A 48,520-nucleotide genomic window follows, 5' to 3' on the forward strand; every position below is an offset into this window, starting at 1 on the left:
TCGCCCGCGGGATCAGTGGCAAGGGGGCGGCGATCGCGGTCTCGATGTTCGACGTCGCCGCCGACTGGCTGACCGTGCCGCTGCTGCATCAGGAAGGCGGGCGGCCGCCGCGGCGGGTGGGGCTGTCCCATCCCTCGATCGCGCCCTATGGCACCTTCCGCACCCGCGACGGCGCCATCCTGCTGGTCGCGATCCAGAGCGACCGGGAATGGGCGGCCTTCGTGCGCGAGATTGCGGGCCGGCCCGGGCTTGCGAGCGATCCGCGCTTTGCCGGCAATCGCGGCCGGGTGGCGCATCGCGCCGAGGCCGATGCGGTGGTGGCGGCGGCGATCGGCGCCGATGACGGCCCGTCGATCCGGGCGCTTCTGCAGCGCGTGGGGATCGCTTTCGCCGACCTCAACGACATGGCCGGCCTTGCCGCCCACCCCCATCTCCGCCGGATCACCGTCGACACGCCCTCAGGCCCGGTCGCCATGCCGGCCCCGGCCCCGGTCTTCGACGGTCCGCCCCGGCGCTACGGCCCGGTGCCGGCGCTGGGTGACCATCTCCCTCTCGATCCGGAGGCGACATGACGACCGGCATCGACCTCGATCGTCTGCGCGGCTGGATCGGCCGCCAGGAGACCACGACCGAAGCGGTGACCCCCGATCTGGTCCGGCGCTTCCGCGCCACCTTCGACATCGGCGGCCCGATCCCGCAGCCGGGAGAGGCGGTCCCCCGGCTGATCCACTGGTGTCTGGGGCAGCCGGCCGTGGCCACGGCCGCCCTCGGCCCGGACGGGCATCCGGCCCGCGGCGGCTTTCTGCCGCCGGTGCCGCTGCCCCGGCGGATGTGGGCGGGTGGGGCGCTCACCTTTACCGGGGAGCTGCGGGTGGGGGAGGTGATGGAGCGCCTGTCGCGCATCGCCGATGTCACGCTCCGCGAGGGACGCAGCGGCAGTCTCTGCTTCGTGACGGTCGAACATCTGATTTCCGCCGCCGGGCGGGTGGTCGCGACCGAACGCCAGGACATCGTCTATCGCGCAGCCCCCGACCCCGCCGCAGGGGGGCCTGTGCCTGCACCGAAACCGGCCCCCCTCAATCCTGCGCCCGCCGGCCGTCATCACCGTCCGGTCGAGATCGGCCCGGCGCTGCTCTTCCGCTATTCGGCGCTCACCTTCAACGGTCACCGCATCCATTACGACAGGGATTATGCGACCGGTGTCGAGGGCTATCCCGGCCTCGTGATCCACGGGCCGCTTCAGGCGACCCTGCTGTTCAATTACGCAGCCGGCCTCGATGGTCGCGCGCCCGACCGGTTCAGCTTTCGCAGCCTGTCGCCGCTGTTCGACACCGACCCGGTGCGCCTGCATGCAGCGGAAACCGAAGACGGGCTGAAGCTCTGGACCGCGCGCGAGGGCGCGCCGGTGGCGATGGCGGCGGAGGCGGGGTGGGACTAGGACACATGCGGGCAGAAACAGGGTTTTAAAATGTTATAGTATAACATAGCATAATTGGTCTTCCGATACAGGGACCAGTTCCATGCCCACCCCGTCAGTCTCCCATCCCCCCACGGACACACGCCTGCCGGTCACCGTGCTCTCGGGCTTTCTCGGCGCCGGCAAGACCACGCTGCTCAACCATATCCTCGGCAATCACGAGGGGCGGCGGGTGGCGGTGATCGTCAACGACATGTCCGAGGTGAATATCGACGCGGCTCTGGTCCGCGCCGGTACCGCCGGGCTGACGCGCACCGATGCAAAGCTGGTGGAGATGAGCAATGGCTGCATCTGCTGCACCCTGCGCGAGGATCTGCTGATCGAGGTCGGGCGGCTGGCGCGCGAGGGGCGGTTCGATCAGCTGGTGATCGAATCGACCGGCATTTCCGAACCCATGCCGGTGGCGGAAACCTTCACCTTCGCCGATGAAGAGGGCCGCAGCCTGGGCGATGTCGCCCGGCTCGACACCATGGTGACCGTGGTCGACGCCTGTAATTTCCTCCGCGACTACGCTTCACGCGATGATCTTCAGGATCGCGGCGAATCCATGGGGCCCGAGGATCGCCGCAAGGTGGTCGATCTGCTGATCGAGCAGGTCGAGTTCTGCGACGTGATCGTGCTCAACAAGACCGATCTGGTGACCCCGGAAGATCTCGGGCGGCTGACCGGCATCCTGCGCAGTCTGAACCCCCGCGCGCGGATCGAGACCGCGGCCTTCGGCCGGGTGCCGCTCGACCGGGTGCTGGCCACCGGCCTGTTCGATTTCGCCGCCGCGGCCGAGGCGCCGGGCTGGCTGCGCGAACTGCGCGGCACGCATGTCCCGGAGACCGAGGCCTACGGCATCGGCAGCTTCGTCTATCGTGCCCGGCGGCCCTTCCATCCGGGGCGGTTCTTCGCCTGGATCGGCCGCGAATGGCCGGGTGTCGTCCGCTCCAAGGGGTTTTTCTGGCTGGCGAGCCATCCGGCGCTTGCGGGGACCTGGTCGCAGGCGGGCGCCGTCGCCCGCCATGGTGTGGCCGGCCACTGGTGGGCCGCCCTGCCGCCCGAGGACTGGCCCGAGGATCCCGCCCATGTCGAGACCATCCTGGAAAGCTGGGATCCGGAGACCGGTGATGCCCGCCAGGAACTGGTGCTGATCGGCATCGCCATGGACGAGCCCCGCCTGCGCGCCGGTTTCGATGCCTGTCTGCTGACCGATGCCGAGATGGCGGCGGGGCCTGCCGCCTGGACCGCGCTCGACAACCCGTTTCCGGGGTGGCCCGACCACCCTGCCAGTCTTTGAGGACGATGCACGCGTGATCCGCAAGAACCCGCGCGGCGATCTGCCGCGTGTCCACCCCGATGCCTTTGTCGACCCGACGGCCATCCTTTGCGGGCTGGTGATCGTCGAGGCGGATGTCTTCATCGGCCCCTATGCGGTGATCCGTGCCGACGAGATGGATGCCGACGGCCATATCGAGCCGATCGTGATCGGGGCGCATTCCAACATCCAGGACGGGGTGGTGATCCACTCCAAATCTGGTGCCGCGGTCACCATCGGAGAGCGGACCTCCATTGCCCACCGCGCCATCGTTCACGGCCCCTGCCGCGTGGGCAATGGTGTGTTCATCGGCTTCAACAGCGTGCTGTTCAACTGCACGATCGAGGATCGCTGCGTCGTCCGCCACAATGCCGTGGTCGATGGCTGCCATCTGCCGGCGGGCTTCTACGTCACCTCCACCCAGCGCATCGGTCCTGCGACCGATCTTGCCCGGCTGCCCCGGGTATCGGCCGATGCAAGCGAGTTCTCCGAAGACGTGGCGCGCACGAACAATGCGCTGGTCCGCGGCTACAAGACCATCCAGAACGAGTTCTGATCCCCGATGACCCAGCCCTCCATCACCGTTACCCTGCCCGACGGAGCGCGTCGCAGTTTCCCGCATCCCGTCACCGTGATGGATCTTGCAGCCGCGATCGGCCCCGGCCTCGCCAGCAACACCGTGGCCGGCATGATCGACGGCCGCCTGGTCGATGCCTCGGATCTGATCGAGCGGGATGCGGCGGTCAGGATCATCACCCCTGCCGATTCCGAAGGGGTTGAGATCATCCGCCATTCCTGCGCCCATCTGCTGGGCCAGGCGGTCAAGCAGCTTCATCCGGCGGCGCGGATGGTGATCGGGCCGGTGATCGAGGACGGGTTCTATTACGACATCGCCATCGACCGGGGCTTCACGCCCGAGGATCTGGCGGCGATCGAGACGCGCATGACGGAGCTGATCGCCCGCGAGCGCCCCGTGGTGAAGCGCATGCTGCCGCGGGACGAGGCGATCCGGATCTTCGAGGCCCGCGGCGAGGATTACAAGCTCCGGCTGATCGAGGACATGCCCGACGAGGCAGAACTCGGCCTCTATTTCCACGACGAGTATGTCGACATGTGCCGCGGACCGCATGTGCCGAACACCCGCTTCCTGAAGGCGTTCCGGCTGATGCGGATCTCGGGTGCCTATTGGCGCGGCGATGCCCGCAATCCGCAGCTTCAGCGGATCTACGGCACCGCCTGGGCGGACCGGGCGGCGCTCGATGCCCATCTGACACGCCTCGCCGAAGCCGAGGCGCGCGACCATCGCCGGCTCGGCCGGGAACTCGACCTCTATCATTTCCAGGACGAGGCGCCGGGGGCGGTGTTCTGGCATCCCCGCGGCTGGACGCTGTTTCAGGAGCTGCTGGCCTGTATGCGCCGTCGCCAGGCGGCCGCCGGCTATGTCGAGGTCAACACGCCCGATGTCATGGATCGCGGTCTCTGGGAGACGTCGGGCCACTGGCAGAACTACCGCCGGCACATGTACACCACCGAAACCGGCGACGGCCGGGCCTTCGCGCTGAAGCCGATGAACTGCCCCGGCAGTGTGCTGCTCTATCGCCACGCCCTGAAGAGCCATCGCGACCTGCCGCTGCGCATGGGCGAGTTCGGCAAGGTGCATCGCTACGAGCCTTCCGGCGCGCTGCACGGGCTGATGCGGGTGCGCCACTTCACCCAGGACGATGCCCATATCTACTGCACCCCGGCGCAGGTGGATGACGAATGCCGCACCGTCATCGCCCTGGTGCTCGACGTCTACCGTGCCTTCGGTTTCGAGGACGTCACCATCAAGCTCTCGACCCGGCCCGAGAGCCGGATGGGAGAAGATGCCGACTGGGATCTGCTGGAAGGGGCACTTGCCGGCGCGCTTGAGCGTCTCGGGCTTTCGTGGCGGACCAATCCGGGGGAGGGGGCGTTCTACGGCCCCAAGCTTGAATTCGTCCTGCACGATGCGATCGGGCGCGACTGGCAGTGCGGCACGCTGCAGGTCGACATGAACCTTCCGGAACGCTTCGACATCGACTATGTCGACAGCGACGGCGCCCGGCGCCGGCCGGTCATGCTGCACCGCGCATTGTTCGGCTCGCTGGAGCGGTTCATCGGCATTCTGGTGGAGCATCATGCCGGTCGGCTGCCAACCTGGCTGGCGCCGGTGCAGGCGGTGGTGCTGCCGGTATCGGATCGCCATGCCGCCCATGCCGCCGCCGTGGCGCAGGTTCTGACCGGCGCCGGTGTGCGGGCGGAGGCCGACCTTCGCAACCAGCGCCTGGGCTGGCGGATCCGCGATCAGCGCCTGCAGCGCATCCCCTTCCTGCTGGTGGTGGGGGACGCCGAAATGGCGGCGGGGCAGGTGGCGATCACCGCCCGCGACGGCGAGGATCCGGGAACGCTGCCGTTGACCGAAGCCGTGACGCTGCTGGCGGAACGTGGCCGGGCGCCGGATCTGGCAGCGGGTATTGTGGCGCAGGATGCGCGCCTGCGGGAGCTGATGCCCGCGGCGGTGCCGGCGTGACGGGGGCGGCCGATCTTCTGGTGCGGGGTGGCGTGGTCGTCACGCCCGGCGGCCGCGTCCGGGCCGATATCGCCTGTCGGGCAGGCCGGATCGTGGCGCTCGGCGACCTCGCCGGATCCTGGTCGGCGGAGACGGTGGTCGATGCGGCCGGGCTGCATGTGCTGCCGGGGGTGATCGACAGCCAGGTGCATTTCCGCGAACCGGGGCTCACCCATAAGGAGACGATCGGCGCCGGCACCCGCGGCGCCGTGCTGGGTGGGGTGACCACCGTCTTCGAGATGCCGAATACCAGTCCGCCCACGCTCACCGCGGCGGATCTGGAGGCCAAGCTTGCGATCGCGGCCCGCGATGCCTGGTGCGATCATGCCTTCTATATCGGCGGTGCCGCCGCCAATGCCGGAGATCTGGCCCGGCTGGAGCTGTTGCCGGGCTGTGCCGGGGTGAAGGTCTTCATGGGCAGTTCCCTCGGCGACCTGCTGGCCGATGACGAGGCTGTGCTGCGCCGGATCCTGGCCAGTGGCCGGCGCCGGATGGCGGTCCATGCCGAGGACGAGGCGCGGCTGCGCGCGCGACGCGCGATCGCAGAGGCTGCGGGTGATGTGCGCCTGCACCCGGTCTGGCGCGACCCCGAAAGCGCCCTGATCGCCACCCGCCGCATTGTCGGCCTGGCGGCAGAGGCCGGGCGGCTGCTGCATGTGCTGCATGTCTCGACCGCCGAAGAGATGGCCTTTCTGGCCGGGCACAAGCCCAGGGTCAGCGTCGAGGTCACGCCCCACCATCTGACGCTCGAGGCGCCGGATTGTTATGAGCGGCTGGGCAGTCTGGCCCAGATGAACCCGCCGGTGCGCGAGGCCGCTCACCGCGAGGCGCTCTGGCGTGCCGTCCGCGAGGGCGTGGTCGACGTGCTGGGCAGTGACCATGCCCCCCACAGCCGGGCCGAGAAGGCGAGGCCCTATCCGTCCTCTCCCAGCGGCATGACCGGGGTGCAGACCCTGTTGCCGGTGATGCTGGATCATGTCGCGGCGGGGCGTCTGAGCCTGGAACGGCTGGTCGATCTGGCCGCGGCCGGCCCGGCGCGGATCTTCGGGATTGCGGGCAAGGGGCGGATCGCGGTCGGGTTCGATGCCGATCTGGTGCTGGTCGACCTGGGCGCGCGTCGCACGATCGCCGATGCCGATATCGCCAGCCTGGCCGGCTGGACGCCCTGTGACGGGATGGAGGTAACCGGCTGGCCGGTGGCGACCGTTCTGCGCGGGCAGGTGGTGATGCGCGAGGGCGAGCTGTCGGGCCCTCTGCGCGGCCGGCCGGTGGGCTTCCTGGACGTGCCCGTCAGCCCATCGGCCCCTGCCTGAGCAGGCGCACCATCTCGCGCCCGATCTCGGCCGGGGTCTTGCGTCCCGGGCGATACCAGGTCCGCGCCCAGTTGAGCATGCCGAGCAGGCCCAGCCGGAACATCGGCCGGTCGGCCCCTGCGGGCAGGGGCAGGGCATCGACGAAGGTGGCGAACATCCGCTCATAGGCATCGCGCTGGGCGATCAGCCGTTCGGTTGCCTGGCCGAGTTTGGTGGAATATTCCGGCGTCACCACCGAGGCGAAGCCGTTATCGGCCAGCAGGGCCTCCATATGGCCCGCGGCGGCGGCCTCCAGCCGCTCCCACGGATCGGTCACGCCCTTGACCGCCTCGCGGACCGAGTCCGTGATCTGGCGCACGCCTTCATCGTGGACGGCGACGAACAGGTCCTCTTTCGACGGGAAGTGGTAGTAGACCGAGCCTGGCAGCATGCCGACCGCACCGGCGATGTCGCGCATCGAGGTCGCCTCGTAGCCCTGGCTCGAAAACAGCTGGGCGGCCGCTTCCAGCAGCTTGTCCCGGCGGTTGTTCTGGCGTTGCGCCTCGCTGCCTTCGGTCTCGCTCGCCATGCCCGTTTCCCGTCTCTGTCGTCAAAGCACGGCCTCGTCCCGAAGCCGCATGAAACCCAACGCCGATTGAATTGCCGCGCTCCTGTATAGGCACCTCCGCGGATGGCGGCAAGCCGGCGGATCGGCGCAGGCAGCCGGCCGGTCATTTAACAAACAATTGTTTGGTTAAGGTCGACCTGCTAGCTTCGGAGGAATGGCACCAAACGTTCGTTCGCTCAATCCCCAATCTCACCCGAGACCAAGGCCGCGACAAGATGACCGTCGACTACGACCCCAGGGATCCGCAGATCCGCAACAATCCCTTCCCGTCGTTCCGCCGTCTGCAGGACGAGGATCCGGTGCACTGGAACCCGCATCTGCGCGCCTGGGTCATCACCCGTTATGCCGATGTCCGCAAGGTGGCCCTGAACAGGCGGATGTCGCCCGACCGGCTGACGCCGTTTTACGACAGCCTGCCCGAGGCCCGGCGCGGCGTGGGGGGGGAGCTGATCCGCTATCTGAATCTCTGGATGGTGTTCCGCGACCCGCCCGAGCACACAAGGCTGCGGCGGCTGATGAACGAGGCCTTCACCCCCAGGGCCGTGGAGCGGCTGCGCCCCAATGTCGAGCGGATCGTCGGCCGGCTGCTCGACGATCTGCTGCCGCGGGGCCGGATGGATCTGGTGCGGGATTTCGCCTACCCCCTGCCCGCGACGGTGATCATGGACATGCTGGGCGTGCCGCATGATCAGCTGGACCGGTTCAAGGACTGGTCGGACGATCTGGCGCTGTTCCTGGGCAGCGCCCGCGACGTGCCCGACAAGTACGAGCGGGCACGTCGTGGCGCGCTCGAAATGTCGTCCTATTTCCGCGAGGTGATCGCCGATCGCCGCCGCCGGCCGGGCGAGGACGTGTTGAGCGCCCTGATCGCCGCCGGCACGCCCGAGGAACGGCTGACCGAGGACGAGTTGATCGCCGCCGCCATGCTGTTCCTGTTCGCGGGCCACGAGACCACCACCAACCTCATCTCCAACGGCATCTATTCGATGCGGATGCATGCCGGTGCCTGGGCGCGGCTGGTGGCCGATCCCTCGTCCGAACTGCTGGCGACGGCGGTGGAGGAATGCCTGCGCTATGACGGCCCCTCGGGCGGTATCGCCCGGGTGGTGCGGGTGACGCACGAGATGGAGGGGCGGGAACTGAAAGAGGGCGACCGGGTCTTCGCGATGCTGAACGCCGCCAATCGCGACCCGCGGGTCTTCGAGGCGCCGGACGACTTCGTCATCGACCGCAGCCCCAACCGCCACCTGACCTTCGGCCAGGGTATCCATTTCTGCCTGGGCGCGCCGCTCGCCCGGCTGGAGGCCGAGATCGCCTGTCGCGAGATCGCCCGCCGCATACCCGACCTAACCCTCGGTACCGCCGCCCCCGACTGGCATGATTCGCTGATTATGCGCGGCATCACCTCGCTGCCGGTGCATTTCCGGCCGGGCAAATCGGTGGCGGCCTGAGGTAAGCTGGGGCTCAATCAAAAGCCGACCCCCAGGAGACGCCCGCCCGATGACCCGTGAAGCCGACGCCGCCCAGACCCCTGAAACGCCCGAGACCCCTGAAACGCCCGAGACGCCCCTGATCGAGATCGACCGCCCGGCACCGGGCGTGGCATTGGTGCGCATCGATCCCGGCCCCGAGGGGCTGATGGATGCCGCCGCCGCCGATGCGCTCGCCGGAGCGGTCACGGCGCTCGATGCCGATCCGGGCGTGCGGGCCGTGGTGCTGACCGGCGCCGTGCCCGGCATGTTCGTGCGCCATTACAGCCTGATCGAGCTTGGGGCGACGGCCGGGAAGGTCGCGGCTTCCGGCCGGCGGTTCAACGATCTCTCCCGGCCGGTGAAACCCGCCCCGTTCAATGCCTGTCTCGACCGGATCCAGGCGAGCGCCAGGCCCTGGATCGCCGCACTCAACGGCTGGGCGATGGGCGGCGGCTTCGAACTGGCACTGGCCTGCGACCTGCGGGTGGCCCTCGACGGGCCCTGGAAGTTCGGCCTGCCGGAAGTGCGCGCCGGGCTGCTGCCGGGCGGTGGCGGCACCCAGCGCCTGACCCGGCTGCTGGGCGAGGCCCGGGCGCTGGATTTCGTGCTCCGCGGCCGCATCGTCTCTCCGGCCGAGGCCGATCGGCTGGGGCTGCTCTCGGCGCTGGTGCCCGAAGGCGGCGATGTCGCCGGTGCCGCGGTCGCCCTCGCCGCAGACCTTGCCGCCCTGCCGCGGCTGGGGATCGCCCATGCCAAGCGGCTGGTCCGCACCGCCCTCGACGGCACGCTGGAACAGGGGCTTGCGGCCGAGCGCACGCTCTTCGTCGATACCCTGACCGATCCCGACACCCGCGCCCTGGTCGACCGCATGGCGAGGGATGCCGACGGACGGATCGACGAGGCGGCGCTAGCTGCCGCTCAGGCGCCGGTCAAGGCGCCCGAAGCCGGCACGGCATGATGTCGGGCGGCATAGTGGTCGCCGGCCGTTGCGGCCTGTCGTATCGCCAAAGCGGAGGGATCTGATGACCGAGCGATTTTTCTGGGAAGACCCCTATCTCGACCGGCTGGACAGCAGGGTCGCGGCGGTCGACGGCGACTGGATCACCCTCGACCGGACGATCTTTTTCGCCTTCTCGGGCGGTCAGGAGAGCGATCGCGGCCGGATCGGTGGCCACGAGGTGCTCGAAGCGGTCGCCGATGGCCCCGGGATCCGCTACCGCCTCGCCCCCGATCACGGCCTTGAACCGGGGGCCCCGGTCACGGCCGAGATCGATATGACCCGCCGCTACCGGCTGATGCGGCTGCACTTCGCCGCCGAGCTGGTGCTGGAACTGGCCGACCGGCACATGCCGGGGGCGGCCAAGATCGGCGCGCATATCGCCGAAGACAAGGCGCGGATTGACTTCCTCTGGCCCAGCCCCGTGACGCCGCTGCTGCCGGTCTTCCTGGCCGATGTGGCGGAACTCGTCGCCGCCGACCTCCCGATCATTTCGGCCTTTTCGGATCAGGCGGCCGGCCGCCGCTACTGGGAGGTCGAGGGTGTTGCCCGCGTGCCCTGTGGCGGCACCCATCTCCGGCGCACCGGCGAAGTGGGCGCGATCACGCTCAAGCGGGTGAATGTCGGCAAGGGCAAGGAGCGGATCGAGATGCGGCTTGTGGCGCCGTGAGTGTCGCGGCAGAAGCTCCGCCTTCGGGGACGGTTGGAATGACGGCCGGAAGCCTGGTCCGCGGTGGCATTACCGTCGCCGCCACCGGCTTCCTGCGCGCGGGGGTGAAGCTCGACGCCGTGCTGACGGCTTGATCGTTGATACCGCCTACTCTGTCCAGGGTGCGTTGAGGATCAGGCTGCAGAAGTCCGTCCGGCGATAGCCGGGCTCGTTGCGGGCCAGCACGTCAGCCTTCACATTGCCGAAAGTGGTCTCGGGCTTGAGCCGGGTACCGTTCGCAAAAGCGCGGATGATGCCTTCCTTGAAGCCGTGGCCGCGCGGATGGCATGCGCAGACCGCGTCCCGGTCCGCGGTGGTGAAATCGTGATAGCCGATGCCGAGCACATCTGCTTCCACGCCAGCGGTGACGAGTGCGACCACGGGGCGCTTGTGCTGAGGAATGCCGGGCGTGGTGTGGAGGGCGATTGCGTCCCAGACATCATCGATATCGCCTTCGTCGATATGGTGGCCGCGCAGGAAGTCGCGGGCGGCATTGGCTCCGTCGACCTCGAAACGTTCCGTGGCACTGGCATAGGGTGGCTGAAGGCCCATGTCGTGGAACATCGCGCCAACATAGAGCAGTTCGTGATCGACCGGCAGTTTCTTGCGGCGTCCGGTCAGCGCGCCGAACAGAAAAACCCGGTTGGAGTGGTGGTACAGCAGATCGGACTCGGTATCGCGCACCAACTGGTCGCATTGGCGGGCAAGTGCGCTGTCAGGGATACGGATTCCGGCGACGGTCCTGGTCATGGCTGCCTCTTGTTATCGAAAGTGTAGTGGAGGAGAGTGGCCGGTCCGCAGCCATCTCATGCGTGCTGAGTGTTGCAGGCGTGCCGGAGCCTGGGCAACGCGACCAGTCCGCGGTTTCCGGCCGTCTGTACGTGCTTTTCGGACGAACAGGCGGAGGCATAGGGGGAATGACAGCGCAGCGTGTAGCGATCCTGATCCACGAGGGTGTGCAGCTGCTCGACGTTGCAGGCCCGGCAGACGTGTTCGCTGAGGCCAACGGCTTTATCGACGCCAAGGCAGGCTACGAGATCGTGCTGGTTGCGGGACGTGCGGGCTCTGTCCGCGCCACGGCGGGCCTCCGCCTGTCAGCCGATTTGTCTGTCGACGAAGCGGGCCTCGACTACCATGCAGTTCTGGTCGCGGGCGGGCCGGACCTCCCCGAGGCTGAGCCTGATGCCGCTGTCACGCGCTGGCTGAGGCAGGTGGCGGAAGCCGCGCCACTTTACGGCTCGATCTGTACCGGCGCCTTCGTCCTGGGCCATGCCGGGTTGCTCGACGGCCGGTCGGTTACCACCCACTGGCAGAACGCGGCCCGACTTGCCCGCATGTTCCCCGCGGCTCGGGTCGAACACGACCGCATACATATACGTGATGGCCGTCTGGTGACGTCAGCGGGTGTGACTGCTGGTATCGATCTCGCTCTCGGCATGGTTGCCGAGGCGCATGGGCGTGCGGCGGCACTGGCTGTCGCCAGAAGGCTGGTGGTGGTGGCACAGCGTCTGGGCGGCCAGTCGCAGTTCAGCCCGTTCCTGACCGCTCCTGTCGACGAACGTTCGCCTGTCGCCCGGGTCCAGGCCCATGTGATGGAGCAGCCGTCAGCGCCGCATGGATTGGAGGATCTCGCGCGCATCGCGAGCATGAGTCCTCGCAATTTCACGCGGCTCTTCTTCCGGGAGACCGGTACGACGCCACGTGACTTTGTTGAGAGTGCCCGCATTGATGCCGCTCGCCGCCTGCTCGAGGCGGATGATGCGCCGCTGAAGGCAATAGCCTGGACATCCGGCTTCGGTGGCGTGGACCGGATGCGGGCGGCTTTCCTGCGCCGGCTGGGCGTGACACCGGCCGAGTACCGCGCCCGATTCCGGATGCCGGAGGTGATCAAAGCTCCAGCTTCATCCCCAGATGGCTGCCGGTGAAGCCCAGCCGCTCGTAGAAGCGGTGGGCGTCCTTGCGGGTGAGGTCGGTGGTCAGCTGAACCAGGCTGCAGCCGCGATCGGCGGCAAGGCCGATGGCATGGCGGATAAGGGTTTCGCCCAGGCCCTGGCCGCGGGCGGTGCCGGCGACGCGCACGCCCTCGATCTGGCCGCGGATGCGGCCCTTGCGCGAGAGGCCGGGAATGATGGTGAGCTGGAGCGTGCCGTGGACCTGGCCCGCCGCGTCCGCGACCAGCTGGATCTGGTTCGGATCGGCAGCCATCGCCCGGAAGGCCGAGACATAGGCGGGGTCGAGCGGCAGGCGCGGATCCTCGCGGGTCCGGCCCAGCACGTCATCGGCGAGCAGGGCGACGATGGCTGGCAGATCGGCTTCGGTGGCCGGACGGATCACGAGGCTGGGGGCGATCATAAGGCATCTCCTCCGGGCGGGTGCCCGAGGCTGTCATGCCTGTGCGGCGTCGTCCAGCCGGCGAGAGAAAAATGCGGGACGGCCCGGGGGATAAGGGGCCGCCCCGCAAGAGAGCCGCTGCTGCCAGGGACGTGCGAGCGCGGCCGGAAAGATCATGGCGCACGCGCGCCGGACCCTTGTGGTACCGGTCAGGCGTCGGCGCGGGCCAGGATGGCGACCGCGCAGGCGGCCTCGTCGAAGCCGACCACCCCGCCGCCATTCTCGGCGAGGGCGATCTTCGCATCCGCCACCTGGCGGTCGCCCGCTTCGTGGCGGAGCTGGGCGGCCAGTTCCGAGACCATCGACAGGCCGGTCGCCCCCACCGGATGGCCCTTGGAGACCAGCCCGCCCGAGGTATTGACCGGCAGCCGGCCGCCCAGCCGGGTCTCGCCCGCCTCGATGAAGCGGCCGCTGGTGCCGGGCTCGCAGAAGCCCAGCATCTCCAGCTGATAGAGTTCGCAGAACGAGGTGGCGTCGTGCAGCTCGACCAGATCGATGTCGGCGGGGCTGAGCCCGGCGCGGGCATAGGCCTTCTTCGCCGCCACCGAACTCAGGCCGGGCTCGTCGAGATCGCGATACTTGCCGCCCGACATGGCGAGGCCGGCGATGCGGATCGCGCGCGCACGGATATGGGCCGGCTGACCATCGAGATAATCCTTCGAACACACCAGCACACCGGCGGCGCCGTCACCGATCGGCGCGCACATCGATCGGGTGAGCGGGAAGCTCACCGGCCGGTCGGCCAGCACCTCGTCGGGCGAAACCTCGAACCGGTACTGGGCCTTGGGGTTCAGGCTGCCATGCCAGTGGTTCTTCGAGGCGGCGATGGCGATCTGGCGCTGGGTCGTGCCCCATTTCGCCATGTGATAGCAGGCCTGCATGGCATAGGTGTCCATGAACACCGTCCGGTCGGGGCCGTATTCGAAGGGCTTGTTGGCGGTCTCGCCGGCCGCGGCGTAGTACTGCCGCCATTCATCCGGGTCCATCTGATCGATGCCGCCCTCGAAGATCTCCTTGGTGCGTTCGGCATCGCCGGGCACGAAGGTCTTCTCGACGCCCATCGCCATCGACAGCTCGACCTCGCCCGAGGCGACATCCTTGAACGCGCCGGACAGCGCCATCATCGCCGAGGCGCAGCCGCCCTCGACATTGACCATCGGCACCCGCTCGGGAAACAGGCCCTCGCGCACCAGCGGCGTGAAACAGACCTGGCCGCGGATATTGCGCTGGCCCCAGCTGCCCATGCCGCAATTGCTGAACCAGCCGGTTTCGATCCCGGCCCCCGTCTCCAGCCCGGCATCGGCCAGGAGGCCGGTATAGGCCTCGCGGGTCAGAGCCTTGAAGCCGGTCTCGGGCTTCTTGCCGAAGGCGGTCGAGAAGGCACCGATGATATAGACGTCGCGCATGGTCGGGCAGCTCCGGCGTGGGGATCGTCTCTTGGGATGGGAACTTACCAATGGGTCATTTGGCAGGCAAGTGTCGTGATCGGCCAACTCCCCGTCGCCAGGGCCGATCGCTCCGGCTATATGCTGACAGCACGGAACAGTGGGGGACTGGCGGGAACCGATGCGGGCCTTGCTCATCGACAACCATGACAGCTTCACCGGCAATCTGGCCCGGCTGTGGTGGCAGGTCACCGGGCAGCTGCCGCTGGTGGTGCCGCATGATGCCGCGCGCTGGGCGGAGCTTGCGGCGGACGGCTTCGAGGCCGTGCTGATTTCGCCCGGCCCCGGGCGGCCCGACACGCCGGCGGATTTCCGGCTGGGGGCCGAGGTGCTGCAACTGGCGCTCAGCCCCGGCGTCCGGCTGCCGGTGCTCGGCATCTGCCTTGGCCATCAGGGCATCGCCGCCGCGGCGGGCGGGCGGGTGGTGCAGGCGGGGGAGCCGCGCCATGGCCGGACCAGCCCCGTGCATCATCAGGGCCATCCGCTGTTCCGGGGCGTGGCCTCGCCTTTCGAAGCCGTGCGCTACCATTCCCTGATCGCGGCCGAACCGCTGCCCGACAGGCTCGAGGTTCTGGCCCGCGCCGGCGATGACGGCGCGGTGATGGCGCTCGGCCACGTCTCGGCACCGGTCTACGGCCTGCAATTCCATCCGGAATCGATCCTGACGCCCGATGGCGCGCGACTGCTGGCGAATTTCGCCCGGCTGGCCGGCCCCGGAACCGCGGCACCGGCGGCCCCTGCGCAGCGGCTTGCGGTGCCGCCGGTGGACGATCCCTGGCCGCCCGGCCTGCTGCCCGAAGCCGGGGCAGAGGGGTGGAGGGTGCTGCGCCGGCCGCTCGCCGAGGGCGTCGATATCGAGGCGGCGGCCGACCTCGTCCGCCGGCTGAGCGGCTGGTCGGTCTGGCTGGATCCCGCCGATGGCGATCCGGCGGCGCAGCCGGTGCTGATCCCCGATCAGGGGCCGCTGGCACGGCGTCTGTCCTATCGCGTCGCCGACCGCCGGATGACCGTCGCGGACGGCGGCGGGCAGCGGCTGGGGCAGGTTGCGGGCGACGCCTTCGATCTGCTGGGGGCGGCGATCGATCGGATCGGCCCGCTGGCGCCGCTTGCCGACGGCGCCGGCGGGCGGCTGCCCGGTCCCGGCTTTTTCGGCTATCTGGGCTACGAACTGGCGGAGTTGTCCACCGGCGTGGCCCACCACCCCTCCGGCCGGGATGATCTGCGCCTGATCCTGGCCGACCGGCTGCTGGTGGCCCGGGCCGGCGCCGATGGACGTTATGCGATCGAGGCGGTGATGCTGGTGCCGGCAGGCGATGCCGGGGCCTCCGCTCAGGCCGATGCCTGGGCGGAGGCCTGGGCCGGCCGCCTGGCATCTGCCCGCCCTCTGTCGCCGCCCGACATGACCCCCGCCGCCCTGCCGGTCGCGGCAGTCCATGATCGCGCCGCCTATCGCCGCCGCATCCGCGCCGCGCAGCGGCTGATCCGCATCGGCCAGTCTTTCGAGATCTGCCTGACCACCCGCTTCCGGGTGCGCGGGGCGATCGACCCCTGGCAGAGCTATCGCCGGCTGCGCCGCGCGGCACGGGCACCGCTGATGGCCTGGCTGGGCTTCGGCGACATGGCGGTGCTGTCGGGATCGCCCGAACTCTTTCTCGATCTGGACCCGGTGGCGGGCATCGCGACCGCCCGGCCGATCAAGGGCACCGTCCGGCGGGCCGCCGATCCCGTCGAGGATGCGAAACTTGCCGCGGGACTGGCGGCGAGCGAGAAGGAACGCGCCGAAAACCTGATGATCGTCGATCTGATGCGCAACGATCTGGGCCGGGTCGCGCGCCCCGACGGGGTGGCGGTGCCGGTGCTGTTCGGGATCGAGAGCTTCGCCACCGTCCATCAGCTGGTGAGCACCGTCACCGCCCGGCTGGCATCCGCGCCGCCGGGGCGCCGGACGGCGGGGCTGCTGCGGGCCTGCTTTCCCGGCGGGTCGATGACCGGTGCGCCGAAACGCCGCACGCTCGAGATCATCCACCGGCTGGAGGGCGAGGCGCGCGGGGTCTATTCGGGCGCCATCGGCCGCATCGGCCTGGACGGATCCCTGCGCCTCTCGATGGTGATCCGCACCGCCGTGGTCGACGGCCAGGGCGCCACCGTCGGGGCCGGCGGTGCCATCACCCATCTGTCGGACCCCGAGGCCGAGATCGATGAAGTGGCGCTCAAGGCCTCGGCACCGCTGGCGGCACTTTTTCCCGACGGTTTTGCGAAGGCTTGATCCGGATCAAGGTTCGGATGCATCCAGGGTTTAGAGTGATGGCCATCGGACGGGATGCCAGCCCCGCCCGGTGCCGCACCGGCGGTCGCCGGTGGAGCTTTCGCGCAGTCCCCCCAGGAGGTCCGGTCAATGTCCTACAAGAGCCTGCTCGTCCATGTCGACGATCGTCCGTCGACCGAAGCCCGTCTCGATGTCGCGCGCATGCTGCAGGAGCGGTTCGACGCCCATCTGACCGCCGTCTATCTGTCGGTCGACGTGGTGATGCCCGGCTACATGATGGAGCATGTCCCCTCCAGCGTGCTGGAAGCGGCGGCGGAAGAGCGCAAGAAGCAGGCGAAGCTGCGCCTGGCCGAGATCGACACGATGCTGAAGCGGCGGCACATGACCGTCGAGATGCGCTCCGAGAGCGTGATCGCCACCGATTACATCGACCGCGTCGCCCTGCATGCCCGCTATGCCGATCTGACCATTCTGGGCCAGCCCGAGCCCGGCACCGACGATGCCGGTGACCTGCTGATCGAGGAAACCATGTTCGGTGCCGGCCGGCCGGTGCTGGTCGTCCCCTATATCGGCCTGCCCAAGGGCGGCAAGGTCGGCAGCAAGGTGCTCGCCGCCTATGACGGCGGCCGCGAGGCCACCCGCGCGCTGGTCGACGCCCTGCCGATGCTGAAGACCGCCGATGCCGTGAAGCTGTTGGTGATCAATCCCAAGCCCGGCCGCCATGGCGAGGCGCCCGGCCACGACATGGCCCGCTATCTGGCCCGCCACGGCGTCAATGTCGAGGTGGCGGTCGAGAAGATGTCGACCAGCGATGTCGGCATCGGCGATGCGGTGCTGAACCATGTCGCCGAGAACGATATCGATCTGCTGGTGATGGGTGCCTATGGCCACAGCCGTCTGCGCGAGCTGGTGCTGGGCGGCGTTACCCGCCACATCATGGGCCATATGACCGTGCCGGTGCTGATGTCGCACTGACCGCCCACTGCCCAGGCCGATCAGGCCCAGACCGATCAGGCCCGGAACCGCCGAGGTTCCGGGCACCGTGACGGCCCGCCGGGGAAGCCCCCCTCGGCGGGCCGTTACGCGTTTGGGGCGTCCTGCGCGCGATCAGGCGCCGGTATCGAGCAGCAGGGCGCCGGTGCCGGCGCCGGATTCCAGCCGGTCATGCGCCTCGGCGATCCGGTCGAGCGGCAGGCGGCCGCCGGTCGGCACGATCAGCCCCTCTGCCATGCGCGCGATCACGGCGGCACCGGCGCTGCGATAGGTTTCCGCATCGGAGATGAAGCCGATCACGCTCGGCCGGGCGAGGGCGATGGATCGCGCCGGGCCCAGATCATAGACGGAGATCGGCGGGATCCGCCCCGCTGCCTCGCCCAGGCTCGCGACCATGCCGAAACGGCGGGCCATGCCGAAGCTCCGGGCCAGCATGTCGCCGCCGATGCCGTCGATCACCAGATGGGCGCCGCCATCGGTTGCCGCCTGCACCGCGGCCACCGGATCTTCCGCCCTGCGGTCGATGACCAGATCGGCGCCGGCTGCGCGGGCCAGCGCCGCCTTTTCGGCCCCGCCGGCGATACCGATCATCCGCAGCCCCAGCCGCCGGCCATGGGCGATCGCCATCCGGCCGATCCCGCCTGCGGCGGCGTGTACCACCACGGTCTCGCCCGGCTGCATTGGCCTGACCCGCGTGAACAGCATCTCGACCGTCAGCGCGCGCAGCAGAGAGGCGGCGGCCATGTCGTCACCCACGGCATCCGGCAGCTTCAGGGCCCGCCAGGCCGGCAGCAGGCGATGGGTGGCATAGCCGCCATAAGGGGCGCCGGCCCAGGCGATCCGGTCGCCCGGCGCCAGCCCCATGACCTCGGGCCCCACCGCCTCGATCACGCCTGCCGCCTCGGCACCGATCACCGTCGGCAGGGCCGGCAGCGGATAGAGCCCGCGGCGGTGGTAGATGTCGAGGAAGTTCAGCCCGGCGACCGTCTGGCGGATCAGGATCTCGCCCGGTCCCGGGGCCGGCACCGGCAGCTCCTCGACACGGAAACCTTCGGTCCCCCCGGCCGCATGAAGGCGGACGGCGCGGGCGGTGGCGACAGCGGACATGGATCGGATCTCCTTCAGCCTCGGCCGCGGCGGGGTGCTGCGGCCCTGGGGCTGAGGATAGATCTGTGGACATCCACCCAAACAGCTGGCAGCTTTGCGCAATCTCTGTGGAATTATCCACAGATCCGGGCATGAGCGGGCGATGAACTGGGACGATCTGCGCTATTTCCTGGCGCTTCAGCGCAGCGGGTCGCTGCTGGGGGCGGCGCGGGTGCTCAAGGTGGACCACACCACGGTTGCCCGGCGGGTGGATGCGCTGGAAACCGCGCTCGGCCTCAGGCTCTTCGACCGGCTGCCGCGCGGCTGGGTGCCCACCGCCGACGGCGAACGCCTGCTGCCGGCGGCCGAACGGGTGGAAGAGGGGGTGATCGCCCTCGGCCGTGCCGGTGCGGCGGCGGGCGGGCTCGCCGGCACGGTGCGGGTGGCGGTACCGCCGGTCTTCGGCGCGCATTTCCTGGCGCCGCGACTGGCGCCCTTGGCCCTTGCCCATCCTGAGCTTGAACTAGAACTGGCCGGCGATATCGGCGCGGTCAGCCTGCTGCGCCGGGATGCGGATCTGGCGGTCCGGCTGGAGCGCACCGGTGATGGCGAACTGATCAGCCGGCATCTGGGCCGGATGGGCTTCGCCCTCTACGGCACGCCCGAACATGCCGCCCGTCCGCCGGCGCGCTGGGAATTCGCCGGCTATGACGACCGTCTGGCCGGTGTGGCGCAGCAGCGCTGGCTGATCCGCCAGGCGGCCGGCCGGCCGATCCGGCTGCGGGCCAATGATCTGGCGGCGCTGGCCGAATATGCGGCGACCGGTCTGGCGCTCGCCGCCCTGCCGCATTTCCTTGCCGATCCCGATCCCCGGCTGGTCAGGGTGGTGGAAGACACCGAAGGCGAGGCCGGCCGCGACATCTGGCTGCTTGTCCATGCCGATCTGCGCCGCTCCCCCCGGGTGCGGGCGGTCATGGATGCGGTGATCGGCGCCTGTGCCCGCGACCGGGCGCTGCTCGACGGCTCCGGCGTGGCAAAGCCCACGGGGGCGCCCGCCACCCCCTGATCTGCCGGCGCCAGAGACCCGATATGCCCTGTCTCAGAGCATCGATGGGCGGAGGGGGAAGGTCATGGCCGATATCCGGGATCGACAGCCGTCGCGGCGGCGCCTGCTGCATCTCTCGGCCGGTGCGGCCGTGCTGCTGCCCTTTGCGGGCCTCGTCCGGCCGGGCATGACGCGCGCCGCGACGCCGGCCTGCGGGGCAGGGGATCCCACGCCCCGGCAGACCGCCGGCCCCTATTTCAGCCCGGGATCACCGCAGAAGGCGGATTTCACGGCCGATGCGTCTGATGGCGAGGTGATGCAGGTCAGCGGGCGGGTGCTCGATACCGACTGCCGGCCGATCGCGGGCGCGCTGCTCGACATCTGGCATGCCGATCCGACGGGTGCCTACGACAATCGGGGCTTCCGCATGCGCGGCCATCAGTTCGCCGACGATGCCGGACGCTACCGGCTGACGACGCTCAGGCCCGGCCTCTATCCCGGCCGCACCCGCCACATCCACATCCGGGTCCAGGCCCCGGGCGGGCCGGTGTTGACCACCCAGCTCTATTTCACGGACGAGCCCGGCAATGATCGCGACCGGATCTTCCGGCCCGACCTGGTGATGGCCCAGGCGGCCGATGGCGGCTATGGCTTCGATTTCGTGGTGGCGAAATAGCGGGCGGGCGAGGTGCCGAAGCGCCGCCGGAACATGGCGATGAAATTGCTGGGCCCCGCATAGCCCAGCGCATCCGAGACGATCGCCACCGGCTCGCCGGTCGCGAGCATCTCCAGCGCCCGCACCAGCCGCGCCTGCCGGCGCCATTCTCCGAAGGTCATGCCGGTCTGGGCGATGAAGGCCCGGCGGGCCGTGCGGGGCGACAGCCCCACCTGGCTCGCCCAGTCTTCCAGGGTTCTGTCATCGGCCGGATCGGCCGCAAGCGCGGTCGCGATCCGGGCCAGCCGCCGCTCCGTCGGCATGGGCAGATGGAGCGGTTCGGCCGGGGCGGCGGCGATCTCGTCGAGCAGCACGGCGGTCAGCCGTTCCTGACGGGCATCCAGCCGGTCGGCCCGCCACCAGCCTGCGGCACGGCGGACCAGCGCCCGCATCACCTCGTTCACGGCCAGAACCTGCGGGCCGGCCGGCAGCCCGGCGCAGGCCTCGGGTGCCACCAGCACGGTCCAGCCCGAGGTGACGCCGGTCATCGCTCCCCAATGGGGTATGCCGGGCGGCATCCATCCCGCCCGGTGAGGCGGCAGCAGCCATGAACCATGGGGCGTGCGGCTGTGCATCAGCCCGGTCTCGATACAGATCAGCTGGCCGCGGCGGTGGGCATGCCAGTCCACTTCATGGCTGCCGAGCGGGAAATCGTTCTCAAGCCCCACACCGCTCGCCAGCGCGATGACCGGCGGCCCGTCGGGGCGGTCGAACAGATCCATGCGCGGCGCATCTCCCCTGCGATCTGGCAGCTTCTCAACATTTATTGTCCGGATGCGGTTACCGCTGCAAGCGCCCGGGCGTCTAGCGTGATCGTCAGGGCGCATCCGTGCCCCGATCCGTCAGAGGAGACCCTTCCGTCATGTCCGCTATCCCCGGCGCCGATCTCCGGTTCATAGTTCACGACCTGTCCGCCTTCCCGCTGGTCCGCGCCCGGCCTGATGCCGTGCGGCCCGGCTATGCCGTCGCCTGGGAAGAAGAGATGCAGGCCCTGCTCGACCGCGGCACGCCTTTCGTCGTGATCTTCTCAGGCCCGCAGCCGGAAGAGACGCACGAGGACCGCAGGCGCCGGGCGCTCTGGCTCAAGCGCAGCCGCGAGGTGCTGGGCCTGATCTGCAAGGGCATGATCGTCGTCGAGGAGAGCCGCAGCCGGCGACTGGTGATGGAGGCTCAGGCGCTGATGGCCGAGAAGGCCTTCGGTGTCCCGGCCCGGGTGGTGGCGTCGGAAGCCGGGGTCGAAGAGGCGGCACGCGATCTCCTCGCCCGCGGTTGACGCGGGCGGTCGTCTTGCGAAGTTTGCGAAGATGATGGCAGAAGAATTGCGAAGTTTGCGAATGTGCCGAAACGGCAACCGGGATCATCCCCGCCCAAGCCGGCGGCGAGGATGATCCCGGAGATTGAAGGCGGTCACTCCGCGGCGACGCGGCTTGCCTCCGGCCCGGCATCGAGGCGGGCGAGGAGGCGCTTCTCCTCGACCTCGGCCGTGCGCATGGCGCTTTCCTTGATATGGCCATAGCCGCGGATCTTCTCGGGCACGGCGGCGATGTCGCGGATCAGGTCGCGATTGGCGGTGGTCAGCCGCGGCAGCAGCCCGTCGATCCGGCTGATATAGGCCTCGATCAGCGCCCGTTCGGCCCGGCGCTCGGCCGTGCGGCCGAAGGGATCGAGGGCTGTGCCCCGCAGGCGCTTCATCCGGGCGAGCAGGCGCATGGCGCTGAACATCCACGGACCGAACGTGGTCTTGCGTGGCTTGCCGGTGACCGGATCCGGTTTCGACAGGATCGGCGGCGCCAGATGCAGGGTGATCTTCCGGCCGCCGTCGAGTTCGGCCTTGAGCGCCCTGGCGAAGCTGCCGTCGGTATAGAGCCGGGCGACCTCGTATTCGTCCTTGTAGGCCATGAGCTTATAGAGCGCGCGGGCCACTGCCCTGCTGAGGCGGAGATCGCCGCCGCCCGGCAGAAGGGCGCGCTCTGCCGCCTCCACCCGCTCCACCACCGAGCGGTAGCGGGCGGCATAGGCGGCATCCTGATAGCGCACCAGTTCGTCGGCATAGAAGGCCAGGAGTTCGGGCAGCGGCGCCGTCTCCGGATCGGGCCCGCCTGCCACCTGCGGCAGGGCGGTTTCGGTGGCCGGCTGGTCGAGCCCGGCGGCCCGCAGCACCGCGGCGCGGTCGACGGCAGCCTTGCGGCCCCAGGCGAAGGCCTGCAGGTTCATCGCCACCGCCTGGCCGTTCAGCCGGATCGCCTCGCGCAGCGCTTCCAGCCCCACCGGCACCAGCCCCTTCTGCCAGGCGAGGCCGAGCAGGAACGGGTTGGCATAAAGGCTGTCGCCGAACAGCGCCCGGGCGATGCGCGTGGCATCGATCCGCTCCAGCGCATCCCGGCCGATCGAGGCCTCCACCGCCATCGCGGTCGCGCCGTCGCCCAGCTTCATGTCGGGCTGGATCGCGAAAGAGGCGAGCGGCACGACATGGGTGTTGGCAACGCCGCGGGTGCGGCCGGCGGCATAGGTGGCGCGGGCTTCCGCGCCGGCGGCCACCACCATGTCGGCGGCGATCAGCGCATCGAGCGAGGCCGGCGGCACCCGGCCGCCCGGGGGCGGGGTGGTGACCGGCGCCACCCGGACATGCGAGGTGACGGCACCGTTCTTCTGGGCAAGGCCGGTCTGGTCGAGCACCGAAACCGCCCGGCCTTCGATATGGGCGGCCATGCCGATCAGCGCACCGATGGTGACGATGCCGGTGCCGCCGATGCCGGTGACCAGGATATTGGCCCGGCCGCTTGCGACCGGCGGCACCTTGGGCAGCGGCAGACCTTCATCCGGGGCCGGGCCGTCGCCACCCGCGGCCTTGGGCTTCGGGGCCGCCGCGCGCTTCGCCGGCTTTGCACCGGTCACGGTCACGAAGCTTGGGCAGAAGCCCTCGACGCAGGAGAAATCCTTGTTGCAGCTCGACTGATCGATCTGGCGCTTGCGCCCGAAGGCGGTCTCAAGCGGCTTCACCGACACGCAGTTGGAGGTGGTGCCGCAATCGCCGCAGCCTTCGCAGACCCGGGGATTGATGAAGGCGCGCAGATCCGGATCGGCCATGGTGCCGCGCTTGCGGCGCCGGCGCTTTTCGGCGGCACAGGTCTGGTCGTAGAGCAGCACCGTCACGCCCGGCGTCTCGCGCAGTTCGCGCTGGACCTGGTCCAGCTCGTCGCGCGGGCGGATGGTCACGCCCTCGGCCCAGGGCGTGCCGGCGGGATATTTGTCGGGCTCGTCGGTGACGACCACCACCCGGGCGGCGCCTTCGGCCGAAACCTGGCGGGTGATCTGCCAGGGCAGCAGCTGGCCGTCGACCGGCTGGCCGCCGGTCATGGCGACCGCATCGTTGTAGAGGATCTTGTAGGTGATGTTCACCTTGGCCGCGATCGCTGCGCGGATGGCGAGCAGGCCCGAATGGAAATAGGTGCCGTCGCCCAGATTCTGGAAGATATGGCCGTCCTTCGAGAACGGCGCCTGGCCGATCCAGGCCGCCCCTTCGGCGCCCATATGGCTCCAGAGCGTGGTGCGGCGATTGGGCATGTAGATCGCCATGCCGTGGCAGCCGATGCCGGCCAGCGCGCGGCTGCCCTCGGGCAGTTTCGTCGAGCTGTTATGGGGGCAGCCCGAGCAGAACCAGGGGGAGCGGCCGGGCAGCGGCGGCTCGTTGCCGGCAGAGGCCGCCGCACCCGCGGCGGCACCGCCGCAGGCCGAAGCGAGCGCCCTGGAGGCATCGTCGAGGCCGAAGCGCACGGCGATGGCGCGGGCGATGGCGAGCTGGTCGAGCGCGCCATCCTGGGGGAAGAGCGGCCGGCCTTCGGCATCGGTCTTGCCCGAAAGCCGCGGGCGGTCGGCATCGGGCAGGCCGTAGAGCAGACGGGCGAGCTGTTCCTCGACGATCGCCTTCTTCTCTTCGACCACCAGCACCTCGTCGAGGCCGCGTGCGAAGCGCACGGCGTTGACCGGCTCCAGCGGCCAGACCAGGGCCGGCTTGTAGATGGCGATGCCATGGGCGGCGAGGCGGGCCTCGTCGACGCCCAGCAGGTCGAGCGCCTCCAGCACGTCGCCCCAGGCCTTGCCGACCGCGACGATGCCGAAGCGGCGCCGGGGGGCGTCGTGGGTGACGCGGTCGAGCCCGTTGGCCCGCACCCAGGCCTGGACCATGGGCAGCTTGTGGCGGAACTGCCGGGCTTCCTGGTCGACCGGCGGGTCGGGCCAGCGGATATGATAGCCGCCGGGCGGCGGGGTCACGTCGTCGGGCAGGCGGAAGGCATGGCGCGCCGGATCGATCTCGATCGAGGCCGAGCCTTCGACCGTGTCGGCCAGCGCCTTCACCCCCACCCAGCAGCCCGAGGCGCGGGAGAGGGCGAAACCGGCCAGGATATAGTCGACCAGCTCGCCGATGGTCGCCGGGTTCAGCACCGGCACATGGGCGGCGATCAGCCCGGGTTCGGACTGATGGGCGACGGTGGAGGATTTGGCGGTGTGGTCGTCGCCGAAGACCGCGACCACGCCGCCGACGGGCGCCGTGCCGGCAAGATTGGCGTGCTTGATCGCGTCGCCCGAGCGGTCGACGCCCGGGCCCTTGCCGTACCAGAGGCCGAAGACACCATCCTTGTCGGAGGTGCCGCCGCCGATATGAAGCTGCTGGGTGCCCCAGATCGAGGTTGCGGCCAGGTCTTCGTTCACACCCGGATTGAAGACGATCCCGGCCTTGTCGACATGTTTGCGGGCCTGCCAGAGCGCCTGATCGACGCCGCCCAGCGGCGATCCGCGATAGCCCGAGACGAAGCCGCCGGTGTTCAGCCCGGCCGCACGGTCGCGTTCCGCCTGCAGCAGCAGGGCGCGGACCAGGGCCTGGGTGCCGGTCACATAGATGCGGCCCCGGGGCAGCGTGTACTTGTCGTCGAGCGTCACCCGCGGCGTCGCACCGGTATCCGTGGTCTCGGACCGGGCCTCTGCGGTTCCGGTATCGCTGGTCGCCATCGTCGACCCGTCCTCCCTGGGAGCTTGCAGCCGCGCGGGGAAACGACGAAACGGGCGGCGGGCATTTGCCACCCTGCATCTCTCTTGCGGCCGCTGGCACGGGACCGGCCCGGCACCGGGTATCGGTGCACTGCCTCTTCGGAAGTGGCCGGGCGGGGATCCCATATCAAGGGCATCTCCAGCCATGGGCAGCTCACGACCGGTCCATACATGCCATGGTGATGCGCGGCCGGGCGACGCGTCAAGTACCAGACACCGTTCGAACGCCATGTGGACCGACATACACCGGGGAGTGATCCCACGCGCAGGATATGCATGCCATGGTGGCGCGTGCGGCAGCGACTTGACCCGGGGGGCCGGGGCTCTCATCCTGACCGCCGGACCGGCGAGGCCTGCCGGCGCCTTAATCAACGAACGAACCGCCGGCCCCGATGCCGGCTACCCCTGGGAGGTCGCCCGCCATGTCGCCGCAGTCCGTACCGTCCTTCGTCTTCGAGACCACCCGCAGCATCGTCAGCGAGCCGGGGGCCTGCACCAGGCTCGGCCAGATCATGCGCGATCTCGGGGCGACGCGGGTGCTGGTCGTCACCGACCCCGGGGTGCGGAAGTTCGGTCTGACCGATGCCGCGCTCGAAAGCCTGACCGCCGCCGGGCTGGAACCGGTGATCTTCGACCGCGTGGTCGCCGCCCCGCCGGCCGAGGTGGTCGAGACCGCCGCGGCCGAGGCCCGCGATGCCGGTGTCGACGGCGTGGTCGGCCTGGGCGGCGGCAGTTCGATGGACGTGGCCAAGCTGGTGGCCTTCCTGGTCGCGACCCCTGTCGCCCTGGACACGATCTATGGTGTCGGCAATGCCAAAGGGCGCCGCCTGCCGCTGGTGCAGATCCCGACCACGGCCGGCACCGGTTCCGAGGTGACGCCGATCTCGATCGTCACCACCGGGGCCGCCGAGAAGAAAGGCGTGGTCTCGCCCCTGCTGCTGCCCGATGTGGCGCTGCTGGATGCCGACCTCACGCTCGGCCTGCCGAAGAACGTGACCGCGGCGACCGGCGTCGACGCCATGGTCCATGCGATCGAGGCCTATACCAGCGCGTACAAGAAGAACCCGCTGTCGGATGTGCTGGCGCGCGAGGCCCTGCGCCTGCTGGGCGGCGCCATCCGCCGCGCCTGCACCGATGGCCGCGACCGTGCCGCCCGTGCCGACATGATGCTGGGGGCCCTGCTGGCGGGCCAGGCCTTCGCCAATGCCCCGGTCGCCGCGGTCCATGCGCTCGCCTACCCGCTGGGCGGCCATTTCCACGTGCCGCACGGGCTGTCGAACTCGCTGGTGCTGCCGCATGTGCTGCGCTTCAATCTGGAGAGCGAGACGGCGGCGCGGGCCTATGGCGAGCTGGCGCCGATCGTTTTCCCCGATCTCGATCGGGCAGGCGGTGACAAAGCGGTCTCGGCCCGGTTCGCCGATGCGCTGGCGGGGCTGACCGAAGAGCTTGGGCTGGAAACCCGGCTGGCCCAGGTCGGCGTCGGCCATAATCACCTGCCGCTTCTGGCCGAGGATGCGATGAAGCAGACCCGGCTGCTGGTCAACAACCCGCGCGAGGTGACGCTCGACGATGCCCGCGCGATCTATGAGGCAGCGCTCTGACATGACGGATGATGCAGCCCCGCTTACCCTGATCGGATCGCCGGGCTGTGGCTCGGCGATCGTCGAGATGGCGCTCGCTCTGCTGGGGCTGCCCCATGTCCTTGAGGATCTGCCCTATCGGGAGCCCGGGCCCGGCCGCGACCGGCTGCTGGCGCTCAATCCCACCGGCAAGGTGCCGGTGCTGGTGATCCCCGGCGCCGCACCGGATGGCGGCGATCTGGTGATGACCGAGAGTGCCGCCATCCTGCTTCATCTGGCCGATCTGGCCGGCCCGCGCGGGGCGGAACTGGTGCCGGCGGCGGGCGATCCGCTCCGGCCCGTCTTCCTGCGCTGGCTGGTCTTCCTGGTCGCCGAGATCTATCCGGCGGTCACCGTGCCCGAACATGCCGACGATACCGGGCTGGCAGGCGAACCGCTCGCCGGTTTCCGTGCCGGCATGCAGGTGCGGCGCGACGGGTTGTGGCGGATGCTCGAAGCCGCGGCCGACCCCGCCGGGCCCTGGTTCCTGGGCAGTCGCTTCTCCGCCATCGACCTCTATCTGGCCGTGATGAGCGCCTGGGCCGGCGGGCGTGCCCGCTTTGCCCGGGTGACCCCGCATCTGGGCGCCATTGCCGGCAGGGCCCGGGCCTTGCCCCGGGTCGCGGCGGTGCTCGCCCGCCATGGCGATATCCAAGACCCGCTCCAGGACGGAGAGACCGCATGACCATGCCGGCCCGCGGCACCCGCGCCGACTACCGCCATTTCCTGTCGATCACCACCCGCTGGATGGACAACGACGTCTATGGCCATGTGAACAACGTGGTCTATTACAGCTATTTCGACACTGTGGTGAACGAGTATCTGATTCGCCGCGACGCGCTCGACATCCATGGCGGCAACGTCATCGGCCTGGTCGTCGAAAGCGCCTGCCGTTACATGGCCTCGCTCGCCTTCCCCGAGCCGGTGACCGCCGGCCTGCGCGTCGGCCGGCTCGGCAACAGCTCGGTCGCCTACGAGATCGCGCTGTTCGACGGCGATGCCGATCTGGCGGCCGCCGAAGGCCGCTTCGTGCATGTCTATGTCGACCGCAACACCCGCCGGCCGGTGCCGCTGCCGCCGGCGCTCAGGGCCGCGCTCGAACCGCTGGTGGTGGGCTGATGTCCGAAGGTGCGGCCGGCGGCGGCATCCCGTTCTGGAAGGCGAAGCCGCTCGACCGGTTGAGCGGCGAGGAATGGGATGCCCTCTGCGACGGCTGCGGCAAGTGCTGCCTGGTCAAGATGGAGGACGAGGACACCGGGGCGGTACTCTCGACCGATGTCGCCTGCCGTCTGCTCGACTGCGACAGCTGCCGCTGCCGCGACTATCCCAACCGCAAGGCCATCGTGCCCGATTGCGTGGTGCTGACGCCCGACAATCTGGGCGCGCTCGACTGGATGCCGGCCACCTGCGCCTATCGGCTGGTGGCGGAAGGCCGCGATCTGCCCTGGTGGCATCCGCTGGTCTCGGGCGATCCGGGATCCGTCCGCCGCGCCGGGGTCGGCGCCCATGGCCGGGTGGTCTCGGAAGAGACGGTGGACGAAGACCGACTGTTCGACCGGGTCGCCTCCTGGCCCGATTAATTCCGCAGCGCGGACACCGGGGCCGCCGTCTTGACCGTTGCGATGCGGGGGCGTTCGATGGTCGCAACCATGACGCCGCGCAGAACGCGGCACCGGAGGACCGCCAGACCATGCGCCGCCAGACTTTGACCGACCATATCCGCGACAACGCCGACGCCTTCCAGAACATCAGCGACGCCATCCGCGCCCATGCCGCCGAACGGCCCGGCGCACCGGCTGTCGAGGACGAGACCACCGCCCTCGACTGGCGGGGCTTCGATGCCCGGATCGATGCCATCACCGCCGCCCTTCAGCAGGACGGGATCGGTCGCGGCGACAAGGTCGCGATGCTGGCCCGCAATGCGGTCGACGTGCTGGCGCTCTATATGGCGACCTTGCGGGCCGGCGCCTGCGCGGTGCCGCTCTCGACGCTGGCGAGTGCCGAACAGCTGGCGGCGATGGTGCAGGATTCCGGCGCCCGCCTGCTGGCGGTGGATGCCTATTCCCTGCCGCTGATCGAACCGGCGCTGGACCGGCTGGGCGATGTCAGGCTGATCGGCTTCGACATGGCGCCCGGCAGCGAGTGGCCCGGTGGTAACTGGACCGGCTTTGCCGACTGGCTGGCCTCTGCCCCCGCCACGCCTGCCCCGGTGGCGATCGAGGCGCTCGACCTCTTCAACATCATCTACAGCTCGGGCACCACCGGGGTGCCCAAGGGCATCGTCCACAGCCATCAGATGCGTGGTGCGCAGACCCGGCGCATCCAGACCATGGGCTTCGGGCCCGACACCGTGTCGATCGTCTCGACCCCGATCTATTCCAACACCACGCTGGCCGCCCTGCTGCCGACGGTGCTGTTCGGCGGGCTTGCGGTGCTGATGGCCAAATTCGATGCCGGCCGCTTCCTGGAACTGGCCGAGGCGAAGCGGGCGACCCATGCCATGCTGGTGCCGGTGCAGTATACCCGCATCCTCGACCATCCGGATTTCGACCGCCGCGACCTGTCGTCCTTCCAGATGAAGCTGTCGACCAGCGCGCCGCTCAGGGCCGAGGTGAAGCGCGAGATCGCCCGGCGCTGGCCCGGCGGCATGATCGAGATCTACGGCCTGACCGAGGGCGGCATCTCGTGCCTGCTCGACGTCATCGCCTATCCCGACAAGCTCGATACCGTGGGCCGCCCCTCGGCCGGTGCCGAGATCCTGGTGATCGACGAAGAGGGGCGGGAACTGCCCCCGGGGCAGATCGGTGAACTGGTCGGCCGTGGTCCCGCGATGATGAGCGGCTACCACAACCTGGACGAGAAGACCGAGGAAATGCTCTGGCATGATGCCGAGGGCCGGGTGTTCTTCCGCTCGGGCGATATGGGGGCGATCGACGAGGACGGCTTCGTCCGCCTGCTCGACCGGCGCAAGGACATGATCATCTCGGGCGGCTTCAACATCTATGCGGTCGATCTGGAGGCGGTGCTCTTCGCCCATCCGGCCGTGGCCGATGCCGCGGTGATCGGCGTGCCCAGCCGGGACTGGGGCGAAACCCCGCTCGGACTGGTGGTTCTGAAGCCGGGACAGCAGGCGACTGCCGAGGAGATCCGCGCCTGGGCCAATGAGCGGCTGGGCAAGGCACAGCGGCTGTCGGCGGTGGAACTGCGCGACGAACTGCCGCGCAGCCCGATCGGCAAGGTGCTGAAGCGCGAACTGCGCGAGCCCTATAAACAGGCCTTCGAGGCCCGCGCCGCCGTCTGACCCGGCCCCCTTTCCCGCAATATGCGCCTCTCCCTTAACGGTTGTTCCGGTGGACGCGCCGTCTGAGTCATCATTCTGCCATCGGGCGATCGCTCTTGATGGGAGGGAGAGGGCGATACGGTGCCGCCACTCGGATGGAGAGGGTGCATGCGGAGGGTGTTGACGGTCAGGGGCACGCTGTTTGCCGTGCTTGGCCTGTTGGGTGTGGTCGCGGTCCTGGTGGCGATGAACGGGCAGCGTGCCCTGGTTCGGGCGGATGCCGCGCTCGAGCGGGTCTATATCGACAGGGTGATGCCGTTGCAGGCGCTGAAGGCGATTTCGGATGCCTATGCGGTGTCCATCGTCGATGCAGCGCACAAGCTCCGGAACGGCAATGCCGATCGTGCGACGACAGCCGCATCGATCGATGCCGCGCGTGGGCAGATCGCTGCCCGCTGGGCGGAATACCGTGCGGGGTTGTCCGGCGGAGAGGAGGCGGAGCTGGCCGGTGCGGCCGACCGGCTGATGCGCGCCGCCGATGTGGAAGTCGGCCGTCTGGCGGCGATCGTGGCCGCAGGCGACACCGCCGGTCTCGATCGTTTCGTACGCGACACACTGTATGCGGCGATCGATCCGGTGACGGCCTCGATCGATCGCCTGATCGGCGTTCAGGTCAGGTCGGCAGACACCGTCTACCGCCAGGCGCATGATGCACAGGCGGATGCCGAACTGTCGTCTCTGGCCCTGATCGTTCTGGCGCTGGTCTCAACGCTTGCCGGCATGCTGCTGGTGGCCTATCGGGTGATCCGGCCCTTCAACCGGCTGACCGGCACGGTTGCCGCCATTGCCGGTGGCGCGCTGGACGCCGAGGTTCCGGCGACGGCCCGGCATGATGAAATCGGTGCCCTGGCCCGGGCGGTTCTGGTGCTGCGCAACGGCAGCGCCGAGGCGGCGCGGCTTCGTGGCGAGCAGGAGAGCCGCCGCCGTCAGGCCGAGCAGGAACGGCGGGCCCAGCTGGCCGAGCTGGCTGCACGGTTCGAAGCAAGCGTCGGCGGGGCGATGGAGGTCGTGGCCGGCGCGGCTTCGCGCATGACGGTGGTTGCTGGCAATGTCGCCGAAGCGGCCCGCCGCACCGATGCCCAGGCCGGCGCCGCGTCGGCGGGGGCAGAGCGTGCGGCCAGCCATGTGGAAACGGCGGCGGCGGCGGCCGAGGAATTGTCGGCCTCGATCCGCGAGGTTGCAGGGCAGGTCGGGCGGGCTGCGGTGACCGCCGCACAGGCGGTTAGCGAAGCCGATGCCACCGAAGCACGCGTCCGCGACCTGGTCGAGGCGTCGGCACGCATCGACGACGTGGTCGCCCTGATCTCGGACATCGCGGCCCGGACCAATCTGCTCGCCCTCAATGCGACGATCGAGGCGGCGCGCGCCGGCGAGGCGGGCAAGGGCTTCGCGGTCGTTGCCGGTGAAGTGAAATCGCTGGCCAACCAGACTGCGCGGGCGACCGGCGAGATCGGCGGGCAGATCGGTGCCATTCAATCCGCGGCCACGGCCATGGTCGAGGCGATGCATCGCATCGGCAGCGTGGTTCGTGACATTCAGGGCATGTCGGCGGCCGTCGCCGCGGCGGCAGAGGAGCAGGCCACCGCCACGGCGGACATCACTCGTACGGTGGTCGAGGCCGCCCGGGCGGCAGGCGACGTGTCGACCAATGCCCGTGGGGTCGGCCGCGACGCAACCGAAACCGGCACCAGTGCCGCAGCCCTGCTCGACGGCGCACGCGAGGTGGACGGACAGACCAATCGGCTGAAGGGGGAGGTGGCCGGATTCCTGCGGCAGATCCGCGCCGGGTGATCAGGCCGTTTCGATCCGGCCTTCCATGGCGTCCATCAGGATCTCCACCGCTTCCCGCGCCGACTGGCCCTCGCGCAGGCCCAGCGCATGGGCCCGGCGGTTGACCCGGCTGACGAGGCCGTCTTCGTAGGTAGAGGCGGCCTCGCCGATCCGGGCGGTGTTGCAACTGACCACGAAGCCGGCGATGGCCCGGGCGTCGAGCGCGGGCAGACGGGTGGTGCCGGCCTCGTCGATGCCGATGCCGGCATCGTTGTAGCCGGCCGCGAAGGCGTCGGTCTTGAGCGCATTCCAGGTGTCGCCGCCGATCAGCCCGCCATGGCTGCCGGTGATGACCACCTGGCCGGCGTCTTCGGCCTTCACCAGGGCGGCGCTGTCGATCAGCACGATCCGCGGCCCCAGCGGCCCGCGCGGGGTCAGTTCCCGGCGTGCTTCGGCATAGGGGGCCGGCCGGTCGAAGGGCGGGGTGGCGGCGGCCAGGCGTTCGGCCGCCTCGGCGCAGCTCTGGCCGGGCTCGACCCCGGCTGCGATCGCGGCGACATTGGCATGAGAGATGCGACCGCGCGCCATCATGTCGCGGCCGTCGCCGATCCGGGCGCTGTCGTGGGAGACGGTGGCGGCGGCGAGGCCGATTTTCTGGGCCAGATCCAGCCCGCCGATCCCGGCGCGATCCAGGCCGAGCCCGGCATCGTTCAGGATCACCCCCCTGACCTTCGACACCGCCGCCAGATAGGCGGCATAGACGCCGCCATGGCTGGCGGCCACCAGCACCGCCCCTTCCGCCTCGGGCCCCAGGCGGGTGACGCTGTCGGCCACGATCGGCCTGGTGGCGGCAGAAGGCGGTGTGGTCGTGTCGGCCATGCACGTTTCTCCCTGTCGTCCGGCCGGTGTCGCGGCGCGCCCGGCTTCGTGATCTTCGCTTCGGCCATCATGCCCGGCGGTCGTGCATCCGTCGAGGTCGCGGCACCATGATACGGACCCGGCGCGGCCGGATGCAGCCGGCATCCATGCGACAGAAGATCCATTATATGGAACAGACGGCCTGACCTCTTGTGCTGACAGGGCAATCGGTATGGCGTCCTTTTCGGACGGCCTTGAAAGAAACGACGTGGTCGGGTCCAAATATTGGACCTGGATTTGACAGCTCTCGATCACCGCCGTTATCGTCGTTGCGTCGGCGAGGCACCGGACAAGGTGCCACGATCCAAGAATGCGAGCCCGGGCCATCCGAGGCCGGGCAAGACGCAACCGACGGCGGGACAGGGAGGAAAGGTCGGCTCATGACCGGCGGGCAGCACGGCGCCCCAGCGGCGACCGCGAGCAATCACGACATTCCGCGCCTTACGGCGCTCCACGGGCTGATGGCCCGCATCCGCGCCTTCGAGCGCGCGGCCGAGACCGGGCAGAACCGCGGCCTGGTGCTGGGGGCGGTGCATCTGTCGATCGGCCAGGAGGCGGTGGCCGCGGGCGTCTGTGCGCAGCTGCGCCGCGACGACCTGCTGCTGTCCACCCATCGCGGCCATGGCCATACCCTGGCCAAGGGTGCCGATGCCCGCGCCATGATGCTGGAGCTGCTGGGCAAGGCCGGCGGCACGTCCGACGGCCGCGGCGGGTCGATGCATATCGCCGATTTCTCGGTCGGCATGCTGGGGGCGAATGGTGTCGTCTCCGCCAATATCCCGATCGCGGTGGGCGCCGCCCAGGCGATCCGGCTGAAGGGCGGTGACCAGGTCGTGGTCTGCCTGTTCGGCGACGGCGCGATCAATCGCGGCCCCTTCATGGAAGGTCTGAACTGGGCCAAGGTCTTCAACCTGCCGGTGCTGTTCGTGTGCGAGGACAATGGCTGGTCGGCGACCACCCGCACCTCGACCCTGACGGCCGGCGAAGGTGCCGCCGCCCGCGCCCGCTCCATGGACGTGACCGCGATCGAGATCGACGGCAACGATCTGGTGGCGGTGGACGAGGCGACCCGCGATGCCGTCGCCCGGCTGCGGGCCGGCGAGGGCCCGATCCTGATCCATGCCCGCACCTACCGGCTGCTGGGCCATACCGCTTCCGATCCGGCGGGTTATCGCCCGGCGGGCGAGGCCGAAGGCCGCTGGTCCGGCGATCCGATGCGCCGCAACCGCGCCCTGCTGGAAGCCGCAGGCGTGCCCGCGGCCGAACTCGACGCGCTGGAACAGGCGGCGACCGACGAGATGACCGCAGCGCTGGATGCGGCCGAGGCGGCCCCCTGGGCGCCCGCGGCGCTGGCGCTCGAGGATGTGCAGGATGCCGGTGCGCCGGCGCGCTTCTGGACCCGGGAAGGCTGAGACCCATGGCCGACATCACCTATCTCGAAGCCGGCCGGCTGGCGCTTGCCGAGGAAATGGACCGCGACCCGCTGGTCTGGGCGCTGGGCGAGGATCTGGGCCGCGGCGGCGTGTTCAAGCAGTATGACGGTCTGCAGGCCCGTTTCGGCGCGAACCGCATCGTCGACACCCCGATTTCGGAATCGACCATCATGGGCGCTGCCGTCGGTGCTGCGATGAGCGGCACCCGGCCGGTGGTCGAGATGCGCTTTTCCGATTTCGCGCTCTGCGCCGTCGACGAACTGGTCAATCAGGCGGCCAAGGCCCGCTACATGTTCGGCGGCCAGACCCGCGTGCCGCTGGTGGTGCGCGAGCCGATCGGCATGTGGCGGTCATCCGCCGCCCAGCACTCGCAGTCGCTGGAAGCCTGGTACGCCCATATCCCCGGCCTGGTGGTGACCGTGCCGGCGACGCCGGCCGACAATTACGCCCTGCTCAAGGCGGCGATCCGTTCCGACGATCCGGTCGTGCATATGGAGCACAAGAACCTCTGGGCCCTGAGCGGCCCCGCGGCGGAAAGCGATGCGCCGGCCGAATTCGGCCGGGGGATCGTGCGCCGGGCCGGCACCGACATCACCCTGGTGACCTGGTCGGCGACGGTCTGGACGGCGCTGGATGCCGCCGCGGCGCTGGGGGTGGAGGGGATCAATGTCGAGGTGATCGACCTGCGCACCCTCTGGCCCTGGGACCGGGAACTGGTGCTGGAAAGCGTGTCCCGCCCCCGCCGCGCCCTGGTGGTGCACGAGGCGGTGCAGGCCGGCGGCTTCGGTGCCGAGATCGCGGCGACCATCGCCGAGGAACTGCATCACCGTCTGGAGGGGCCGGTCCGGCGCCTGGGTGCGCCGCGCGCGCCGGTGCCCTATGCCCCGCCGATGGAATCCGAACTCAAGATCACCGCCGGCGATGTCTGCAAGGCGGTGAAGGTGGCCCTGGGGCGCTGATCCCCTGGCCGCCGCCATTGACGACCACCGATCGGAAAACGCGACGCGCGTCACACGTTGCGGCTTTCCCAAAGGCGCAAAGAACGCCGAGAATGGAGACCGTGGCGGGTGCGGCCGGGATCCGCACCCGCGACCGAAAAGATCCTAGGGAGGAAACGAAGCGATGATGATGCGTGTCTTCAAGGCGGCTGCCGGCGCGGTCGCGGCCGCGGCGCTGCTGGCCACGGCCCTGAGCGGTGCCCAGGCGGCCGACTACAAGGAAGAATACAAGGTCTCGACCGTCGTGCCGGCGCCGTTCCCGTGGGGCCTGGCCGCCGAGAAGTGGGTCGAACTGGTCCGCGAGCGCTCGGACGGGCGGATCAACATGAAGGTCTATCCCGGCGCGCAGCTGGTCTCGGGCGACCAGACCAAAGAATTCTCGGCGATGCGCCAGGGCATCATCGACATGGCCGTCGGCTCGACCATCAACTGGTCGCCGCAGGTCAAGGAACTGAACATCTTCTCGATGCCGTTCCTGATGCCGGATCATGCCGCGATCGACGCCCTGACCCAGGGCCCGGTCGGCAAGGAGCTGTTCGACATCATCGAAAAGCGTGGCGTGGTGCCGCTCGGCTGGGCCGAAAACGGCTTCCGCGAGCTCACCAACTCCAAGCGTGACATCAAGACCCCGGCGGATCTGAACGGCCTGAAGATCCGCGTGGTCGGCTCGCCGCTCTATCTGGATACCTTCACCGCCCTGGGTGCCAACCCCACCCAGATGAGCTGGGCGGATGCCCAGCCGGCACTGGCGACCGGCGCGGTCGACGGCCAGGAGAACCCGCTCAGCATCTTCACCGTCGCCAAGCTGCAGAATGTCGGCCAGAAGCACGTCACCCTCTGGGGCTATGTCGCCGACCCGCTGATCTTCGGCGTCAGCAAGCGGGTCTGGGACACCTTCACCCCTGAGGATCAGGACCTGCTGCGCAAGGCCGCCCAGGATGCCGGCGCCTATGGCATCCAGATCGCCCGCAAGGGCATCACCGCCCAGGACGATTCGACCCTGAAAGAGATCGAGGGCCTGGGCGTGACCATCACCCGGCTGTCGGATGCCGAGCGTCAGGCCTTCGTCGACGCCACCCGCGGCGTCTACGAGAAGTGGGCGAAGGAGATCGGCCCCGAGCTGGTGAAGACGGCGGAAGAGTCGGTCGCCAACCGCAAGAAGTGAGCCTCTGCCGGGGCGGCCTCGGCGCCGCCCCGGGCCTCACCCGGCGGCCTTCTGCCGATGCGGGCGTCCTGGACGCCCGCCCCTCACAGCCTTCAACCGGGGAACGACTGCCGTGGCCTCCAGCCCCGAGCATGACGACGTGCCGGAAGCGGTCCGCGAGGTCGACCGCCCGGTCGTCAGCGGTCGTATCGAAGAATTCATTGCCGCCCTCGCGATGGCCGGAATCTGCGTGATCAGTTTCGGCAATGTCGTGGTGCGCTACGTCACCAACGCCTCCTTCGCCGCCACCGAGGAACTCTCGATCTTCCTGCTGGTGGTGATGACCATGGTGGGGGCCTCGCTCGCCTTCATCCGCGGCGGGCATATCCGGATCACCGCCATCGTCGACCGCCTGCCCCGCCGGCCGCGCATGGGCCTGATCATGCTCACCCATCTGCTGACCATGATCATGTTCGCCCTGGTCGCCTGGTATGGCTGGCTGCTGACCCTGGACGAGATGGAATACGGCGAAACCTCGCCGGCGCTCGGCTATCCGAGCTGGATCTACACCATCTGGCTGCCGCTGGTCTCGGTGGCGATCATCCTGCGTGTCATCGGCCGTGCCCACAGGGAATGGCGGGCCTTCCGCACCCACGAGACCGCCATCGACATCGCCACCGGCGACGATGTGCTGCCGGGGGATGCGGCGGATCTTACCGGGCCCAAGCGGGGGACGAGCCTCTGATGCTGACCGCAAACGTCTTCCTTATCGGCGCCTTTCTGCTGCTCCTGCTGCTGGGCACGCCGATCGCCGTGGCGCTCGGCCTCTCGGGTGTCGCCGGCATCCTGACCGGGCTCGACCAGTACGCGCTCGGCACCGTCGGTACCAACACCTATAACAGCATCGCGAAATACCCGCTGATCGCGATCCCGCTCTTCGTGCTGACGGGTGTGATCTTTGAACGCTCGGGCGTCGCCCGGCGCCTGGTCGAATTCGCCGCCTATTTCGTCGGCCCCCGCCGGGGTGGTCTCGCCGTCGTCGCCATTCTGGTCTGCATGATCATGGGCGGCATGGCGGGGTCGGGTCCCGCGGATGCGGCCGCGGTCGCGACGGTGATGATCCCCAGCATGCGGCGCGTCGGTTATCCGGCCGCCTTCTCAGCCAGCGTGATTGCGTCGGCCGCCTCGACCGCCATCCTCATCCCGCCCTCGATCGCGCTGATCGTCTATGGCGTGATGGTGCCGGGAACCGATATCCGCGCGCTCTTCGCGGCCGGCCTGATCCCGGGCATCCTGTCGGGGCTGTTCATCGCCATCCCCACCCTGATCATCTCGCGCCGTCAGGGCTTCGGTGCCGCCGAAGCCGGCGAGCAGGGGCCGCGCCGTCGCTTCCTGGACGTCTTCATCCAGGCGCTGCCGGGGCTGATGGCACCGGTGATCATCCTGGGCGGCCTGCGCACCGGCCTGTTCACCCCCACCGAGACCGCGGTCGTCGCCGTGTTCTACGGCATCTTCATCGGCCTCTTCGTCTACCGGGAACTGAAGCTCCGCGACATCTACAAGGCGCTGGCCGAAAGTGCCGAAACCTCGGCGGTGATCATGCTGATCATCGCGCTGGCCGGCATCTTCGCCTGGGCCGGCGGCACGCTCGGCGCCTTCGACAGCGCAGCCCGCGGTCTGCTGGACCTCACCGACAACGGCTGGGTCATTCTGGGCATGATCATGGTGATCCTGCTCTTCGCCGGCATGGTGCTGGATGGGGTGTCGATCTATCTGATCACCCTGCCGCTGATCGTGCCGATCGCCCAGACCTATGACTGGAACCTCACCTGGCTGGGCGTGCTGATGGCGATGAACATCGCGATCGGCCAGTTCACGCCGCCGGTTGCCGTGAACCTGATCGTGACCGCCCGCATCGCCAAGGTGCCGATCGAAGAGACGGTGCCCTGGGTGATCTGGATGGTGCTGGCCATGGTGCTGCTGCTCGCCCTGCTGATGGCGGTGCCGGACCTTGCCCTCTGGCTGCCGAAAACCCTGGGCTACGTCGTCTGACACAGCCCGTCTGAGCCACGAACCCTTCCGACACCTCCGGCCCACGGGCTGCGCCTCCCCCAGGCGCGGCCCGACGGGTGGGGTGTGCTCTGATCCCCACCGATCCCATCGGTTTTCCCGACCTTCCCTGATCCATAAGGATGACCCGACAATGACGACGCGCGACGCAGGCACCGCAGCCGGTGCCAATGCACTGCCCGACGGCCCGATCACCGGCGGTGAAGCGCTCGCCCGCATGCTGCTTGCCCATGGCATCGGCCCGCTCTTCGGCATGGGCGGCTTTCAGCTGCTGCCGTTCTACGATGCCTGCCGGCGGCTGGGCCTCTCGCATGCCCTGATCAATGACGAGCGCTGCGGCGCCTTCGCGGCCGACGCCTATGCCCGCGTCACCGGCCGGGTCGGCGTCTGCGATGCGACGCTCGGGCCGGGTGCCACCAATCTGGTGACGGCGCTGGTCGAGAGCTACAATGCCGGCGTGCCGATCGTCGCCATCGTCGGCGACACCCATCGCGACCACTCCTGGAAGAACATGACCCAGGAGACCCGCCAGCTCGACATTCTGCGGCCGGTGGTCAAGGAAGTGATCCGGGTGGAGCGCACCCACCGCATCCCCGAACTCGTCCGCCGTGCCTTCGCCGTCGCGACCTCGGGCCGCCCCGGCCCGGTGCTGCTCGACGTGCCGGAAGACGTCGCCCATGACGAGATCGTCTTCCAGGCTTCGGACTTCTATGCCGATCCGGCCGCCGAGGCGGCGCCCTCGCTGCGCTGCCGCCCGGCCTCGGCCGATCTGGCCCGTGCGGCCGATCTGCTGGCCAAGGCCGAGCGCCCGGTGATCCTGGCCGGCGGCGGCGTGCATCTGTCGCAGGCGGCGCCGGCGCTGGAAGCCTTCGCCCATGCCTTCGGCATTCCGGTCGCCCACACGCTTTCGGGCAAGGGCGCGATCGCCTGCACCGATCCGCTGTCGCTCGGCATCTTCGGCCGCTACAGCCGCATCGCCAACGACGTGATCGAAACCGCCGACGTGATCCTCGCCATCGGCTGCAAGCTGGGCGAGATCGCGACCAAGCGCTACAGCGTGCCGCCCGCGGGCAAGACGCTGATCCATCTCGACATCCTGGCCGAGGAATTCGACCGCTGCTATCCCGCGACCGTCCGGCTCTGGGGCGATGCGCGCGAAGGCGTCGAGGCGCTGACGGAAAAGCTCGCCCCCACCGCCGAGGCGGCCCGGGCGGCGCGTGCGGGCTATGCCACCGAAATCGGTGAGCGCATGGCCAAATGGCGGGCCGAGGTGGCGCCGAAGCTCAGCTCCGACGAGCGGCCGATCACCATGGCCCGGCTGATGACCGAGGTGACCAAGGCCCTGCCGGCCGATGGTCTGCTGGTCGCCGATGGCGGTTTCGCGGCCCATTGGGGCGGGCTCTTGTTCGACACCAAGCGTGCCGGTCGCGGCTTCGTGCCCGATCGCGGCTTCGCCTCGATCGGCTATGGCCTGCCCGGTGCGATGGGCTGCGCGCTGGCGGCCCCCGGCCGGCCGGTGATGGCGCTGACCGGTGACGGCGGCTTCAACATGACGTTGGGCGAGCTTGAGACCGCGCTGCGCATGAACCTCGCCTTCACCCTGATCATCGTCAACAACGCGGCGTCCGGCTATGTGAAGGCGCTGCAGCACCTGATGTACGGTACCGGCAATTACCAGTCGAGCGACCTGCGCGAGATGAACTACGCGAAGATCGCCGAGACCATGGGGGCCAAGGGGATCCGGGTCGAGAATCCGGACGACCTGTCGGGCGCGCTGGCGGCGGCGATGGCCGAGCGTGGCCGTCCGACGGTGCTCGACGTGGTGGTCACCCGCGATCCGGCCAACATGCTGCCGGGCGTCGACAGCCGGGCGGTGAAGGCCAAGAAGGGCGACCGCGTCGCCTGATCAGGCAGCGGCCGGATCAGCAGAATACCTGATCCCGAAGGGGGCTCCGTGCTAGTCTGACGTGGTGTCATCCCATCGTCACGTGTACGGAGCCCCCATCATGACCGAGACCACGCCCCGGCGTCCGCGGATCGCCGTCACCGGCAGTGCCGGCACCGGCAAGACCACGCTGGTCGATGCGCTTGGCCGCCATTTCGGCCTGCCGGTGGTGCCCGAGCACATGCGCAGCCGGATCGAAGCCGGGCTCGACCTGCACAAGCTGGAATGGCCGCAGTTCCGGGCGTTGATCCGGGAGCTGTATGACGAGCATCTGGCGGCGCGCGATGCCGCGATCGCCGAAACTGGCGGTGCCGTCACCGATCGCTGCCCGCTGGACACGCTGGGCTTCTGGCTGCATTACGGCTTCGGCTCCGACGAGGCCGAAACCGATGCGCTGGCGGCCGATGCGGTCGCCCAGATGGCGCCGCTCGATCTGGTGGTGATCCTGCCCGCCGGCGCCATTCCCTTCGTCGCCGACGGCGTCCGCTCGCCCAATCACTGGCTGCAGATCAAGTTCCAGATCCTGATCGAAGGCCTGCTGGAACGCTTCGCCCCCGACGTGCCGGTGCTGCGCATGCCCGCCGACGTGCTCGACCCTCAGGCCCGCATCGACGCGGTGCTGGCGGCCCTGCCCGAGGGGGTGCGGTGAGGGGAGAAGAAGAAGAAGGTGGATCCCCGCCTGCGCGGGGATGACGGCTTCCTCTTTTTTTAACAGAGGGTTAGCCCCGCACAAGCGGGGCTAACCCCTGTTTCGGGCAGGAGACCTGCCTTCAATTCACCTGGTTTTTGACTTTGTCGAACTTCAGCTTCGGCCAGTCCTCGACCGTGCGGTTCAGGTGCCAGGCGTTGCGGGCCAGGAAGACCGGTCGGCCGGTATGGTCGTCGGAGAGCGCCGAGACGTTGTTGTCGGCGAAGCGCTTCATCTCGGCCGGATCGCCCGACACCCAGCGCGCCGCATAGGCCTCGACCGTTTCATACGACACCGGAATGCCGTATTCGGTGCGGATGCGGTCGGCCAGCACGTCGAACTGCAGAGAGCCCACCACGCCCACCACCCAGGCGGAGGAGGTGATGCGCGGCTTCATCACTGCGGCGACGCCTTCCTCGGCCAACTGTTCCAGCGCCCGGCCCAGATGCTTGGCCTTCATCGGGTCTTCCGGGCGGATGCGGCGCAGCAGTTCCGGCGCGAAAGAGGGGATGCCGGTGAAGCGGATCTCCTCGCCCTCGGTCAGGCTGTCGCCGATGCGCAGCGTGCCGTGGTTGGGGATGCCGATGATGTCGCCGGCGACCGCCTCGTCGGCGATCTCGCGATCCTGGGCCAGGAACATGACCGGCGCGCTGACATTGACCGCCTTGGTCGATCCCACCGGCAGCAGGCGCATGCCGCGCTTGAAATGGCCCGAGCACAGTCGCACGAAGGCGATGCGGTCGCGGTGCTTCAGATCCATATTCGCCTGGATCTTGAACACGAAGCCGGTGACCTTGTCCTCGTCGGGCGCCACGTCGCGCGGCGTCGCCGGCTGGCGGCGCGGCGAGGGGGCGAGCCGGCCGACGCCTTCCAGCAGCTCGCGCACGCCGAAATTGTTGAGCGCGCTGCCGAAGAAGACCGGGGTCATGTGGCCTTCGCGATAGGCCTGCAGGTCGAAGGCCGGGCACAGCTCGCGGACCATGGTCACCTGGTCCTTCAGCTCCTGCCACTGGTCGCGGGGCAGGTGCTCGCCGATGGTCGGGTCGTCCAGGCCGGTGACCGAGAACGAGGCGTCATTGATGCTCGACCGGTCGCCGCGATCCATCAGCACCATGCGGTCGTCGAGCACGTGATAGCAGCCGCGGAAATGGCGGCCCATGCCGATCGGCCAGGCGGCCGGGGTCACGTCCAGCGCCAGGGTCTGTTCGATCTCGTCGATCAGCTCCAGCGGGTCGCGGGCCTCGCGGTCCATCTTGTTGACGAAGGTGATGATCGGCACGTCGCGCAGGCGGCAGACCTCGAACAGCTTGCGGGTCTGTTCCTCGATGCCCTTCGCGGCGTCGATGACCATGATCGCACTGTCGACCGCGGTCAGCGTGCGGTAGGTGTCTTCCGAGAAGTCCTCGTGGCCCGGCGTGTCGAGCAGGTTGAAGGCGAAGCCGTCATGCTCGAAGCTCATCACCGAGGCCGAGACCGAAATGCCGCGCTCGCGCTCCACCTTCAGCCAGTCCGACCGGGCACGCCGCTGCTCGCCGCGCGCCTTCACCGCACCGGCCATCTGGATGGCGCCGGAGAACAGCAGCAGCTTCTCGGTCAGCGTGGTCTTGCCGGCGTCGGGATGCGAGATGATCGCGAAGGTGCGGCGACGCGCGATCTCGGCGCCGATGTCGGTGATGTCGGTCATGCGCTCGGACGGGTTCGGAGGAAGGGAAAAGGACATGGTTTCTCGGGGCGATAGGTAGCGCGTCCGGGCGCGATTTTCCAGGGACTTCGGTCGGATCGGGCGGCATAATCGGGGAAGCCTGCCCTGCGGCCGATGCCAAGGCTGTGCCCCGCCCGCGTCGTTTGAAAGACGGGAAGCCGCCCTTTCGAAAGCAGCAGGCCGAAGGGGAGCGGACAGAAGGGGGTGCTCGGGGGAGCAGCTAAGGGAGACGCGGTGATGTCGAAGATGGATATGCGTCACGCCAGACTGTTCCGCGCCGGCCCTGATCAGGCCGTGCGGATCCCGAAGGGTTTTGAACTGCCGGGCGACGAGGTGATCATTCATCGCGAGGGCGACCGTCTGGTCATCGAACCCGTCGCCAGGCCGGGGCTGCTCGCGCTTCTGGCGACATTGGAGCCGATTGACGAAGCATTTCCCGACGTGGACGAAGGTCTGCGCGCCCTTGACGATATCGACCTCTGAATGGCCGACCTGCATCTCTTGGACACCAATATCGTGTCTGACCTGGTTCGCAACCCGCAGGGAAAGGTGGCGGCGAGGATTGCCGATGTCGGGGAGGCGCAGATCGCCGTCAGCATCGTGACGGCTGCAGAGCTGCGCTATGGTTGCTTGAAGCGGGGCTCTCCTCGAATCACGCAACAGGTTGAACTCATTTTGGGTGCAGTGCCGATTCTGCCATTCGATGAGCCATCGGACGCAGCTTATGCCCGGATCCGGCGGGACCTTGAACAGGCGGGTACGCCGATCGGCCCGAATGATCTGCTGATTGCTGCGCACTGTCTGGCACTCGGGGCTGTTATGGTGACGGCAAACGTGCGGGAGTTCAGTCGCGTAAAGGGGCTCATGGTCGAGAATTGGCTCGACTGAGCCAAAGTGCCTTCGGCGAGTATGTCCCCGATGGTCGCTATTGTACGTCGCATCACCCCCCGACCGCCGCGCCCAGGGCCGGTGCCGCGGATGCCCCGGCCGCCATGTCCGGGGCAAGGTCGAGGAAGGCGAGGATGGCCGAGAGGACGGCGGCCTCGTCCTGGCCCGGCAGATCGGCGTAATCATGCCCGCCCGGCACCGGCAGAATGCGGATGGTTCCGGAGAGGGTATAGCGCCCGGCATCCATCGCCGTGCCATAGGGATCCCGATCGCCCTGGATGATCAGGAAGGGCGTGTCGAGCCGGGCGAGGTGATCGGTGCGGGCCGGGTCTTCATCCTGCGACGGGTGCCTGAAGGGATAGCCGAAGCAGACGAGCCGCGTGATCCTGGGATCCGCGCCGGCCAGAGAGGTCACGATCCCGCCCGCGGAATGGGCGAGGCACCAGATCCGCCTTGCCGGCAGTGTGTCCAGATAGCTGCAAAGATCGCGCGCGGCAACGACATGCGCCCGCTTCCGCGGCCGGACGGCATAGTCCCAGCGGTCGGGACGGGTGAGCAGGATCATCGATTTGATCAGCCGTTCGACGATCCACCCGAGGGCGGGCCACCGGCGGCGCAGCGCCCCGACCTGCGGGCCGACCAGGGCCTCGAACCGGTGGTCGAGCAGCTTGAAGGTCCGGGTGGTGCGCGTCTCCAGCCAGCAGACCGGGATGCCCCGGTCGTGGATCACGCCAATGATCCGGTCGATCATCGACGAGGCCTGCCGATAATTGTTCCGGCCCATGACGATCAGCAGGGTGTCGGCGTCGGGCGACCCCAGATGGCGAACCGGCCCGATGCCCGGTCTCGCGAAAAAATGGGAGATCGGCATCGGTGGTTCACTCTGTGCGTTACTGCATCTGGCAGCCTGTTCTAGTGTAAGCGGGTGATGATTGCCTCACAAGCGGGCGTGCGCCAATTCCGTGCGGGTGCAGGCGCATGAGAGCCCGAGGCGTGTTCCGACCTGCGGGAGACCGATCCATGGCCGACCTGACCGATGCCGCAATCGATGCCGCCCTGGAGCGCGGCCGCCTTGCCCATGCGCAGGAACCGCGCGCCGCGGCGGCACGCTATGACCGCACCGAGGGTCTGGTCATCGTCGATCTGGAGAATGGCTGCGTCTTCGCCTTTCCGCCACGGCTGGTTGCGGGGCTGGATGGGGCAACTGCTGATCAGCTTGCCGCGGTCCGGATCCTCGGCAGGGGTTATGGCCTGCATTGGGAAGAACTGGATGTGGATCTGTCGCTGCCCGGGCTGATGGCGGGGCGCTTCGGTCCCGGGATCTGAGCGGACTGGCAGACGGAGCGGGCCCGTCCGATAGCGGGCGCTATTGCCGCCCGCGGTGCCGCCAGACCTCGGGCGGCGTGAACCGGCCGGCCCACAGGCCGCGGCCGGCGGCGCGGGCGTCGGCTTCCGGTGTGAGGTAAAGGCCCGAATAGCGACGATAGGCCAGCGCCAGCCCGTCGCGCACCAGCCGGGCGCCCAGATCCTCGCCGTTCGCCTGGCAGAGGGCGAGGGTGCGCTTATAGCGGTCGCGCCCTGTCACCACGCAGACCACCTCGCGTCCCTGTGTCAGTGCACGCAAAGCCTCTCCCGCGGCCACTCCGCAGGCCCAGGGCCGGCCTTCGCCGTCGGTACAGATCTGGTCCGTCTCCTGTGCGTCGATGCCGTAAAGCCGGACCCGCTCACCCGCAACTTCCAATGTGTCGCCGTCGATCACCCGTGCTTCGCCGGCCAGTTCCCGGGCGAGAGCATGGGGCGACGCCAACGCCACCGCCAAGGCGGCGGCGCATGCCGCTCCTGTCCTTCTCATCCGGTCCACCAACTGAAGCGCAGGACGGCGCGCCCGCCGTGAGATGCGCTTGAGCTTTTGGCTTGGTGGCCGGGGTTGAGAAAACCGTCACATGAGCGGCCCTCGGACCTTTAGGCGGAGCCTTGGACATACGTCCGAGCCCCCGGCCGCAAGAGCCAAGATAGCCGATTCCAGTTCGGCAGACCGCATGTGAAGGGGTTTCTCACGCCCCAGGCACCGGCTGCGTCCTCCGGTTCCCGGCTCGACAATGCCATGACGGTGGGGATAACGGAAAGGAAAACCGCTCTATGCGCGGTCCGCGCGATAAATACTGAAGGATGTCGCAGCTTTTATTATTCTAGCCGCATGGAATATCGCGGTGCGGATGTATTCGGTGCTGAAATGCGGGGAAGTCCACCGCCAGGAAAGCCGGCATGAAGACGCGTTGAGCGGAGGCGCCCCTCCGCCCTTCGGTCATCATCCTGGACTGCCGAAGCTTCGACCGGGGGTATTCAGCCGATCATGCGATATCGGCCCCCGAACTTTTCAGGCCACCGCCCTTGGACATCGTTCGGGCCCCCGGCCGCAAGCAGTCGTCCGGCCTGGGGCGAAAAGGCCGGATTACCGCATGTGAAGGGTTTCTCACGCCCTGAAGCAGACTGCGGCGATCAGCTTCACGAAAAAGAATAACAAAGATATCTCGGTTTTAAAATAGACAATAAAACAACCTGTGGAGGTATTTCATGGATCTCCTGATATACCTGCTGAAATTGATGCCGAAATATTAAATCGCTCTGTTCCTCGGGGGGGGATCGCAAATACGTAATATTATATAATTATATAATTATTTTATGGATTTGATGTAATTAATACATGATAACTAAACATTAAAATCATAGAATTACTTTGATTTATATATATGGGGATGTCATAGAATAATTGTGACAGAAGAATTGAATTAAGATAGTCAATAATTTGTTTACGCCTACCCGAGCGACGAATCACCGATCATTTGATCTTTTGTCTCCTTTTCCCCAAGTGCAAACCATTTGTACTTTACATAGTTCGAGGCGATCGCCATTGATTTTCCACACGATTTCGAAGGATGTCGTGGGCGTTCGCCTACATCTGTGATGGGTCTTCGAGGAATACTGTGCTTTTCGTTGGAACCCCTGGAGTGGATTCAAGCTTAAAAATGGAGTTTGAAGGCGATATGATCAAATTCGTACTTTTCTTGACCGGAGGGTAACTTGCATATTTATGCGTTCAAGGTTGAAAGTGTGGCTGGCAGCGCGACAACGACAACATTTAACGAAGTCGTTGATTATGTGATGTCTTTGCCTCTCCAAAAGAGATTCCATCTTGGCATAAGGTTGGAGACGGCAGGAACTGTTGGAGGAGAGACGGAACTTCACTTTTTGAAACTTCGGGAAACAGCGTTGCCTGGTAAAGCAACTGTCCTTAGGCCGGCGCAATCGCTGGGTCTTCAACCTGACGAAGCACTATCGGAAGAAACGGCGGGCATATTTTGGCAGTCGACAAGCATCTTGGTTCTACAAGGAAATCATTATGGACCTCGAAAAGGTTCGATAGAAGCCTATTTCAAATATTTTGCCTCTCGTGCTTCATGTTCATTAGGCCGAACTGGTCCAGCCGCGAATGAAGGTTTTGTGATAAGCCATATTTTGAACCAGCAGGTGCAGGCTCAGCTCAACAGGAAGACAATTTTTAAGTCGATTGATGTAAAAATAAACAACCCGCCCGCGAGTAGCGTGTTGCAGGCGAGTGGAGCCTCTCTGGGCGAGGTTCTTGAGATGGGAGTAGCTGGCGGTTCGCAGACGGTGACAATAAAATTGACTGCGGGCAGAAAGAAATATGAAACTATTAAACCCAGAATAGTGAGGGATTTAATTAAGAAGATTACAGGGGGTGATTACCAAGTCGAAAGTTTTAAAATAGGAGCGAAGGACGATTCCGATGATCGTACAGAGATACTCGATTTAATGAACGCGATTCTCCGAACTAGAATTGATGTTCTACCGGGTCCAGATAGAGAGCTTCCAAGAAATTTGAGGATCCAGGCTCTAAAAAAGGCCATGGCAGCTTGGACCAAGCAGGGGCTGACATAGTGTTGACCTCGGCTCAAATAGAGAAAATATATCCTTACGTATTGGCTGCAATATTGACAGTCGTATATAATTTTATCGGTGCTCCTATGCCTCCTGCAAATGCTTACACCGCTGTCTTGGGCGCAGCTGCAGGGGCGTCGGCTATTTTTGTCGGTTTTCTAAGCGCGACAAAGGCTGTCATACTCGGTACATCATCTTCTGCGGCCTATGTGATCTTGCGTAAATCTGGGTTTCTATCAATGCTTTTTGGTTACATAAAAAGTTCTATTTATTCATCAATATCATTGGCGGTCGCCTCAATTATTCTAATGTTTTTTGATCCAGAAAACCCAGTCGCACTTAATATCTGGCATCTAAAAATAGAAAACGGAATTTTTATTCCCTGGGTTTTCCTTGGCGCATTATCCGTTCTAACCCTACTTCGCGTGAGTAGGTTATTGTTTCGTTTGCTGGATCAGGTCTAACCAGCTGAGAGATTCAGGTTTGGCCGGTACTCTTAGAGCCCGTCCGGAAGGTTATTGAATCCGGTGAATCCGTTGTGATTCTATGCCGCGCCAGAGGAAATGGGAGCGGACAGAATGTGGACGACGGAA

Annotated in this window: 42 protein-coding genes and 2 pseudogenes (1 of these 44 only partly in view); 33 read left to right on the forward strand and 11 right to left on the reverse strand. The window is 67.9% G+C overall.

The window, feature by feature from the left end; translation table 11 throughout:
* The 6 genes from CMO28_RS13215 to CMO28_RS13240 form a co-directional block, all read left to right on the forward strand.
* Positions 1-572, forward strand: partial view of a CaiB/BaiF CoA transferase family protein gene (locus tag CMO28_RS13215; RefSeq protein WP_296714157.1) — the 3' portion only. It extends 553 nt beyond the left edge of the window; only the last 572 of its 1,125 coding nucleotides appear in the window; its start codon lies beyond the left edge, outside the window; its stop codon occupies positions 570-572.
* The gene (locus tag CMO28_RS13220) at positions 569-1,438 is read left to right on the forward strand and encodes an FAS1-like dehydratase domain-containing protein (RefSeq protein ID WP_296714160.1); all 870 of its coding nucleotides are present in this window, start codon (positions 569-571) and stop codon (positions 1,436-1,438) included. The genes CMO28_RS13215 and CMO28_RS13220 overlap by 4 nt, the downstream gene beginning before the upstream one ends.
* A gap of 82 nt (positions 1,439-1,520) precedes the next feature.
* Complete coding sequence (gene zigA, locus CMO28_RS13225) at positions 1,521-2,759, forward strand: zinc metallochaperone GTPase ZigA (RefSeq protein WP_296714162.1); 1,239 nt, start codon at positions 1,521-1,523, stop codon at positions 2,757-2,759.
* A 13-nt stretch (positions 2,760-2,772) separates the two neighbouring features.
* Positions 2,773-3,333 carry a carbonate dehydratase gene (locus CMO28_RS13230; protein WP_014744046.1) on the forward strand — a complete coding sequence of 187 codons (561 nt, stop codon included), beginning with the start codon at positions 2,773-2,775 and terminating at the stop codon, positions 3,331-3,333.
* A gap of 6 nt (positions 3,334-3,339) precedes the next feature.
* Positions 3,340-5,328: a threonine--tRNA ligase gene (gene thrS, locus CMO28_RS13235; protein ID WP_296714165.1), complete on the forward strand. Its 1,989-nt coding sequence runs from the start codon at positions 3,340-3,342 to the stop codon at positions 5,326-5,328.
* Complete coding sequence (locus tag CMO28_RS13240; protein ID WP_296714167.1) at positions 5,325-6,680, forward strand: dihydroorotase; 1,356 nt, start codon at positions 5,325-5,327, stop codon at positions 6,678-6,680. Before thrS ends, CMO28_RS13240 begins: the two co-directional genes overlap by 4 nt.
* Here the strand turns inward: CMO28_RS13240 and CMO28_RS13245 are convergent.
* Positions 6,658-7,248, reverse strand: coding sequence for a TetR/AcrR family transcriptional regulator (locus tag CMO28_RS13245; protein WP_296714168.1), 591 nt, complete (start codon positions 7,246-7,248; stop codon positions 6,658-6,660). The genes CMO28_RS13240 and CMO28_RS13245 overlap by 23 nt on opposite strands.
* Positions 7,249-7,502: 254 nt before the next feature.
* On the opposite strand from CMO28_RS13245, the gene CMO28_RS13250 reads away from it, so the two are divergent.
* The 3 genes from CMO28_RS13250 to CMO28_RS13260 all read left to right on the forward strand — a co-directional run bounded on the left by CMO28_RS13250 (position 7,503) and on the right by CMO28_RS13260 (position 10,426).
* The gene (locus CMO28_RS13250; protein WP_296714170.1) at positions 7,503-8,738 is read left to right on the forward strand and encodes a cytochrome P450; all 1,236 of its coding nucleotides are present in this window, start codon (positions 7,503-7,505) and stop codon (positions 8,736-8,738) included.
* A 49-nt stretch (positions 8,739-8,787) separates the two neighbouring features.
* On the forward strand, positions 8,788-9,717 hold the full coding sequence (locus CMO28_RS13255; RefSeq protein WP_296714171.1) for an enoyl-CoA hydratase/isomerase family protein: 930 nt from the start codon (positions 8,788-8,790) through the stop codon (positions 9,715-9,717).
* Between the two features lie 64 nt (positions 9,718-9,781).
* Complete coding sequence (locus CMO28_RS13260; RefSeq protein ID WP_296714173.1) at positions 9,782-10,426, forward strand: alanyl-tRNA editing protein; 645 nt, start codon at positions 9,782-9,784, stop codon at positions 10,424-10,426.
* Between the two features lie 147 nt (positions 10,427-10,573).
* Here the strand turns inward: CMO28_RS13260 and CMO28_RS13265 are convergent, their stop codons facing one another.
* Positions 10,574-11,215: an HD domain-containing protein gene (locus CMO28_RS13265; RefSeq protein ID WP_296714175.1), complete on the reverse strand. Its 642-nt coding sequence runs from the start codon at positions 11,213-11,215 to the stop codon at positions 10,574-10,576.
* 167 nt (positions 11,216-11,382) lie between these two features.
* On the opposite strand from CMO28_RS13265, the gene CMO28_RS13270 reads away from it, so the two are divergent.
* Positions 11,383-12,390, forward strand: a complete 1,008-nt coding sequence (locus CMO28_RS13270) for a GlxA family transcriptional regulator (protein WP_296714177.1) — start codon at positions 11,383-11,385, stop codon at positions 12,388-12,390.
* Here CMO28_RS13270 and CMO28_RS13275 read toward each other — a convergent pair.
* Both CMO28_RS13275 and CMO28_RS13280 read right to left on the reverse strand, forming a co-directional pair.
* Entirely contained in the window at positions 12,353-12,814 is a 462-nt protein-coding gene (locus CMO28_RS13275; protein ID WP_416370971.1) for a GNAT family N-acetyltransferase, read from the reverse strand. The two genes, CMO28_RS13270 and CMO28_RS13275, sit on opposite strands and share 38 nt — an antisense overlap.
* Positions 12,815-13,005: 191 nt before the next feature.
* Positions 13,006-14,262 carry a thiolase family protein gene (locus CMO28_RS13280; protein ID WP_296714180.1) on the reverse strand — a complete coding sequence of 419 codons (1,257 nt, stop codon included), beginning with the start codon at positions 14,260-14,262 and terminating at the stop codon, positions 13,006-13,008.
* A gap of 160 nt (positions 14,263-14,422) precedes the next feature.
* On the opposite strand from CMO28_RS13280, the gene CMO28_RS13285 reads away from it, so the two are divergent.
* Both CMO28_RS13285 and CMO28_RS13290 read left to right on the forward strand, forming a co-directional pair.
* On the forward strand, positions 14,423-16,567 hold the full coding sequence (locus CMO28_RS13285; RefSeq protein ID WP_296714181.1) for a chorismate-binding protein: 2,145 nt from the start codon (positions 14,423-14,425) through the stop codon (positions 16,565-16,567).
* Positions 16,568-16,696: 129 nt separating this feature from the next.
* Positions 16,697-17,542 (forward strand): universal stress protein, encoded by an 846-nt coding sequence (locus tag CMO28_RS13290; protein ID WP_296714184.1) that lies wholly within the window; start codon positions 16,697-16,699, stop codon positions 17,540-17,542.
* 132 nt (positions 17,543-17,674) lie between these two features.
* Here CMO28_RS13290 and CMO28_RS13295 read toward each other — a convergent pair whose 3' ends face one another.
* Positions 17,675-18,667 (reverse strand): quinone oxidoreductase family protein, encoded by a 993-nt coding sequence (locus tag CMO28_RS13295; protein WP_296714186.1) that lies wholly within the window; start codon positions 18,665-18,667, stop codon positions 17,675-17,677.
* A 142-nt stretch (positions 18,668-18,809) separates the two neighbouring features.
* Here CMO28_RS13295 and CMO28_RS13300 point away from each other — a divergent pair, with 142 nt between their 5' ends.
* Positions 18,810-19,712, forward strand: a complete 903-nt coding sequence (locus tag CMO28_RS13300) for a LysR family transcriptional regulator (RefSeq protein WP_296714188.1) — start codon at positions 18,810-18,812, stop codon at positions 19,710-19,712.
* 64 nt (positions 19,713-19,776) lie between these two features.
* Positions 19,777-20,367, forward strand: a complete 591-nt coding sequence (locus CMO28_RS13305) for an intradiol ring-cleavage dioxygenase (protein ID WP_296714189.1) — start codon at positions 19,777-19,779, stop codon at positions 20,365-20,367.
* On the opposite strand, the gene CMO28_RS13310 is transcribed toward CMO28_RS13305, so the two are convergent.
* Positions 20,337-21,128, reverse strand: coding sequence for an AraC family transcriptional regulator (locus tag CMO28_RS13310; protein ID WP_296714191.1), 792 nt, complete (start codon positions 21,126-21,128; stop codon positions 20,337-20,339). The two genes, CMO28_RS13305 and CMO28_RS13310, sit on opposite strands and share 31 nt — an antisense overlap.
* Before the next feature lie 140 nt (positions 21,129-21,268).
* Between CMO28_RS13310 and CMO28_RS13315 the strand changes: the two genes are divergently transcribed.
* Positions 21,269-21,679: a hypothetical protein gene (locus tag CMO28_RS13315; RefSeq protein WP_062768777.1), complete on the forward strand. Its 411-nt coding sequence runs from the start codon at positions 21,269-21,271 to the stop codon at positions 21,677-21,679.
* A 134-nt stretch (positions 21,680-21,813) separates the two neighbouring features.
* On the opposite strand, the gene CMO28_RS13320 is transcribed toward CMO28_RS13315, so the two are convergent.
* Positions 21,814-25,413, reverse strand: a complete 3,600-nt coding sequence (locus tag CMO28_RS13320; RefSeq protein WP_296714193.1) for an indolepyruvate ferredoxin oxidoreductase family protein — start codon at positions 25,411-25,413, stop codon at positions 21,814-21,816.
* Positions 25,414-25,874: 461 nt separating this feature from the next.
* Here CMO28_RS13320 and CMO28_RS13325 point away from each other — a divergent pair, with 461 nt between their 5' ends.
* The 6 genes and pseudogenes from CMO28_RS13325 (at position 25,875) to CMO28_RS13350 (ending at position 32,202) form a co-directional block, all read left to right on the forward strand.
* Positions 25,875-27,053, forward strand: coding sequence for an iron-containing alcohol dehydrogenase (locus CMO28_RS13325; RefSeq protein ID WP_296714195.1), 1,179 nt, complete (start codon positions 25,875-25,877; stop codon positions 27,051-27,053).
* A 1-nt stretch (position 27,054) separates the two neighbouring features.
* A complete protein-coding gene (locus CMO28_RS13330; RefSeq protein WP_296714197.1) occupies positions 27,055-27,756 on the forward strand; it encodes a glutathione S-transferase family protein in 702 nt (233 codons plus the stop codon).
* Positions 27,753-28,190, forward strand: a complete 438-nt coding sequence (locus CMO28_RS13335) for an acyl-CoA thioesterase (RefSeq protein ID WP_296714199.1) — start codon at positions 27,753-27,755, stop codon at positions 28,188-28,190. Before CMO28_RS13330 ends, CMO28_RS13335 begins: the two co-directional genes overlap by 4 nt.
* A pseudogene (locus CMO28_RS13340) lies at positions 28,190-28,680 on the forward strand (YcgN family cysteine cluster protein); the annotation flags it as partial. The gene CMO28_RS13335 and the pseudogene CMO28_RS13340, both read left to right, overlap by 1 nt.
* An 81-nt stretch (positions 28,681-28,761) precedes the next feature.
* Complete coding sequence (locus CMO28_RS13345; RefSeq protein ID WP_296714203.1) at positions 28,762-30,372, forward strand: class I adenylate-forming enzyme family protein; 1,611 nt, start codon at positions 28,762-28,764, stop codon at positions 30,370-30,372.
* A gap of 147 nt (positions 30,373-30,519) precedes the next feature.
* Positions 30,520-32,202, forward strand: coding sequence for a methyl-accepting chemotaxis protein (locus tag CMO28_RS13350; RefSeq protein WP_296714205.1), 1,683 nt, complete (start codon positions 30,520-30,522; stop codon positions 32,200-32,202).
* Here the strand turns inward: CMO28_RS13350 and CMO28_RS13355 are convergent, their stop codons facing one another.
* The gene (locus CMO28_RS13355; protein ID WP_296714206.1) at positions 32,203-33,060 is read right to left on the reverse strand and encodes a hypothetical protein; all 858 of its coding nucleotides are present in this window, start codon (positions 33,058-33,060) and stop codon (positions 32,203-32,205) included.
* 419 nt (positions 33,061-33,479) lie between these two features.
* On the opposite strand from CMO28_RS13355, the gene CMO28_RS13360 reads away from it, so the two are divergent.
* The 7 genes from CMO28_RS13360 (at position 33,480) to CMO28_RS13390 (ending at position 41,338) form a co-directional block, all read left to right on the forward strand.
* Complete coding sequence (locus tag CMO28_RS13360; protein WP_296714208.1) at positions 33,480-34,511, forward strand: thiamine pyrophosphate-dependent dehydrogenase E1 component subunit alpha; 1,032 nt, start codon at positions 33,480-33,482, stop codon at positions 34,509-34,511.
* Between the two features lie 5 nt (positions 34,512-34,516).
* Complete coding sequence (locus CMO28_RS13365; protein WP_296714210.1) at positions 34,517-35,491, forward strand: alpha-ketoacid dehydrogenase subunit beta; 975 nt, start codon at positions 34,517-34,519, stop codon at positions 35,489-35,491.
* A 163-nt stretch (positions 35,492-35,654) separates the two neighbouring features.
* The gene (locus tag CMO28_RS13370; RefSeq protein WP_296714211.1) at positions 35,655-36,695 is read left to right on the forward strand and encodes a DctP family TRAP transporter solute-binding subunit; all 1,041 of its coding nucleotides are present in this window, start codon (positions 35,655-35,657) and stop codon (positions 36,693-36,695) included.
* A 112-nt stretch (positions 36,696-36,807) separates the two neighbouring features.
* Positions 36,808-37,419, forward strand: a complete 612-nt coding sequence (locus CMO28_RS13375) for a TRAP transporter small permease (RefSeq protein WP_296714213.1) — start codon at positions 36,808-36,810, stop codon at positions 37,417-37,419.
* 2 nt (positions 37,420-37,421) lie between these two features.
* Complete coding sequence (locus tag CMO28_RS13380) at positions 37,422-38,726, forward strand: TRAP transporter large permease (RefSeq protein WP_322111348.1); 1,305 nt, start codon at positions 37,422-37,424, stop codon at positions 38,724-38,726.
* A 151-nt stretch (positions 38,727-38,877) separates the two neighbouring features.
* Complete coding sequence (locus tag CMO28_RS13385; RefSeq protein WP_296714217.1) at positions 38,878-40,650, forward strand: thiamine pyrophosphate-binding protein; 1,773 nt, start codon at positions 38,878-38,880, stop codon at positions 40,648-40,650.
* Between the two features lie 100 nt (positions 40,651-40,750).
* Positions 40,751-41,338: an AAA family ATPase gene (locus tag CMO28_RS13390; protein ID WP_062768751.1), complete on the forward strand. Its 588-nt coding sequence runs from the start codon at positions 40,751-40,753 to the stop codon at positions 41,336-41,338.
* Between the two features lie 121 nt (positions 41,339-41,459).
* Here the strand turns inward: CMO28_RS13390 and CMO28_RS13395 are convergent, their stop codons facing one another.
* Entirely contained in the window at positions 41,460-43,052 is a 1,593-nt protein-coding gene (locus CMO28_RS13395) for a peptide chain release factor 3 (protein WP_041605381.1), read from the reverse strand.
* Positions 43,053-43,316: 264 nt separating this feature from the next.
* On the opposite strand from CMO28_RS13395, the gene CMO28_RS13400 reads away from it, so the two are divergent.
* Together CMO28_RS13400 and CMO28_RS13405 are read left to right on the forward strand one after the other, a co-directional pair.
* A complete protein-coding gene (locus tag CMO28_RS13400; protein ID WP_296714221.1) occupies positions 43,317-43,562 on the forward strand; it encodes an antitoxin in 246 nt (81 codons plus the stop codon).
* Positions 43,563-43,967 (forward strand): type II toxin-antitoxin system VapC family toxin, encoded by a 405-nt coding sequence (locus CMO28_RS13405; protein ID WP_296714223.1) that lies wholly within the window; start codon positions 43,563-43,565, stop codon positions 43,965-43,967. It begins immediately after the preceding gene.
* A gap of 52 nt (positions 43,968-44,019) precedes the next feature.
* On the opposite strand, the gene CMO28_RS13410 is transcribed toward CMO28_RS13405, so the two are convergent.
* Positions 44,020-44,838: an alpha/beta family hydrolase gene (locus CMO28_RS13410; protein ID WP_296714225.1), complete on the reverse strand. Its 819-nt coding sequence runs from the start codon at positions 44,836-44,838 to the stop codon at positions 44,020-44,022.
* 149 nt (positions 44,839-44,987) lie between these two features.
* On the opposite strand from CMO28_RS13410, the pseudogene CMO28_RS13415 reads away from it, so the two are divergent.
* Positions 44,988-45,281 (forward strand): annotated as a pseudogene (locus CMO28_RS13415) (DUF2442 domain-containing protein); the annotation flags it as partial.
* A 52-nt stretch (positions 45,282-45,333) separates the two neighbouring features.
* On the opposite strand, the gene CMO28_RS13420 reads toward CMO28_RS13415, so the two are convergent.
* Positions 45,334-45,774 (reverse strand): thermonuclease family protein, encoded by a 441-nt coding sequence (locus CMO28_RS13420; RefSeq protein ID WP_296714229.1) that lies wholly within the window; start codon positions 45,772-45,774, stop codon positions 45,334-45,336.
* Positions 45,775-47,048: 1,274 nt separating this feature from the next.
* Here CMO28_RS13420 and CMO28_RS13425 point away from each other — a divergent pair.
* Entirely contained in the window at positions 47,049-47,927 is an 879-nt protein-coding gene (locus tag CMO28_RS13425; protein WP_296714230.1) for a DUF6731 family protein, read from the forward strand.
* A complete protein-coding gene (locus tag CMO28_RS13430) occupies positions 47,927-48,391 on the forward strand; it encodes a hypothetical protein (protein ID WP_296714233.1) in 465 nt (154 codons plus the stop codon). Before CMO28_RS13425 ends, CMO28_RS13430 begins: the two co-directional genes overlap by 1 nt.
* The last annotated feature ends 129 nt before the right edge of the window (positions 48,392-48,520 follow it).

The organism is Tistrella sp. (genome assembly GCF_002684955.1).
Taxonomy (GTDB): domain Bacteria; phylum Pseudomonadota; class Alphaproteobacteria; order Tistrellales; family Tistrellaceae; genus Tistrella; species Tistrella mobilis.

Excerpts from the sequence above, each read along its gene's own strand:
- CMO28_RS13315 (WP_062768777.1), top strand. The coding sequence starts at position 21,269 with ATGTCCGCTATCCCCGGCGCCGATCTCCGGTTCATAGTTCACGACCTG.
- CMO28_RS13255 (WP_296714171.1), top strand. The coding sequence starts at position 8,788 with ATGACCCGTGAAGCCGACGCCGCCCAGACCCCTGAAACGCCCGAGACC.
- thrS (WP_296714165.1), top strand. The coding sequence starts at position 3,340 with ATGACCCAGCCCTCCATCACCGTTACCCTGCCCGACGGAGCGCGTCGC.
- CMO28_RS13245 (WP_296714168.1), bottom strand. The coding sequence starts at position 7,248 with ATGGCGAGCGAGACCGAAGGCAGCGAGGCGCAACGCCAGAACAACCGC.
- CMO28_RS13405 (WP_296714223.1), top strand. The coding sequence starts at position 43,563 with ATGGCCGACCTGCATCTCTTGGACACCAATATCGTGTCTGACCTGGTT.
- CMO28_RS13300 (WP_296714188.1), top strand. The coding sequence starts at position 18,810 with ATGAACTGGGACGATCTGCGCTATTTCCTGGCGCTTCAGCGCAGCGGG.
- CMO28_RS13390 (WP_062768751.1), top strand. The coding sequence starts at position 40,751 with ATGACCGAGACCACGCCCCGGCGTCCGCGGATCGCCGTCACCGGCAGT.
- CMO28_RS13365 (WP_296714210.1), top strand. The coding sequence starts at position 34,517 with ATGGCCGACATCACCTATCTCGAAGCCGGCCGGCTGGCGCTTGCCGAG.
- CMO28_RS13355 (WP_296714206.1), bottom strand. The coding sequence starts at position 33,060 with ATGGCCGACACGACCACACCGCCTTCTGCCGCCACCAGGCCGATCGTG.
- CMO28_RS13345 (WP_296714203.1), top strand. The coding sequence starts at position 28,762 with ATGCGCCGCCAGACTTTGACCGACCATATCCGCGACAACGCCGACGCC.
- CMO28_RS13285 (WP_296714181.1), top strand. The coding sequence starts at position 14,423 with ATGCGGGCCTTGCTCATCGACAACCATGACAGCTTCACCGGCAATCTG.
- CMO28_RS13265 (WP_296714175.1), bottom strand. The coding sequence starts at position 11,215 with ATGACCAGGACCGTCGCCGGAATCCGTATCCCTGACAGCGCACTTGCC.
- CMO28_RS13320 (WP_296714193.1), bottom strand. The coding sequence starts at position 25,413 with ATGGCGACCAGCGATACCGGAACCGCAGAGGCCCGGTCCGAGACCACG.
- CMO28_RS13310 (WP_296714191.1), bottom strand. The coding sequence starts at position 21,128 with ATGGATCTGTTCGACCGCCCCGACGGGCCGCCGGTCATCGCGCTGGCG.
- zigA (WP_296714162.1), top strand. The coding sequence starts at position 1,521 with ATGCCCACCCCGTCAGTCTCCCATCCCCCCACGGACACACGCCTGCCG.
- CMO28_RS13400 (WP_296714221.1), top strand. The coding sequence starts at position 43,317 with ATGTCGAAGATGGATATGCGTCACGCCAGACTGTTCCGCGCCGGCCCT.
- CMO28_RS13335 (WP_296714199.1), top strand. The coding sequence starts at position 27,753 with ATGACCATGCCGGCCCGCGGCACCCGCGCCGACTACCGCCATTTCCTG.
- CMO28_RS13295 (WP_296714186.1), bottom strand. The coding sequence starts at position 18,667 with ATGTCCGCTGTCGCCACCGCCCGCGCCGTCCGCCTTCATGCGGCCGGG.
- CMO28_RS13270 (WP_296714177.1), top strand. The coding sequence starts at position 11,383 with ATGACAGCGCAGCGTGTAGCGATCCTGATCCACGAGGGTGTGCAGCTG.
- CMO28_RS13305 (WP_296714189.1), top strand. The coding sequence starts at position 19,777 with ATGGCCGATATCCGGGATCGACAGCCGTCGCGGCGGCGCCTGCTGCAT.
- CMO28_RS13385 (WP_296714217.1), top strand. The coding sequence starts at position 38,878 with ATGACGACGCGCGACGCAGGCACCGCAGCCGGTGCCAATGCACTGCCC.
- CMO28_RS13360 (WP_296714208.1), top strand. The coding sequence starts at position 33,480 with ATGACCGGCGGGCAGCACGGCGCCCCAGCGGCGACCGCGAGCAATCAC.
- CMO28_RS13370 (WP_296714211.1), top strand. The coding sequence starts at position 35,655 with ATGATGATGCGTGTCTTCAAGGCGGCTGCCGGCGCGGTCGCGGCCGCG.
- CMO28_RS13350 (WP_296714205.1), top strand. The coding sequence starts at position 30,520 with ATGCGGAGGGTGTTGACGGTCAGGGGCACGCTGTTTGCCGTGCTTGGC.
- CMO28_RS13410 (WP_296714225.1), bottom strand. The coding sequence starts at position 44,838 with ATGCCGATCTCCCATTTTTTCGCGAGACCGGGCATCGGGCCGGTTCGC.
- CMO28_RS13220 (WP_296714160.1), top strand. The coding sequence starts at position 569 with ATGACGACCGGCATCGACCTCGATCGTCTGCGCGGCTGGATCGGCCGC.
- CMO28_RS13260 (WP_296714173.1), top strand. The coding sequence starts at position 9,782 with ATGACCGAGCGATTTTTCTGGGAAGACCCCTATCTCGACCGGCTGGAC.
- CMO28_RS13250 (WP_296714170.1), top strand. The coding sequence starts at position 7,503 with ATGACCGTCGACTACGACCCCAGGGATCCGCAGATCCGCAACAATCCC.
- CMO28_RS13325 (WP_296714195.1), top strand. The coding sequence starts at position 25,875 with ATGTCGCCGCAGTCCGTACCGTCCTTCGTCTTCGAGACCACCCGCAGC.
- CMO28_RS13330 (WP_296714197.1), top strand. The coding sequence starts at position 27,055 with ATGACGGATGATGCAGCCCCGCTTACCCTGATCGGATCGCCGGGCTGT.
- CMO28_RS13280 (WP_296714180.1), bottom strand. The coding sequence starts at position 14,262 with ATGCGCGACGTCTATATCATCGGTGCCTTCTCGACCGCCTTCGGCAAG.
- CMO28_RS13290 (WP_296714184.1), top strand. The coding sequence starts at position 16,697 with ATGTCCTACAAGAGCCTGCTCGTCCATGTCGACGATCGTCCGTCGACC.